We start from the raw sequence: 57,671 nt of genomic DNA, 5'->3' as shown, positions 1-57,671 counted from the left end.
GGACGAAATCGCAATTCGCGAACTGGTTAGCGAGATTCTCGGCGACGCTGGGTACCGCGTCCTCACCGCCAGCAACGGTCCGATGGGCGTCAGCATTCTTCGATCGAACGAGCGCATCGACTTGCTCGTCACCGATGTTGGTCTGCCCGGTGGACTGAATGGCCGTCAGGTTGCCGATGCTGGTCGTGCCGCCCGGCCTGAACTGAAAATACTGTTCGTCACCGGCTATGCCGCAAACGCAGCGGTAGGGGCGGGCCATCTTGACGAGGGAATGGAAATTCTGACCAAACCGTTCAACATGATCGAACTGGAGCGGCGGGTCGGGGAACTGATTTCCCGCTGAATGGGGATAAAGATCGTGAGGCGGGATCCGTGGCAGACATTACTGAGGCAGGGTTCGGGCTTCGTGGGTAGGTCGGCGCTGATACATGGCGGTTTCCGGAATCGACCCGGCGCTGCAGCCGCAGCCACGACCATCGCGGCGATCACGCCTTTGGCCGACACGTTCGCAGCGGCGACCCGACTTCGCTGACCGGTCAGTGTCGGTACCGAATCGAGCATCGTCGAGCGGTGAGCAGAAGTTCGGTGCGATTTCCCAAGATGTAAGGATAACCACTGCGGCGGCTAGCCCGCGATAGCCAGTCCTTCCACCATAAGGAAACAGATATCCATGCGCTACATCGGTTGACGAGCGCTCGGTCTGTATCACGCCTATACGGGCATAGCGCCAGCGCATCGTTTCGCGGTTGAGCGAACCGATGCGCTTAAGGCCCGCCCGTCATCAACGCCCAGCTTGGCGGGGCCCTTTGAAAGACCTGCTTCAAGCCGCGCCAAGCTCGTGATTCGGCCACTAGAGGTCTCTCACCCTCGGCTTCCACACAGAGCCTGGATCAGATCGCGCCGACCGAGCGATGGGCCTTGATCCTAATCATTGTGAACTGACAGGCTTTGAAGCTGGCGAGCCGTCACTCTCACAGTCGGCTTGAAGTCCAAACCTGCCATATATCGGTGAAGACTGGCGACCAATTGGCGGGTGACAGGATTCTGAGCCGGCGGCCCGTCGATTGCAAAACCGCATACGATTGCCCGGCCCCGGCCAACTGCCACTTCAACGATTAACCCGAGCGATCGCGCGGTGAACCAGTCGTCGATCACACGGACGATCGGTTCGATGTTCGGCGGCAGCAGATCAAGGCGAAGCGCGCCTGCACCGTGCAACGGATACCACCATTGCCAATTGCTATGTGCGTCGGTGGGGAAATCGGCGAGCGCGGCATGATGGGGGTCGCAAAGGATGCCCAACGTCGTTGGCGCCTGTCGCTGAGTCCACAACGTATTCCAGAAAATGCTGGAAAAGCCTAGTTGCACCGGCCGTTCGGGGTAATTGGCAACCGCTACTCCATCAAGGCCGATCAATGCATCGCCGCCACTAGCCAGGTGATCGAGCAGCGCCGCGTCTATTCGATCAGCGCGGCGAATCCGCGTAGACGTGGGGAAATTCGACACCGGAACCGGATAAATCCATAGATCCCAGTTATTCTTCGCGATCAATTGACCCGCCTGCCGGATCGTCACCGTAAGGCTGGCCGCACTTGCAACAGACACCTTTAGTACCGGCGCCGTCGACAGATCGAGCGGTGCGTTGCCCAGCGGCACGGTGCGCGCGGGGAAGGTTCCTTTCGCCAGTTCACCATCGTCAGCGGTGGCAATGCGCCAGTCGATCTGAGCCATCTCGATCGGGCCCGGCCCGAAATGCGCCACATCGATCGAGAACGCGAACGGTTCGCCCGATTGCAGTACACGAGTCGGCATCCGCGCCAGGACAACGGTCGGCGCGCAGAACCGGCTGTATTCAGCCGCCGTCGTATAGCCCTTGTCGTCCCAAAACGTATCCAGCACGCCCACGGTCGCGGTACCCTGGCCGGGAAAATCTTGAAGCCCCAGCAACTGGAAACCGCCGAAGCCGGGGGTTCGCAGTGCGCTTTCGATCTCTTCCTTGTAACAAAGGAGTTGCAGGCGACCGGATGCATATAGGAATTCGGGTGCAAAGGCCTGAAGGCCATTCTCGTAAAGCCGGTCGGCGAAGATATCGAAGTTCTTGGCCTTCAGATGACCGGTGTATTTTCGGCGCTCGTTAAGGTTGGGATAGGCGCACCATTGCCCGATCTCGTGGCCGACGACCGGCACCGGGTATCGGTTGACCGCTTGGCGATAGTCCGTCTGCGTTTCAGGCGGCTTGCTGTTGATCCGCGAGGCAAGCCCCTCGCCCCACGCTTGGACGCGGGGTGACGGAGTGACGTGATACTGGTTGTCCGAAATTTCCGGCCATCCTGCCCCGGACGTCCACAACCGCCGCGTATCGAGCGCCCGGTAATGACGGACATAGCCACCCAGAAAGGCGTCGCGCCGTGCATCGCCATCCGGTGACTTCGGGCTCCCCGGCTCGTTGCCGTGGGTCATCATGACGAACGACGGGTGATTTCCGTAGGCGGCAAGGATACGGTCGGTTTCGGCGTAGATCCAGCGATCGACCGGCAGGCCGCCACCGACGTGGACGGACTCGTTCGCCCAGACCGTTTCCACCTGCACATAAAGCCCTAGCTCGTCGGCAGCATCAAATGCGGCTTCCGGCGGACAATAGCTGTGGAAACGCAAGTGATTAAAACCGTGGTCCTTAACTCGGTGCATAATCCGCCGCCAGCTTTCCACGTCGGTCGGCGGGTGGCCGGTAAGCGGAAAGATACTACAATCCAATGTCCCCCTAAGCATCGCCGGCCGGCCGTTCATGGTAAAACCCATCGGCGTGGGAACGAGATCGCGCCAGCCGAACCTCCCCAGCCATTCCTCACCGTTAACGAGCAGAACGGTGACGTCGTGCAGCACCGGATCGAACTCGTCCCAACTGCGCAGCGTGACCGCATCCGCCGCGTTGGGTCGGATGATCGCCTGGAAACTGCCAACAAGCCCGTTCCACGTCACCGGCACACGGGTCGTGCGCTTGGCCAGAACGATGTCCGCCGCGGCCATAGGCGTTGCATCAGCTAGCCGCCGAAGCGTGCCGTGCACCGTCAGTACGTGGTCGCGGAGTGCGGGGTGCAAATCCACCCGTTCGATCCAGACCGGTTCACTCGCGCGCAGTTCGATGCGACCCGCGATGCCGTTCCAATTACCCTGAGTATGGTCCGTCACACCGTGGCTATTGTGGCCGATCTCGACAATCATCCGGTTGTCGACGCGGATCGTCAGGCGGTGCCTCCCTGGCTGCAGCGTGCCTAGGTCATGGATGTGCGGCACATGCAGGGCGTCGCTGCGGCCAATTGGGTGATCACCGATCCATACCGACGTTTCCCAATGCGGCCGCTCAAGGAACAGCGAGATGCGCTTGCCGCGCCAAGCGTTCGGCACCTCAATTTCACGCTGGTACCAAGCCGCACCGCGATACCAGCTGTCGGGCTGGAGAAAGAATGGTACCTTGATCTCTCCGGGGCTGCGGTAGCGTGCATAATCGGCCTCGCTAAAGAAGCCACGATCGACCAGACCTCCGGTCCACGGTGTCTCGGTCGTAACGGCATGCCCTATGCCGTTCTGCTCGAGGCTTCCGGGAAACGGAAGGGTGTCCCGTAGCGGTTTCTGATGCCAGCCCCTCTCCAACCCCTGATCGTCAGGGTCAAGTTCACGCCGCCAGATCCCGGCCAGACTGCCGGTTGATGCTGTTTCGTCGGTTGCGCCGGATGCGACGCCCGTCATTCCCAAAAAGGGACCCACTGCAAGCGATTGGACGAGACGGCGGCGACTGATCGCTCGACGTCCATCTGTAGCGTGTTCCATCGTCCAGTCTTCCATTCACAGTCGGGCCGTTGGCCGATGCACATCATTATTCGATAATTGAAACTAAATTGGTTCTTACTAAACTTGGACAATCATATGCACTGTTACACCTAGTTTTGACAGAAGCCCCAGTCTCCGAAAAGGGATTGAGATGTTACCAGTCTCATGAAGAACAATTCGGGATTGAAGATTAGGCAGCAGTGACGATTTTACATTTGAGCCAAATCGTAATGCTAGCGCCATTTATGAAGCCGACTAAATTAGGGGCGAAATTGTCTTGTTAATTCCCCGTCAAGAACGGCGAAGTTCTATCAGGAATAATAAAATTGCGTCATTATCGCACATGACTGCCATTCAACCCAAAGATCAGGTCAAATGTTTGTTACGAGCCGTCACCAATCCTGTTCGATCTGCTCCAGCGTCTTGCCCTTCGTCTCCGGCAGCATCCGATGGACGAATACGAACCCTCCCGCACATATGGCCCCGTAAATCCAAAAGGTAACGCCCGTTCCCGCACGAGCGTTGAGAAGTGGGAAGGTATATGTCAGTAAGAAGCACGCCGCCCATAACGCGGTTGTCGCGATCGCCATGCTCGCGCCTCGCGCCTCACTCGGAAAAATCTCTGACAGGGCGACCCAGGTCACCGGCGCCAGCGTCATGGCATAGGTGGCGATCGCCGCCACTACCAACAGCAGCATAGGCCAGCCCTGCACGCCCATGACATACCCCGCGCCAACGGCAGCATATATAGCCGAAAGGCCGGTGCATCCAACCAACAACAGGCGACGCCGCCCCCAGCGCTCAACTGTTCTCAACGCGACCAGCGTGAACACGCAGTTCACGACGCCGGTGATGACGATGTTGAACAGCGTGTCGGAGACCGCGTATCCTGCACCGGCGAATATCTCTTGCGCGTAATTGAAAATGACGTTGATGCCGCACCATTGCTGAAGCACGGCCAGTCCCACGCCGATCAATAGGACGCGGCGGAAACGGGGTTCCTGCAGCACCGAGCGCAGGCTGCGTCTCGGTGCTGCCCCCAGCGCGCTGCGAATGTCGTCGAGTGCCAACTGAGCATGCTCCTCGCCCCCCAGCCGGGCTAGAACGGCGCGCGCATGGTCCCATCGGCCGCGCAGTGCCAGCCAGCGTGGGCTTTCGGGGATCAGGATACAGCCGAGCACGAACACGATCGCTGGCACCGCCGCCGCAGCGAACATCCATCGCCAACCCACCGTGCCGTTCCAAGACGTGGCGATGTCGGCCGAATTGGCACCGGGGGCTACCGGGTCCGCAATCAGCCAGTTCACGATCTGCGCTGCCAGCAGCCCGACGACGATGGCGATCTGGTTCAGGACGACCAGCTGGCCCCGGCTACCCGATGGCGCAATCTCGGCGATGTAGAGCGGCGTTAGGCCGGACGCCATGCCAATCGCGACACCGCCCGCGATACGCCATGCGACGAACGTGGCGAAGCCACTCGCCAGCGCTGTACCGATTGACGACACCGCAAAGATCACCGCCGCGATCAACAACGCGGGTCGGCGACCATGACGATCGGCGATGACGCCCGAAACCATCGCTCCCGCTAGGCAACCGATCAGCGCGCTACTAACCGCCCATGCCTGGGACCATGGCGTATCCAGGGCGAAGGCTACTTCGTAAAAGGGTTTCGCGCCGCCGATCACGACCCAATCGTACCCGAACAGCAATCCGCCCAATGCTGAGATCGCCGCCGCCAGCCAGACCGCGCCCGTCGCGATGGGTGCGTCGACCTTTTTCTCCGGTCCTCCGAGATCGACGACGTGCATGTTACAGCCTCCCCATGCGGCCGCCATCGGCGACGATGTCCTCACCGGTGATGAATCGCGCCGCGTCCGAGGCGAGGAAGGCCGTCAGCGCGGCGACGTCCTCTGGCTGGCCGAGATCGGTTGGATCAACCACTTCCGCACCCGATTGGATGTTCGGGCTTGCGCGCAGCAGTGATCCCTCGATCGCCCCGGGCAGGATCGCGTTGACCCGTATCCCCAATGGCTTGCCCTCGATCGCGGCCGAGCGCGTCAGGCTGACGAGCGCCGCCTTTGCGGCCGCATAGGGGGCAACAAGGGCGGCAGTGCGCCGGGCGTGGACCGAGGCGATATTGACGATGCAGCCTCCCGGCGGCATCCGGCGAAACGCTTCGCCGATGAACATTGCCGCGCCGACCAGATTCACGTCAAGTAGCCGGCGCCAGTCCGTTGCCTCTAGTTCCGTCAGCGGCTTGTAGATCATGATGCCTGCGACGTTAACGACAACGTCGAGCGATCCGAATTCATCCTGCGCAGCGGCCGCCGCCGCGGCAACCGCATTCGCGTCGGCGATGTCGGCGGTGCGGATCAGCACTTGCGTCGCGCCTTCGGCCAGCAATGCCTTTGCCGCACCGCCCCCATCCTCTCGCGCGTCTATGAGCAGGAGCGACGCGCCTTGCCGCGCAAAGGCACGGGCAACCGCCATACCGATATCGCCTAGCCCGCCGGTCACGACGACGCTGCGGTCCGTCACCATTCGCGAAGCTCCCCATCTCGTCCCCGCCAAACGGGATTACGCCAACGGTGGGGATCGACCGCCATAGCCCGCACCGCCTCCTCGTCGATATCGACGCCCAAGCCGATCCCTTCGGGCACAGCGATGCTGCCACCGTCGATACGGAAGAGGTCTGCATTGCGCATCAATGTTGCCAGTTCCTGCGCTGCACCGTTATAATGGATGCCCAGCGAGATTTCCTGGATGACGAAGTTCGGCGTAGCGGCGGCGAGGTGCAGGCACGCGGCCAGCGCTATAGGCCCGATCGGACAGTGCGGAGCGAACGCCACGTCATAGGTTTCGGCCATTGCGGCAATGCGGCGGCATTCGGAAATACCGCCGGCATGGGCGAGATCGGGCTGAGCAATGTCCAGCGCCCCGCTCTCGAAGAAGGGCCGGAAATCCCAGCGGCTGTACAACCGCTCTCCCATCGCCAACGGCACGCTGGAAAAGCCGGCCAGAGCGGCGAAGATCTCGGGATTGTCGCTCAGCACAATCTCTTCGGCAAAAAGCGGACGCAGCGGCTCGATCGCGCGCAGCACGGTGCGCGCCATTGGCTTATGAACACGGCCGTGAAAATCGACACCGACGTCGATACCCGTGGCCCGTACCTCGGACAGCCTCGCAGCTACGGCGTCGACCTTGGCCGGACTGTCGAGCCAACCAAAATCCTCGGTGCCGTTCATTTTCACCGCGGTGAAGCCCTGATCGATGCGTGCGCGGGCCGCAGCCGCGACGTCAGCGGGGCAATCGCCACCAATCCAGGCATAGACCGGGATACGATCACGCACCCGTCCGCCCAGCAGCTGATAGACCGGCACGCCAAGCTTGCGCGCCTTTATATCCCACAGCGCTTGATCGATCCCGGCTATGGCTGACAACAGGACCGGTCCGCCACGATAGAAGCCCAGACGGTGCATCATCTGCCACGCATCCTCGATACGGTCAGGGTCATGCCCGATCAGGCGGTCGCGCACCGCCTCGAGTGCCCCGACCACGGCCTCGGCGTGCCCCTCCAGCGTCGCCTCACCCCAGCCGATTGCCCCCTCTTCCGTCTCGATCCGGACGAACAGCCAGCGGGGTCGGACCAGAAAGGCTTCGATCTGGCCTATCCGGTCCATTCCGTGCGCGGTCACAGATGCACGACCAGACAAGCAGCGGCTGGGACGAAAACTGCATGACGACAAACGATCAGAGCCACAGCTCACCTTCCCAAGCAGCGCGAACAGCCTTCAGGGCTGCCTATTCGACGGAACTCTACCAATCAGGCTCGACAAACGTCAACAAAATATCATACTTTTTCTTGGGGCGATTATGAAGTGCGTCGTAATTCAGCGTGAACCGAGAGACGCTCTTTAAAGGCCCAGTGGGAGACAGGGTCCCCGTTGAACTGCTGCGGGTCGGCATCGTTCAACAACGGCCGCGCCGACTTGGCATCATGGCTGGCGCGATCGCGTCGAGCAAATGGCGCGGCCGATCGGCTGGGCGCTACCCCGTTCTAAAGCCCGCTCGTTCGCGGCGGACTCCGAGAGCGGCCCTCACGTCCTCTATCTCGGCATAGTAGATCGGATTTATCGGTAATCCAGACACCGACCGGCCGAGCAATCGCATAACGATGTCAAGCTCGACTACCGCGGATGAAACCGGGCCGGATCGAATGACAAGCTGGATGAAGGGACGACCCGGGCGATCTATCGCCCAGTCCTGACGATTACGTGGCGGCGGTGCGCCCGTAATTATAGTGTCGCCAAGGTCCCGCATTCTCGTTGAACTGACGGACGATATACCACACCGACAGCACCGGCTGCGCCTTTGCCAGCAGACGGCTCGATTGGCGGCTCGCCACCTCCTCCACGCTGAGTTGCGTGGACGAATCATGCGCAGGCGCACTGTTCGAGATGGACGCCGGATGGCCAGGCTTCCTGCCCGCCGCTTCGCCGACTGACCTTTCGTACCCTTACCCAGTGACGTCTTGAGTGCGATCCGGTATGCGGCCGGGATGGACATTAGCAGCAAACCATCGGCGGCGCGGGAGGACGGTAGTGGAAACATCACGCGACGTATTGCCAACGATCTGGGACGGGCGATCGTTACGGAGCAATTCACCGCAGTGACCGGATTTCCCTTCGAAGCGCAGCTTTGCGAGCAATATGGCGCCAGCCGACCGGTTGTGCGGGAGGCGGTAAAGATGCTGACCGCTAAGGGCCTGCTGCGCGCCCGGCAGCGTGCCGGCACCGTGGTTCAGCCCGAAGACAACTGGAATCTGCTTGATCCAGATGTGCTCAAGTGGCTGCTCGAGCGGGAGTTCTCGATCGATTTGCTCACCGCGTTTACCGAGATGCGAATGGCCATCGAGCCTCGCGCGGCCGGGCTCGCAGCCGATGGCGCGACCGGAGCGCAGCGATCCGCGATCGGTCATGCGACCGACCGAATGTTCAGCGCCGAACAGGGCGACGACGATCCGCTCGAGGCGGATATCGCCTTTCACCGCGCTGTGATCGAGGCAAGCAATAACCGCTTCATGCGACAGTTCACCGAGCTATCGGAAGCGACGCTACGGTTTAGCATACGACGGACGAACGAATATGCCGGCGTGAGCCGCGCAAGCGCGACCGATCACAAGCGGGTGGCTAGCGCCATTATGAAGGGTGATGCGCTCGCTGCGTCAGCATTAATGAGCAAACTCATTGAGGGCGCGCTCAACCTGCTGCTTCAGGCGGGCAAGCACCCCGCGAAGCCGAGCTTCTAACACGACATACCCCACCTCATTGGCTAAGTGTGATGTATGATAAGAATGCCCGCCACACTCGCTGGGAGGTGATGCTGGGGCAGTGAGATGGTGAGCAAATTTTCGCTGGCTACGTCACCGGGTCAATGAGCTGCTCGCCGTTGGCTCTTAGATGGCGATGCACGCCGATGCATTGTTAGTATCGGCTGGGCCTATTCCTATGCCGAACGCCAAGGAAATTTAGCATTCAGCTTCGGTACGGGCAAGGTGGGCGACCTAGCCGGCTTCGCATTCGCGATGTTGCTGGGGCTGATCGCGCTCGCCATAAACGTAGAGTCAGTGCTGCGGCTCGTCCAGCCGATCAACAGGGCGTTTGGAGCAGCCACCATCATCGCAGCTGTCGGCTTTGCGGTGAACATCGCCCGAGCCGTCGGTCTGGCCACCACCCCGGCATGGCCACGATCATCGCCTTGAAGATGAACATGGTGCCCACCGGGGTGACAACAACCTGCGCTCTGCCTACGTCCAGTTGTGGACGCCCCCTGTGGCGCAAGAGCTTTTGTGCAACGGTGAGCACCGGTCGGGTGCATTCACGTGTTCGGCCTGTTCGCGTAGCACCGCATGGGTGCTGGCCTTGATGAAGTCCGCTGGCCCCCCCCATAATTACTTCATCGCGCTCGAAGCGCCGTGCCCCCTGGAGTTTGCCGCCCCCCCCCGGTCTGACCGGTTCGTCATTACTACTCATTTACTCCTACGCCTTCCTGCCCCAGGCGTTGCTTACCGGCACAGACAGCGGTCACGCGGCGGTCGCCGCGTAGACTTCGTCGCGCGACATCACCGCTCGAGTGATGCGCACTGTCTTGTTGGCGAGCGCGACCGTCGCGATCTTCGCCGCTTCGCGATCGGGAAGCTGGGCCAACCAAGATTGGCGATCGGTATCTTTGCACGCCATGCGCATGACCGCCGTCGCGTTGACCACGAGCAGGCGTCGCAGATAGCCGTTACCCTGTTTTGTGATCCCGCCGAGCCTCTCCTTGCCGCTCGTGCTGTTCGCTTGCGGGGCAAGTCCGAGTCATTCTGCGAACTGAAGTCCGAGTCGGAACAGCGACGCATCCGGCATTGCCGCTGATATTGCGGACGCGGTGATCGGACCGCTGCCCGGTATTGTGGCGAGCCGTCGGCTCGTCTCGTCGGCTCGGTGCAACGTGAGCATCTTCGCTTCGAGGCGGTCGACCTCGCTGGAGAGCCTCCGCACCAGGGCGGCAAAGGCGTGCAGGGCCGAGCGGACGTGAACGGGCAGATTGTCCTGTTGCTCGTGAAGCGCTTTCAGCAGCGCGGTCACGCGCCCCGTGGCGAGCCTGTCGTGACACCGTACTCAGCCAGGTGGGCTCAAAGCGCGTTGATGAGCATCGTCCGCTGGCGCACGATCAGGCCGCGGCTATCGTGTAGCAACACCATCGCCTGCTGCTCGACGGCCTTCGCCGCAACGAACCGCATCGTCGGACGCGTCATCGCCTCGCAAATTGCCTCGGCGTCGGTCGCATGTGGGCGAGCGGCGGTCATGAGCGCGCGGGCGACGCCTTGCTTGGTTATCAGCGACAGTCCTGGCCTGCGCGGAGCCGAAGAGGACACTAAGTTGACCAGTTACACCGTCCTTGCCCGGTGCCAGGACGCCGGGGGCGAGTGGCATTAAATCGTACCAACTAAGCCGCAGCAGAACGGCTTTGTCGAAAGGTTAAACGGTAGTTTGCGCGACTGGTGCCTGAACGAGCAACTGCTTCCAACGCCGTCTGCTGACAGACGGGTCATTGAGGCATGGCGTATGGACGACAATACCGTTGGTCTGCAAAGCAGTCTTGGCGGGTTGGAACCAGCCAAGTTTATAAACGGCCCCGGCTCAGGGGCAGATTGACACTGAAGTGCAAGGATCAGGGTCCCGAAAACGGGAAGCAGGCCACTTCCAGTCGACCGGGTCGTCGAAACCTCGTTTTTCCCCACACGTAGATGGCAGCGGGCGAGATAAGCGTCGGTCAAATGTGGCTGGTATATATTGGTATTGACATCGTCATAAAGTAATACATAACCAACTAATCGGATAACGGGTTGTGATAAAAAAGTTGATCCTGTCGCCCGGTGGCGAAGAGAATCTCGCAAGTCGTGCCCCGAGGAAATATAATACAATTTCGATGGGATTGGGGCTGTCACTATGCGAAATGGTTTGTGCAACTCGGGCAATTTGCGTCTCTGGCTCGCAACGAGCGTCGCTTTGCCGGTTTTAGTAATGATGCCGCTTTCGGCGTATGGGCAGGCTACTGGCTCCGCACCGACTGCGCTAACCGTTGATAGCGACGAGATCGTCGTGACAGGTATTCGTGGTAGCTTGATATCGTCGGCCAAAATTAAGCGCGAATCTATTGCGGTGGTTGACGCAATCACTGCGCAAGATTTGGGAAAGTTTCCCGATTCTAATGTTGCCGAATCTTTGCAGCGTATTCCGGGCGTTTCTATTGACAGAAGTAATGGTGAGGGTCGTTTTGTAACAGTACGCGGCCTAGGTCCGCAGTTCAATACGGTGCTATTCAACGGAAGAAGTTTTGCATCTGATAGTTATTCAAGAGCGTTTTCATTTGATCTTTTAGCGGCAGAACTCATCGATGGCGCTGAGGTTTATAAGTCTTCACTCGCAAGACTTCAGGATGGTGGCATTGGCGCGACCATCAACCTAAAAACTCCTCGTCCGTTGGACACTTCTGGACTTAGAGGTGTCGCATCCACCAAGGCGAACTACGAAGGCACATCCAAGAAAGTCACTCCTTATCTGTTCGCGCTCGTTAGCGATACTTTTGCAGACGACAGGATCGGGATCCTCGCATCGTTGTCGTACCAGCGTCGGTTGGCGACCATAGATAGTGTGACTGTCGACGGTTATCTGTCCGGCATAAATGTAGGGCCGGATAGCACCAATCCGATAAAAGCCAATGTTTCAACGCCCCAGAACTGGAATATAAACAATTCTGATCTGGATCAGAAAAGGTTTGGTGCGACTGCGGTTGTGCAATTTAAACCCGCCGAAACGCTGTCGATCACGCTTGATGGCCTGTACAACCGCTATACGTCGAAAGCCGAGATTTACTCTCTTGGCTTCTGGTTCGACCCCGGAGCGGTCACTGCCTCCGTCGCGGATTCTAGCGGCGTGGTAACATCGACGACTGCAAACGGGCGCGCGGACATGATCCACGGCCCTGGCAATCGTAAAGCTACGACGAAGGAGGGTGGTCTAAATGTCGATTGGCAGGCGACAGACCGTTTACATTTCGTAGTCGATGCCACCCGCTCCCGCGCGGTAAACGACACACTCGGACAAAACTTTAACATGGTGATCGGAAGCGGGCCAACCTCCTACACCTACAATATGGCGGACGGGGACAAATTCCCTACCGTCTTCGGTTTCGCTCCGGGTGCGCTTACGAACGTAAATGACATGTTTGCCCATGTCGCGCAGCGAAGTGGCGCCCTTACCCAAGAGACCGTGACAGAGGCCAAGTTCGATACGGTGTGGAAGTCGGGCGGAGGCTTTCTCTCAACGATCCGGGCCGGCGGATCATATACCAATCGACAAAGAAAGAACGTTAACGCTCAGTCTGCTGGCGGTAACATTAGTGGATTGTACGGCGGGTACACCGTCAAGATTCCATCTTCTATTTTAAGTCCGATCACAGCGTCGGAAATTGCTGGAAATATTCCGACCACGTACCTTAAATTCGACCCTGAAGGCCTCCTCAATTATCTTGCCTCTAATCAAGCGTTGTCGGCATTGGATGTCGTACGTGGCGCTGCGCCGGGAACATCGGCTGCCCGATTGCAAGCCGCTGGCGGTGGTAAGGGATACGCCGTAACAAACGATGCCGCTTCCACGGTACATGAGAAGGTCTACGCAGCGTATGCAGAAGCTGACTTCGAGGGAAGCGTGGAAAATATTCCCTGGTTCTTGAATATTGGCGGTCGGTTTGTGCGGACTCAAACAAGCATCAGCGGAAATTCGCTCGTACTGACAGATATTATTCCGGTTCCGGCCGAGCCAGCCCTATACACCAAAGTATATGCTGGACCAGGTGGTCTTGTAAATAAAGCAAATGCTTACAATACCTTTCTTCCAGACTTTAATTTGCGCTTAAATGTAACGCCAGAGGTAATAATTAGGTTTGCTGGCTCGCAGACCTTAACTCGTCCGAACCTAACGGATCTGAGTCCTGTCGTGTCTTATGGCGATTCAAGGCCGAGCGGGCTTTTCCTCTCCGGTGGAAACCCCTACCTCAGGCCGTATAAATCGACGAATTTCGACGCGTCGATCGAATGGTATCCGCAGCGATCAACCATGCTATCCGCCGCCGCCTACTTCAAAAAAGTAAATGACTATATTGTTACCAGCGTAACAAAAGAGGATATTGCTATTATTAATAGCGGGAAAATATCCCTAAATAATGTTATCACCGGAGCTAACCAGGCTACCTTTACGGCGACAAGGCCGCAGAATGTTGGGTCAGCCAATATTAAGGGTATCGAGCTCAATATAGTTCATACTCTTGATTGGCTACCAAGTGTCATCAATGGATTTGGCGTTCAGCTTAATGCCACGTTCGTCGGGACAAATCGGGCGTATGATAAGGTATCGGAGTCTGTGCCATTTGCAATTGTGGGCTTGAGTAATTCCCAGAACGCGACGCTATTTTACGAGAAGTACGGCGTCTCGGCGCGCATAGCCTACAATCACCGCGGCCGATTTCTTGCAACACTCCAGGATGGCTACGGCAGCCAACCACTGTTTGTCAAAGCGTATGGGCAATATGACGCCAGCATGTCGTACAATATCAGCAAAATCTATCAGATATATGTCGAGGGTACGAACCTGTTTAACGATAAATACTCAACCACCACTCAATACGATAATCAAGTCCGCTCCTATGTGAACAACGGCGCCAGATTCACGACGGGCGTCAGGGTGAAATTCTAGTCTACTAAGTGGCGTTCTCGTCAGAATATGCGGCGGCGCGATGCTGTCGTTCTTGCGAGAACGCCTGCGCCATGTTGTTCCTGACACCCTCTGTAAGGGGCTCAGATGAGGGGCCCCCGGTTTTCATCCAACCTGAAGGTGAGTTTCCGACGTCTATGAGGGTCCCCCGGTTTCTCATCCAATCTGAAGGTGAGTTTCCGGCGTTCATTTGGCCGCTCTGATGGCCGCGGCAGCAGCATATTCGACCGGCGTCATCCAGCCAAGCGATGTGTGAGGGCGGCTCTCGTTATAGTCCCGTCGCCAGGCCTCGATCTTGGCTCGAGCGTCCGCGATGGATAGGAACCAATGTGCGTTCAGGCACTCGTCACGAAGGCGACCGTTGAACGACTCTACGAACGCATTGTCGGTTGGTTTGCCCGGTCGGCTGAAGTCCAACGTGACGCCGTTCTCGTATGCCCAGCGGTCGAGAGCCTTCGATATGGATGCCCCGATTATCAGCGTGCTGCCGCCTGAACAGGGAGGTGAACGACTACGTCTTCCGTCTCAGCATTGAAATCAGGCATCTTATCTAAGCACCATAGTCACTTCGGACTGAACCGCCCCGGGTCTGCCGGAGGGGCGTCGCCGACACTGCCGACCGAAGGCTCGATGCCGGCCTCGGCGAGGCGCTCGGTGTACTTGATCGCCGGGTATTGCGATCCGCGGTCGCCGTGGTGGATCAGGCCGCCCCGATGGGTCGGACGGCGATCGTGGAGCGCCTGTTCGAGCGCATCCAGGACGAAGCTTGCGTGCGCCGTCTTGCTGGCGCGCCAGCCTACGATCCGTCTGGCGTAGGTATCGATGACGAAGGCGACTTAGACGAACCCTGCCCAGGTCGCGACATAGGTGAAGTCCGACACCCAAAGCCTGTTCGGCGCTGGCGCAAAGAACTGGCGGTTGACGTGATCGCGCGGGCACGGTGCCGCCTTGTCGCTGATGGTCGTACGCACCGGCTTGCCCCGGATCAAACCTGCCAAGCCCATCTCATGTATCAGCCGTTCGACGGTGAAATGGGCGATCACGAAGCCCTCCCGCATCATCTGCCGCCATACCTTCCGCACGCCGTAAACTGCAAAGTTCTCCGCAAACACGCGAGCGATCTCGGGCTTGAGATCAGATCCTCACGCGCCCGTGCCGACAGACGCGATGGATCCTGTCGCTGCGCGAGGTGCTCGTAGTAAGTGGATTGGGCGATCGGCAGGACACGGCAGATCGGCTCGACCCAACAGGCATCGCGGTGATCGTCAATGAAAGATCAGCTCCGGAACGGGCGGCCGAGCTCCGCTGTGCGAAATATGCTGATGCCTTGCGCAGGATCTCGTTGGCTTGCCGCAGTTCGCGGACCTCGCGCTCCAGTGCCTTTACCTTGTCGACCACCTCGGTCGTGACACCGCCGCGCTTGCCGCTGTCGACCTAGGCCTTCTTCACCCACTCATGCAACGTCTGCGGAACGCAGCCGATCTTCTCGGCAATCGGTACCACGGTCGCCCACCTGGATGGGTGGTCTTGCTTGTGATCAAAAAACCATCCGCACCGCTTGCTCGCGGACCTCGGGCGCAAACTTGTTAGTCGTCTTGCCCGTCATGACTCCCCCTTCTCAGGAGTTAGAGCCTCCGACAAACCCGCGGCGGTTCAGGCGTCAAAAATGACCCATTCCGGATGTGCAGGCGCAACGTCAGATCCTCTTGCCGCAGTCGTGCCGCCGGTTCTCTAAGGGTTAGGCCCAGCGTTGACGACACCCCAAGCCGGATGATCCCGACGAGCGCCACGGATCCGGTATGGGTCGTCTTCAGGTCCGACACCTCGATCAGAATGCGTCTACTTGCTCCGATGCCTCGCGACCGGTCGAGGTGAGGAGTGTTGGATCTCCCGTTCGACAACCGCGCCTGCTATAAGCTCGACACCTCGGACCTGCGTGATGGCGACGGCTCCGATATTCTCAGGCGTCTGGCGAGTGGGCGAAGCTGCCGGTATCAGCAAGCGCTGCGAAGTAGGCAAGCCGGCCGGTCGTCGTACGCGGCCTATGCATCTCGGGAGCTATCGCGCCACCGCCAACGAAGGCTATTCTGCTTTAACGTAGGACGGCAATCGGCGCGGTCCGTTATTTGATCTTTCCGCGATAAATGTCGGTAGTAACGCGATCACGAGGGGGAGATTCTCGCTCCCGCTCGCCGTTAAGATCAAAAGGGTTGCCTTCGAAAGGCCAACCTCGTCGTTTTGCTCGAGTGGCTCACTTAAAGCCAGCGCACCGAGCCGGTCGCCAGACTGTAGACCGCTCCGACGACCTTCAGCTTACCCTGACGCTGAGGTTCGAGCAGCATTGGCTCTGAATAGTTCTGCAGTCGATCAACCATACGGCGGACATTCTCGTCGATCGTACGGTTCAGCAAAGTCTCGTTCGTCGCCCCGGCCCGTCGTGCGACGAGAACAGAGGGAATGATCGGCTCGATCATGCGCCCGATGCTCCCTGGTAGCCGAACATCCTTGTTCACGACGTCAACGGCGGCCGCGACGGCACCGCACTTCTCGTGCCCCAGCACCACCACCAATGGCACGCCGAGTGCCGTGACCGAATATTCGATCGAGCCCATGCCCGCGGTATCGACATTGTTGCCGGCGGTGCGGACGATGAACAATTCGCCGAGGCCCGCCCCGAACAGCTGTTCGGGGCCGACGCGCGAGTCCGAGCAGCCGACCAGCGTCGCGAACGGCTGCTGGCCCTCGGCGAGTGCGAGACGCCGGGCGCGCGACAGGTCGGACTTGACCGGCCGGTCGGCGACGAACCCTGCATTGCCATCCTTCAGCCGTCGCAACGCCGCGTCGGGCGTAAGCTGGGGAGTGGCCGATACGATTGGATCAGCCGCGCCGGCAGAGGTCGCCGTCGTTGCGGCGGCAATTGATGCGAGCGTGCCGGTCGTCAGAATATCACGTCGGGAAATGGTCATGGATCGTCCTTTCAGGTGAGGGAAGTTTAGAATCGGGCAACGAGGGTGATCTGCGCGATATGGTTGGGTCCGGGCCGGTCGCGCCCGATCAGCGTCTGGTTGAGATAGCCGATCTCGGTCGACAGTCCGGGCTTCAGGGGGATGCCGACACCGGCGAAGGTGCGGACCTGATCAAGCCCGGAGCGGACACCCCAGCGTGTGTCGGCAAGTTCGAAGAAGACCTCGCTCGTCACGATGGCGGACGGCGCGCCCGGCTTGCCCAGCGGCATCACACCGCGCAGCATCTGTCGTGCCCGCCACGACGTTCCGCTCGCATTCTCGCGCCACCGCTGTTCGGTCCGCGTCCGCCCGATGAGCCGCAGCTTAGGGGACGAATGCAGTGTGACGAGAAGCTGCTGCCAGGTGCGATGCTCGGTCGATGACGCACGATCGTCGACCGGCGTATTGCGAAAGACCGCATAGCCTCCGTAGATCGAGAGGTCGGGCGATGGCTCCCAGCCAAGCCCGAGTCGCAGGTTGCGTTGACCGAGATGCCCGATGTCGTTGGTGACCCGGATCTGCCCTTCGGCCCACACCCCGAGCTCCCCCCGGACGGTTCCGCTTGCGAGGAAGCCGCCCCATGCCTGGACATCGCTTTGCGCCAGTGCGGGGGTCGCACCCAGGACGATGACGCACGTCGCGGCAAACCCGATCGGTATCAGATTCCAAAGAGGCGGCCCTCGCTGATCGTTCGACCGCTCATGTACTTTACTCATCGCTTTTCTCCTTCCGACTACAGAGCTTGTCGCGTGATCGGCGTTGCTCTTGAGAATGAATGAAGGGTTCAGCGCGAGAGTACCAATCGATAGTTAAGTGGCTTTCTGATAGTCTCAGGCTATCGAGGTTCACTCATTATTCTCGCGGCGCTCTCGGACACGCGGCGCGCGATCATCGCGTAAAGATTGCCGTTCGGAGCGTTTTCGCGCCAGCATGCCGCGATCGTCCGGTGACCGTTCCAGCCATCTGGCCGCAGGATTCTGACCCCGGCGTCGCCACCGACTTCCGAGCACAGGTAAAGGCGCGGCAGGATCGCCAACCCAAGTCCAGTGGCCGCCATTTGCCGCAAGCTGTCGAGACTGGTTCCCTCATAGTCGCGCAACAGGACCATGCCATAACGCTCGCACAGGATAACCCCTTGCCGGTGGAGGTGATGCCGTGGATCTAGGCTTAGCACCTCGGCGCCACGCAAGTCGTCTGCGCTTACGAATGCGCGATTTGCCAGCGGATGAAGCGGCGACGAGACGAGCACCAGATCTTCGCGGAAAAGTGGTTCGATCGAAAGCGCATCACCGTGTATCGGCAGGGGCCCCACGATCATGTCGAGCTTGCCGCGTGCAAGTTCGAGTGCCTGCTCGTCGGGAATACCTTCGCGAATGTAGAGCCGAAGACCGGCATGATCGCGGGCAAGCTCGGAGATGACCCCTGGTAGAAGATAAGGTCCAAGCGTTGGCGTAACCCCGAACCTTATTGTTCCTATGGCGCGGTCGCGGGCAGTGGAGGCGAGATCGCAGATATCCTGCCTTTCTACCAACAGCTTGCGAGCACGATCTGCGATATCCCTGCCGATCGGAGTCAAGTGCGCCCCCGCCAGTTGACGCTCGACTAACACGATGCCGAGTTCCGCCTCGAGCACGCGAAGCTGCTGGCTTAGCGTCGGCTGAGAAACATGCACGGCTGCTGCTGCGCGACGAAAGTTTTGGGCGTCGGCGATCGCCACGAGATATTCAAGCTGACGAAAAGTGGGCATTCTCCTTATCTAGGCGCCTAGGTTATTTTTTGACATGGCCAGCCTTACCTGACGACTTACGAGACCTCCGTTTCCCTTCAGGTTGCAGCTGGAGTCTGGCCCCGGATGGACAGTCAGCGGAAGCAGCTTGCGGGAAGCGCATCATCGGCATCCTGAAAGAGGCCGATACGTGCGCGGTAGTGACGGATCTATGAGGACGGCACGGCAGATTGGGCGCGACCTATTAGGTCTGAAAGGCCAAATTTTGGTAGGCCTGAAGTCTCCGATGTGAATAGGCTGCAAGCGCTCGAGGAAGTGAGCACGCGGTTTAACGGATGTCGGCGGACACGACGTCCGACAACACGTTTATTAAGATCTGCCGTTGAACCAAATGGTGACGCCCGACGCGAAGCGGGAAGCGTTCGCGCACCTTCGAACGGCACTGGGAGTGATCGAACGGCGGGCACGTGTGGTTGTCGGGGCGGATAGCAAGAGCACATGGTACCGTCCGCGCCAGTGAGGTGATGGGAGCTTGTCGCGTCTGCGCGAACTGGCGCTGCGGCGCCGGCGGTTCGGCTATCAAGGCCTGCACATCCCACGTACTCAGCGGCTTTGTCGTGAGGAAGGCTTGACGGTGAACGGCCGGCAACGCCCATGCAATGCGGGTAAGAGTGACGTACGCGACGTCGCCCTTACCCAATCTAAGCGTCGCACCAGGTTCGCAATTAGGGTTTGCGCACGTTTGCCGTGGCATCCGGAAAGTGGCGACGAACATGGCCGCCATAAGTCGCCAGGCTCCGCTTGGCGCCGCGCCGCTGGGTGGCCGGGTCAACCGCAATCAGACCAAAGTGCTTCTTGAAGCCGTCGGCCCATTCCCAATTGTCCGTCGCTGACCAGTAGAACAGACCGCGCAAATCAACTCCCTTCGCCTTCGCCGCCGCAGCAGCCGCGAGATACTGATCGAGGTACTCTTGCCGCCGGGCGTCATTGATCCTCCCAGCCCATTTCGGGCCGTCGTCCAGCGCGAAGCCCGTCTCGGTGATATATAGAGGAGTATCACCATAGCGGTCTCGTGTGGCAACCAGGACCTCGGTCAACCCATCGGGTTCGACCGCGAACGAAGCCGTCTTCTCGAGGTTGGCGGGCGAATCTGCCAGCGCGAGACCGGCCGGACCCGCATCGGCCTTGATGTAGATGCGCTGATAATAATTGACGCCGAGGAAATCCGGCTTGACCGCGATGGTCGTGAGGTCGCCCGGCTTTACTAGCGGATTCATGAGCGGCGCCAGCAGGGCCGGATAGCCACGCGCGAATAAAGGATCGAGGAACGCGCCATTCCACAAAGCGTCAAACATCGACGCCGCCTTTTTGTCGGCATCGCTTTGAGTATGTGGACGTACCGGCGCGATATTGTGTGTCGTGCCGACCAGTGATCCCGCCGATGCGCGCGCGCGTATCGCCTGCGTTACAAGGCCGATCGAAAGGTTCTGATGGTGGATCGCGGCAAGCCCGGCTGGCAACTCCGCAATGCCTGGGGCATGAAGACCGACGATGTATCCGGCTAGGGCGACGGAATTCGGCTCGTTGAGAGCGATCCAATGCTTAACTCGATCGCCCAGCTTCGCGACGACATGGCCGGCGTAGTCAGCCATCCTCGCTGCGATGTCGCGATCGCGGAAATCGCCCGCCCACACCGGAACATCCCAATGAAACAGCGTCACCCAAGGATCGATCCCGCGAGCCAGCATCGCATCCACCATCTTCGAATACAGATCGAGACCCGCCGCAGAGGGTTTGCCAGGGCCGTCGGGCTGAATGCGTGGCCAAGCAGTAGAGATTCGGAAGGCCTTGACGCCAGCCGCTTTGAGGAGGTCCAGATCCTGTTCGTAGCGAAGATCGAATTCCGTGCAGCGGGCGTTGGTGGAACCGTCGCTGATCTTGCCGGGCGTATCGGCGAACACGTCCCAATTGCTTCGTCCGCGCCCTTGGCGGCTTTCAGTCTGCGCCGCCGACGCCGCGACGCCCCAGACGAATGGAGGTCTCGCGGCGGGCTGCGCCAGCGTTCCCGACGCGGTCGCGATCATGGCGGTTGCCGCACCGCCGGCTAAGATCGTCCGGCGGCTCAATTCATTGTGCTGGTCGTCCATCATTCTCTCCTTGGGGAATCTGTAGGCTGAGGCTTGCTGGGTTGCCGAGATGTCAGTTGGCGAATGCGTTCCGCAGCGCGGTGATCTTGGCGTCGTTGAACTGCTTCACGACGGGGATAGACAGGCCGAGTATCTCGGGAAGCGAGTCGAAACCGTGGAAGGCCCCCGGCACCACGACGAGCTCCGTGGGAATGTTCGCGTCGATCAGGCGCCCGGCATATTCGATGTCCTCGTGCACGAAGAGGTCGATCGATCCGACGCCGATCCAAGCGGGCGGCAGCCCAACCACGCTTTTGATACGGGCTGGAACCGCAGGCGGCGCGCGCGTTTCGCCGGGAGCCTGACCGAGGAACGACTGCCAACCATACCGGTTCGCTGCCGGCCCCCAAACCAATGAGCCGATCGGCGGATCGATGCGTCGCGTGATGCCGGTGCGATCGTCCAGCATCGGATAGACGAGGCATTGAAAGGCGATGGGTACCTCGCCGCGATCACGCGCGACGATCGCCAGCAGTGCGGCATGGCCGCCCCCCGCGCTCTCGCCCATCACTGCGATCCTGCGAACGTCGACCCCGAGCTGACCGGAGTTGGCGTGAAGCCATTTCAGTCCTGCATAATTGTCCTCGACCGACCCCGACCAGCGCGTCTCTGGCGCCAGGCGATATTCAACTGCCACGATTGCGCAATCGAGCGTCTTGGCCATGCCCTGAAGGCTGAAGAGGTAGTCCTTGGTGCGTCCGGAGACGAAGCCCCCGCCGTGTGTATACAGGATTGCAGGCCGCGACTGACCTGGCTTGGCGTTTATGACGAAGACGGTGACTGCGGGTTGGCCAGTGGAACCAGGTATGCGCGTTTCAGACCAGGGAACATCGGCTAGAGGCGGCTTGACGAGTGCAGGAAAGCCCGCACGGGTCTGTGCGAGGGTGACGTCCGATAGGGGCGGGGCCTTGCCCAGAACCGCCTGCACTTGCGCTGCGAGCGCCCGGAGCTGTGGATGAACGTGGCCAAGAACCTCCGCATCGCTGAGACCGGCCGGTGCGCTGGCGGATGCGGCGGATTGTGCCGTAATCGGAGCGGCAAAAGCCGCCGCGATTCCCGCCTGAACGACGGTGCGGCGATTGAGCTCAGCCATGTTGTTTCTCCTTGTTTATGAGGTGACGGTCTAATTCGTGCCAACGAAAACGATTGTCCAAACCGGCAGTACGGAGGTGCGAGTGGCAATTTCGGCATGCACCGGAAGCGGAATCACAGCAGCTTGTAGGGGAACGTGAACGGTGCAAGGGCCGTCCGGATGCCAGCTGCCAAGCTCGGAGCCGCCCATATTTGAACGCATGCTCCGGTGCGATCGTCGGCAACCGCCTCGATCGCCGAATAGCGGATCTGGGCGTCGTCGAGCGCGCTTCGGGTGACGGCGGCAAGCTCAAGCAGACGAAGGCTCGGCTTGTGAATCTTGCCGACAGCCGTCACCGGCATTGCTGCAAGAATCACAATCGCTTTCGGGATGGCAGCCCGTTCGCCGATGCGATCGGCGATGTGATCTGCCAACGATGCCTCGTCGGCCGTGGCTCCCGGACGTAGCTGGACATAGGCTACGGGAATTTCACCGGCGTAGGCGTCGGGACGTCCGATCGCGGAAGCAAGCGCGACGTCCGGATGGCTATAGAGGGCTTCTTCGATCGCCGACGGATCGATATTGTGCCCGCCGCGGATGATGAGGTCCTTTGTTCGACCAGTGAGCCATAGATATCCGTCGACGTCGATCCGTCCAAGATCTCCGGTGTTAAGCCAACGTTGACCGGATAGATCATCTATCCACACACCGCGGTTATGATGGGCATCGAGATAGCCGGAGAACACGTGCGGTCCCGCGATCGCAATAATGCCCACTTCGTCTACATCTGCGAAACGCAAAAAGGTCCCGTCATTGTCTATCATAACCGCGCAGAGGTTTTCGAGTGGAAGCGGCAGGCCAACCGACCCGGCTTTGTGAACGCCGTCGATCGGAGTGACGGAAGCGACGCAGGCCACCTCCGTGAGTCCATACCCTTCCGAAATGGCGACTTTGCAGGACCGCTCGAATCGGTGGAGCAGTTCGGCAGATAGAGGGGCCGCTCCACAAATCGCAAACCTTAGCGACGATATATCATGCTCATCACTGGAGTGCTCGAGTAGCGCAGCGAGAAGAGTTGGTACCGCGCTGAAACACGTGATCCGGTGATATGCGACGATCTCCCAGAAGTTCGAGACCAGCCCCGGTGCGCGAAAGCCCAGCGGAGTGGCGATCAGGACCGACGCGCCGATTAGGAAGGGAACGAGCCCGGTCACCATGACTGCGTTAACGTGGAACAGTGGCAAGCCGCCCAGAATCACCGAATGCGCATCGAAGGCGGGGGTGAGCATCCGCGCCGACATCCAGGCATTCGCTATCACCTGGCCGTGGGTCCGGACCGCGATCTTTGGGACACCGGTCGTCCCACCGGTGCAAAACAGCGAGGCGACATCGTCGCAATCGAACACTCGTCCGCTGTCGAGCGCCTCGCTTAACATCGCTCCGCGCGCCTCGACGAAGTCGTGCACTTCGACATCGGAACGCCAAGGTGGCGTCGTTCCGTCCGGTGCCACGAGCGCGACGTGAGCGATGGACGCTGCCCCGGCAACGACAGTCTGAGCCTTCGCGATCAACTCTCGGTCGCCGCCGAAGGTCACGAGTACCGTCGCGCCACATGCGTCAAGCAGGCCAATGAGAGTACGTACTTCCAATAAGGGATTAAGCGGGAGTACGATACCTGCTGCTTCCGCACCCCATATCGCCACATGAGTTTCGAGCAGATTGGGCAGGAGAACGGCAACGACGGATTTGGTACTCACGTTTAGGCGATGGAACAGATTGGCCGCTTTCGTCACTTCCGCGAACAGGCCGCGATATGATAAGTCGACGGTTTGCTTATGGAATTCGACTGTCGCAAACGACCCGATGGCGCGGCGGTCTTCGAACGTCTCCGCCGAGCGTCTCAGCAGCTCGTAACTACTGTTCGGTAAGTCTTGGGGAAGTCCTGCGAACGCTGCTGCCGTGACGTCTGCTAAATTTGAAACGTTACATCCGCGTGATTTGCAATCGATCACCGACGATGCCTCGACAGTCACTTCATTACTCGTTGCATAACAGACCAGTAAGACACGGGCATGATTCGCTCGACGATCGAGATCAGTTTGGCATCCGTACCGACCAGTATTCGGGATCGTCGCTTTTCGATTCCCTCAACGATGATTTCTCCGGCGCGTTGAGGCGTCATTCGCAAGAGGTTCGATTGACGCTGGCGCTCGTCATTTACGTCTTCAATAGACACGCTGGCGCTGGAACGTGCGTTGTCAACGATCGCGGTTCGCACGCCTCCGGGGTGGACCACGGAAACGCCTACACTCGATCCTTCCGCTGCGAGCTCGTGGCGCAGAACTTCCGAAAAACCGCGAACACCGAATTTCGATGTGCAATAGGCTGCAGACTTTGGCGTCGCGACAATCCCGAGAATGCTCGAGACGTTGATCAACCGTGCCTCTGGACGCTTCCTTAGTTCAGGAAGGAAGGCGCGGGTCATCCGGATGACGCCGAACAGATTAATGCTCAACAGCCATTCGAAGTCTTCTTCCGGCACCTGCTCGAATGTGCCACCCACCGCGACACCGGCATTGTTGACTAGAATGTCGACGCTGCCTTGTGCCGATACGACTTCGACAGGGAGTGCGGCTATCGCTTCAGCGTTGGATACATCGAGATTATGCATTGTGACCCGGCTTAGACTGCCGATCATCCTGCTTGTCTCCGCCATCCCCGCGGCATCGATGTCGGCAAGCGCCACGTTGCAGCCGCGCGCAGCCAGAGACTGAGCAACCGCGCGGCCGATGCCGCTTCCTGCGCCGGTTATAAGCGCGACTCTGCCAGACACGTCAAAAGGTTTCTTCATGCTACCTCTCGCCCCGACTTCGAGGAGCCGATCTGACATGACTGTGAGCTTTTCATGAACTCCAGGGTTCCGTCATCCAGTTTTCCGAAGCGAAAATTGATGAAATCCAGCATGTAGTTCTGGTACAATTTCCATGGATGCTTCGAGCCCTGCTTAGGCATCGCATCCTTAGCGCGAAGGAAGAAACCGGATTGCAGGTCAATGAATGGTTCCTCGCTCAGTGTAGGATCTCGACGGGGAACCACGATCGGTGTCTGTTCATCCTCCATTTTCTTCAGAATTCGACAGATGTAGGCGCTCGCGAGGTCGGATTTGAGCGTCCAAGAAGCGTTCGTGTACCCAAACATCGATGCGAGATTGGGTGTGTCCGAGAACATCGAGCCACGATAGTTCATCGTTTCGGACATATCCTTTGGTGTGCCGTCGATGACGAACTTCACCTCTCCAAGCAGATTGAGCTTGAGACCCGTGGCCGTGATGATGATGTCGGCGGGCAGGGTCTTGCCCGTCGTCAAGCTGATGCCAGTCGAAGTGAAACGGCTGATGGTTTCGGTGACGACCGATGCCCGCCCGCGGCGGATCGTAGCGAACAGGTCGCCATCCGGGACGGCACATAGACGTTGGTCCCATGGATTGTACGGCGGCGTAAAATGCTTGCCGACGTCGTAAGTTGGACCGAGATTGCTTTGAGCCTGCTTGAGCAAAAGTTTCTTTACGAACGTCGGATGCTTGCGTGACAGCGAGTACACGAACTGGTTTACCAGCACGCTCTTTACCCTGGTAAGGCGATAAGCGAGCTTTGGTGAAAGTATCCGACGCAGGCGATGCGCGAACCTGTCCACGGCCGGACGTGACGCCACGTATGTCGGCGTCCGCTGTAGCATCGTAACATGGGCGGCCGTCTCGGCCATGCTCGGTATCAACGTGACGGCCGTCGCGCCGCTACCGATCACTACTACCCGTTTACCGCGCCAATCGAGATCGCCCGGCCAGAATTGAGGATGCACTATGCGTCCGGCGAAATCCTCCTCCCCCTCGAAATGCGGTCGATGGGGATCGGTGTAGGAATAGTAACCGCTACACATCAGGAGAAAATTGCATTCGATCTGTGACGTCGAGCCGTCGCGGTGTGACGATGTGACTGTCCACGTCGCATTTCCGGAACGCCACTCCGCCATCGTGACCCGGTTATCGTACCGGATATGGCGGTCCACCCCGTTCTCGACGGCTGCTTCCGTGATGTAGTCCCTTATCGACGAGCCATCGACGATCGACTTCTCGCCGGTCCACGGCTTGAAGGCGTATCCCAAGGTGTACATGTCACTGTCCGAGCGGATGCCTGGATATCGGAACAAGTCCCACGTTCCGCCCAACGCATCCCGCGCTTCGACGATGGCGTACGATTTGGTCGGCATGTTCCGTTGCAGATGGACGGCGGCCCCTACGCCGGAAAGTCCAGCGCCGACGATCAGAACATCGACTCGCTGAATCTGTGGGTGCTGAGCCTCTACCAGCTGCGAGGTCCGATCGGGTCCGTTCGTCACGCCGCTGCCTCCGGAACTGGATCCACGAGAGGCGGCATTGAGCGGAAGGTGGGCGTTATAGACATTGACGCGACCATGATCTCTCCTGACCGGATGAAAGCATCTTTTGAATCCAAGATGCAATATACAAACCGGCTTGACGGTCCGTAACCGAAAACGCAGAGCGGTGGAAGGGCGAACATGACCGAATGGAGATTCCGTCAGTTCGGCCCCGACGTTCCATCGGGAAAGGATTGAAGATGATGAGATTTTTGGGGGTAGGGTCCGCAGCAGTGCTATTCACCGCACTGGCGCCTGCGCAGGCGCAGACCACACAAACTGTGTCGGCATCGCCGGTGTCCACCGGCTGGAGCGCAGACACGCCCGTCGAAACGCTTGCAGCCGATCCTGCAGCGAGGGCCGTCCTGGAGAAGGATGTGCCGATGCTGCTGAAGCATCCTAGCTACCAAACGATCAAGTCGCTCAGTCTGCGGCAGATCCAACCCTATTCCGCTGGCGCTTTGACCGACGCCATGATCGCTGCGGCTGACAGGGACCTGAAGGCGCTCAAGGTTCGGTAGGCGACAAGGTGGCTCGCCGTAATTCGCGCGGGCCACCATCGCAGACCGATGAACGTTTTAACGTCGTGCCCGGCCTGACTTCGAGACCTGCGATGAACGTCCTTCGTATGTTGAAGCGAATGAGAACCATCCGTCTCCGAAGCCGCGACGCTACCAATTATTACGTTCCAACATCTTCGCCCGACAACGCAATAAGTTGGCAAGATGCTCTCCGTAAGAAACTCAAGTTTCCCCTGGCACGTCCAAAATGGCCTGCGTCCGACGGCAGTAGATTGCGAAAGTCAGTACGTATGCATAACAGGCTAGTGGCAGGCAAAATGCGAGGCGCAAGCCATACGCGTCCGCTGCCAAGCCTTGGAGAACCGGAACGAGCGCCCCGCCGACGATCGCCATTATCAGCAGCGCCGATCCTTGAGCCGTGAGCTTTTCCAGTCCTTGGATTGCCAACGTGAAGATCGTCGGAAACATGATTGCATTCATCAGCCCCACGGAAACGATGGCCCAAAGGGCGATCTCACCGGTCGTGCTCATTGTTAGAGCTAACAACGCAATTGCACCAACCGATACGGCCGCGAGTACGGACGCCGCCGGAACGCGACGCATGACCGCCGCGCCGGCAAAGCGGCCCAACATGGCCCCGCCCCAGAATAACGTGACGTAGAAGGATGCCGCCGCGTGGCTCATCGCGCCGACGGACGGCGACGATATGTAATTGATAAGAAAACTACCGACAGCGATCTCAGCGCCCACGTAGAAGAAGATTGCGCCTAGCCCGTATACTAACCGTGAATGTGTCCAGATACTGGGATGTCCGGTTTCGCGTGGCTCTGGGCGGGTCTTCAGCTTGGGTAGGTGCCAGGTCAAGATCACCCCCGCAAGAACGAACAGCGTGACGGCGATGCCGACATATGGTGTTCGTACCGCAAGCGCGTCCGCCAGGCGCTGCCCCGCAGTGAGCCTGCCCAAACCGTCTGCGGTCATGCCGGAGGTGCTGTTCGCCAGGATAAGCATCCCGCCGAATGCCGGCGCCATGGTGGTGCCAAGCGAGTTGAACGCTTGAACAAGGTTCAGTCGCGAGGATGCCGTTGCGGACGGCCCAAGCAGAGCGACGTAGGGATTGGCGGCCACCTGAAGCGTCGTGATGCCGGCAGCGAGCACGAAGAGCCCGATCAGGAAGAGCCGGTAGGACGCGGTCGTTGCCGCCGGAACGAAGATCAGCGCGCCGACGCCGGATGTCAGTAGGCCGATCGCGATCGCGTGTTTGTAGCCGGTACGTTCGAGCATTTTTGCGGCGGGAAGGGCCATTAGGAAGTAGGTACCGAAGAAGACGAACTGGATCATCATCGACTGCGTGAAGCTGAGTTCGAAGACCGCTTTGAGATGTGGCACCAGAATGTCGTTCAGGACGGTGATGAACCCCCACATGAAGAACACCGACGCGAGTATTGCCAGCGCTCCGCCGTGTTCTCCGACCGACGCCCCGGATGGATCGGACGGTCTATTCGACACGCTGAATTGCACCATTTCGATCTTCTCCTTCGCAGCGGAATTTACCGATTGGCTCCGGCGTTACGACGCGGCTGCCCGCAACGAAGTCACGTCGCGACGCTCAGGAACTGAACCGCATTTCGAACGGTCGAACGTCGGAGGGGCAGGGCGTCTCGACACTATTTCTCAGGAAAAACGTCGGTTGATCCCGGCTCTCTCCAGTGTTTTGCCCTACTGGTTTGGCCTATCCCCGGGTTCATGCGGTTCCGCGGATCGAGATGCCGGTAGTGCTCGGCGAGCGCTTTTTTCGCCGTGTAGAGATGACCGACATTGTGCTCGGCGGGATACTCAGCGCCCCGTGCGTCGAGCAGTTCGAGCAACCGGTGCTCGAAAGCAACGGGATCAACCCCTTTTCGAATGAGGTAGTCCTGATGGAAGACGTGGCAGAAGAAGTGCCCGTAGTAGAGCTTGCTCACGATCTGAGCCTCTATCGCCGCAGGTAGGCGTTCAAACCACATGTCGTCGTTTCGACGAAGTGCGACGTCGATCGCAACTACGTCCTCGACCTCGGCCTCGTGAACCGCGCGATAGCGTACGGCGGCGCCGGCGACGGCGAACCGATGAAGCATGGCGCATTCTGCTTCCTCGCCGGTGCATTCGAATGTGTCCCCGCCGTCGCTGGGGAACATGCCGGCCAGAACCGATCGGGTGGGCTCGATGGCCTCGTCTGCAACTTTCACGATCAGATGGTGCTCATAGCGATCGCGGTAGTCCCGCATCCGCTGAGGGAGGTGTTCCGGTAGAGTTCCCGACACGTATTGGAGCAGTTGGTCCGACAGGTTTCTTCCTAAGAAGGGAAGTTTCCGACCTAACCTGTCCACCCAGTCCTTGCATCGGAACAGCATTGGAAGCCGTTCCGTTCCAAGCTTCCGAATCGCAAGAACGGTGTCCTTTCCGTAGCGCGCCGCTATGTCGAACGCCTCGCGGTGGATGTACTCACCCGACACCGGAAGAGCTCGGCCTTTCGCCAGCAGCCGTCGACGGATCTGGGTCAATTCGCGGGTGTCATTCGTGCCAACGTAGAACACGACGCTGCGTGTTGCCCTTGGGAAGGTATCCAGTCGGACGGCGAGCACCATCACCTTTCCCGCGCTGCCCGATGCTTCGAACAAACGGTTTGGATCGGCGTTGAACCGCGCGGGACTGGCTTCGTCTAGCGACCGAACTACATCGCCGTAATGTGCAGCCGAAGACGCGGCGCGATCGTCCTGCTCTATGTCGGATGGCCCGAAACGGTTTCGTTCCAGATCGGGTAGCCCCTTTTCGGGATCGTCTTCCAGCCGTATTCCGAGGTGGTTGCAGAGGCGGGCAACTCCGTTCCGGTCCACGTGGGCGTAGAGCGCGTACTCGGTATAGGCCGGGCCTCGCTGGACCAGAGCCCCACCGGAATTGTTGCACACGCCCCCGACGACCGAGGCGCCAATGCACGAAGACCCGATCACGGAATGCGGCTCGCGGCCCTCAGGTGCAAGCACTCGTTCCAGTTCGTGCAGCGTTGAGCCCGACAGGCAGACGACCTGACGTCCGTCCAGGATCGGGATCACGCCGCGGATCCGGAGAGTGCTTATGATGACGACCGGCCTGTCGTAAGTGCCCGCGGGCGTGGAGCCACCCGTCAGTCCGGTGTTTGCCGCTTGGACGATTACGATATGGTCAGCGGCAACGCAGGCCTTGAAGACCTTCCATTGCTCCAACAGCGTACCCGGGCGAACGACTGCGGCAACCTCGCCCGCGCCCGTACGATAGCCCGTCGAGAACCTGGCCGTACGTGCGCGACCGGTCAGAACGTGTCGATTGCCCACGATCGTGCGTAGGCTGTCGACCAGATCGACGGATGGGGACGAGGACCGCACGGTGCCGTCAGCTGTTCCAGGCCAGCACACGGTGCCGCTGGCGTCCTAGTTTCTCGATTCCCAGTTCGATCACGTCGCCCGTATCCAGAAACTTAGGTGGTTTCATGCCCATGCCTACACCGGGCGGCGTGCCGGTCGTAATTATGTCACCGGGCAGGAGGACCATGAACTGGCTGACGTAGCTGACCAGAGTTGCACAGTCGAAGATCATCGTGGCGGTCGACCCGGTCTGCATGCGCTCGCCGTTCACGTCCAGCCACATGGCCAGGTTCTGGACATCGCCGACCTCGTCCTTGGTGACCAGCCAAGGGCCTACCGGACCGAATGTGTCGCACCCCTTGCCCTTGTCCCAGGAGCCCCCGCGGTCGAGTTGGAAGGCGCGTTCGGAAAGATCGTCACAGACGACGAACCCCGCTACGTGGTCAAGCGCCTGTTCCTTCGTCGCGTAGCTCGTGCGTTGCCCGATCACGATGCCGAGTTCGACCTCCCAATCCATCTTGGTCGCGTCTTTGGGTTTGCGGACGTCGTCGTCGGGACCTTGGATGCATGAGGCCGCCTTGGTGAAGAGGATCGGTTCCGATGGGACGGGCATGCTCGATTCGGCGGCATGATCCGAATAGTTCAACCCGACCGCAACGAATTGCCGCGTGCCGCCGACGGGAGTGCCGTAGCGATCGACCTCTGCCACACGCGGTAGCGTCGTGACATCGAGCGCAGCCAGCTGGGCCAGTCCATCGGGAGACAGGGTGCTTCCGGATATGTCGGTCACCACGCCGCTGAGATCCCGGACGACACCGTCGGAGTCCACCAGCCCGGGCTTTTCCTCACCGAGAGGGCCAAAACGTACAAGCTTCATGTCGTTCTCCGTTTAGTAAGTGGATCGTCCGCCGGACAGATCGAAGGTCGCCGCCGTCGAAAAGCTGCATTCGTCACTGAGCAGCCAGCACACGAGCGCGGCAACCTCATCGACTTCGCCGACCCGCCCCATCGGGATCTTGGCGACCATATAGTCGACTTGGCTCTGCGGCATCTGTTCGAGTAGCGCCGTGCGAAAGACGGCGGGCGTGACGGCGTTCACGAGCACGCCGCTGGTCGCCAATTCCTTGCCGAGCGCCTTGGTGAAGCCCAGCACGCCGGCCTTCGAAGCAGCGTAGGCGGCGGCGTTCGGATTGCCCTCCTTGCCGCCTACCGAGGACATGTTGACGATCCGGCCATAGCCCTTCTCTACCATGTACGGAACCACGGCTCTGCAGCTGTGGAACACGCCGTCGAGGTTGATCGCCAATACCCGCCGCCAGCTGTCGACGGGGTACTCGGCGACCGGCATCGTCGGCCCGGTGATGCCCGCCGAACACATAAGAAGATCGATACGACCAAATACATCGTAGGTTTTAGCCGCCGCTTCAGCGACTGCGCTGGCATCGGTTACGTCGACCCTGAGTGGTAAAGCGCCGGGCATGTCCTCGCCTGCGGCGGCAAGAGCCTCGTCGTTCATGTCCCATACGGCGACCCTACCGCCTTCGGCGGCAATGCGGGAAGCGACCGCTTTGCCGCTGCCTGCCGCGCCGCCGGTCACGACCGCCACTTTTCCAGCAAATCTTCCTGGGATCACCGTTCGTCTCCAATTCTATCGGTTATGAGGGTCACCCGCCGATGATGAGCGCGGCCCCGTCACAGCTTCAAACCGTGCGGATTTCGTCAAACTACTGCGAAGCATGTGGTCCACGTTGAAAGGCGTTGATCCACACCGTGCACTGCGCCCATGTTCACCGGTTGGTGTCCCGCAGGACGAGGTCGGCCGCTCGTTCCCCGATCATCGCGGTCGGTGCCTGAGTGTTGCCGCTTATGAGAGTCGGCATGATCGAGGCGTCGGCGACGCGCAGGTTGGAGACGCCGCGGACGCGCAACTCCGGATCCACGACCGCTTCCTCGTCGCTGCCCATGCGGCATGTGCCGACCGGGTGGTAGATCGTGTCCGCCTTTGCACGAATGTTCGCGGCTATCGCCACGTCGTCGTCAGCGAGGGGTGTTCGGAGTTTTGCCCCCAAACGAGAGAAGGCGGGCTGCGATAGGATGTGTTCGGCGATCCGCACCCCTCGCACCAACGTCGCTAGGTCGTCCGAGTCCGCAAGGTAGTTTGGATCGATCAGCGGTACGCTTCCAGCATCTCCATCAGCAAGGCGCACCGTGCCACGGCTCCGTGGGCGTAACTGGCAGACGTGCAGCGACACTCCGCTTCTATAGATGTTCTTGCGGGCATGATCCTCCGCGAGCCCAATCGTGAAATGGAGCTGGATGTCAGGGCGATCGACGTCGTTTGACGAACGCAGAAATGCACCACCCTCCGAGAAATTGCTGGACAGCGTACCGCGCTTGCCGCGGAGAAACGGCAGAACTCCCTTTGCTATGTTGAATGCGCCTCCGATGGACATGCCGACTACGCCCGATCCGGACAGCCATCGTGTCGCGACGTAATCGAGATGGTCCTGAAGGTTCTCGCCGACGTTTTTTCGATCGGCCACGACCGGCACGCCGAGGGATAGGAGATGCTCGGCAGGGCCGATGCCGGACAGCATCAGCAGCTGCGGTGTCCCGAATGCCCCGCCCGCCAAGACAACTTCGCTCTCCGCGGTTATGTCGTAATCGCCTGCCGGACCCCGTACCCGAACGCCTCGCACCCTCCGATCAACGAGGTTCAACTTCAGCGCCTGTGTATCGGCCAAAATGGCGAGGTTCGTTCGCTTCCGCCCATGGATATACGCAGTGCCGACATCGTGTCGGCGTCCGTTCTTTTGAAAGACCTGATACCGCCCAACGCCTTCCTGGGTTGATCCGTTGAAGTCGGCGTTGGGCACGTGGCCGGCTTCGAGCGCGGCTTCGATAAACGCCTGTGTCACGGGGGTGTCGCTCCACAAGTCGTCGATGTGCAACGGGCCATCCGCGCCATGAAGCGCGTCCTCCCCTCGTATATTCGCTTCAGATCGGCGGAAGAAAGGGAGCACATCGCTCCACCCCCATCCCCGGCAGCCCCTCGCCGCCCAGCCGTCGTAGTCCTCAGGCTGACCTCGGATGTAGACCATCGCATTGATGAGGCTGCTGCCACCAATGCCGCGGCCACGGGGTTGGTAGGCGCGGCGACCATTCAGGCCGGCCTGAGGTACCGAGTCATATGCGTAGTTATGCGGTCCCGCGCGACCGAGAAGGCCGATGATGCCAGCCGGAATGCCGACCAAAGCGTTCCCCCGGGCCGGACCCGTTTCTACCAACGCGATACGCCAGTCAGGCCGTGCGTCGGCAAGGCGGGACGCGACGGCGCAACCACCGGGACCTGCTCCGACGACCACGACGTCAAAGGTCAGATTATCGGCCATGTCGGCACCTCAGCGAAAGCGGGTTCTGATCGGCAGGCGAAGTCCCAATGCCCTGGTCCGATGCGGGATTGGCGGTGTCAGCTGGGGCATGACGCGTTCGTGACGACTGCGGGCGAACGAATAATCGGGGTTGAGCCATTGCCCCGATCCGCAGCCGACTTGCCGTTGCCATCACGAAGCTAAGCCTGTCGCCAGCTTGGAGGCTTGCCTGCTGATCCAGTCGGCCACGGCGTCGGGTCGGGTGACCAATATCATATGACCACCGTCGATGAGTTCGAGAGTTGCCGAGGGGACCGTTCCAATAAAGCGATCGCCGTGGACGGCAGGGTCCAGGATCGCATCGTCACGACCGAACAGAACGGCGGTGGGCGTTTTGAGCTCCGAGTAGCGCATCTCAAGACGGCCGATGGAGCTGGGAATCATGGCGTAGTCGGCGGACGCCGCAGCGAAGGCTCTTGGTCGGGAGATCAGATTGCCACCGCCTCGAACTCCGAAGTCATCTGGCACCGGATCGGGTGAGAAAATCAATTCTGCCTGTCGAGCCCGTCCCAAGAGCGAAGCTGGTGTGGCTACGGTCTGCGCGACGAGGGACCGTATCAGTGGCGAACTGATCTCGAGCGCTCGGAACGCCGATGGACGATCGGATTGTGAAAGCGTTAGCGGGCAGATCAGCGCCAATCGCCCAACGTGATCAGGGTGGGCGAGGGCGAGCGCTAGAGCGACCGCACCGCCCAGCGAGTGTCCGACGACAAGTGGGCGATGAAGACCCAGTTTTGCTATTACACCAGCTATGACCCGTGCCTGTGTCTCGATATCGCTGGTCCCTGCGGACTGAGAGTAGCCGGATCCGGGTCGATCGATTAGGATGAGACGATGCTTGCCGATTAGGCGATCGAGCAACCCGTAATCGAAGTTTCGCATTTGGCCGCCAAGGCCGTGGATCATGACGATTGGACGCCCGCAACCGGCGTCCCGATAATGAATACGAACGCCTTCGACGGTGATGAACTGTCCATCGGCTGGTATGCCGCGCTCGATCCATCGCGCATGCAACGACGAGCCGACGGCAAGCATGGTCGCCATGCCAGCGACTAGAACCGAGGACCGTTTCAGCGACCGCGACGAATTCCCGGTCATCAGAAACGCCAGTCCAGGGAAGCCCCGATGCGCCGCACTGCTTGATCAGGAATGATCTGCGAGGTGCCACCCAAATCGAAAAGTGTCCGATAGATGAGCGAAGAGAAGCGCTTGTTCAGCGCGTTGCGCGCGAAGACGCTGATCCTGACCTTGTCATCCAAGTCGCCAATCCCGGCGCTGACGTTCAGTACGCCGTAGCCGCTCTGGAACGTCGCAGGATCGCCGACCCCGAAAAGTATCGAGCTTCGATGGGACCAGTTAGCCGTCCCATACATCTTGAAGCTGTCAGCTACCTCGGTATCGTAGGTACCGGTAATCTGATACGTCCAACGGGGGGCATTCTGCAGACGCAGGCCTTCCGCGTCGAAAGTAGGACCGGGCAGATTGCATCCCTGAGCAACGGTTTGTCCGGCGTAGCAGGGCGGTTGATAGTCTGTGAACTTGGCATCGTTGTAGGTCAGTCCGCCGGAAAGACTGAATCCCCGGAGTGGCCGGGCCGTCAGTTCGGCTTCGACACCCTGAGCGCGCAATCCACCAGCGTTCCCGGTGCGGAAGGCGCCAAGTCCCACCGACGGATCAAACACTTCGGTCTGGAAATCGGTGAACTTGCTTCGGAATACCGCTATGTTCGCCGTCAGCCGTCGATCAAACAGCTCGGCTTTCACGCCTGCCTCCAGTGCGAAGACGGTTTCTTTGTTCACGTTGAATACGATTCCGGACACGACCGTCACCGCTGGTGCCTTGTAGCCCCGTGATGCCGTACCGTAGACCATAACATCGCGTGTGACGTCGAACTGCAATCCGGCACGACCGCTCCAGTTGCCTTGCTTGAGCCGATCGCCGCGGACGGGAGATGGCAACGGTAGCGGCGTACATGGTCCTCCAACGAGGATCGTTAGGGAGCACGTATTAGCGATTGGGAGTACGTTGCTGTACGCGTCGAGGCTGTCGCGCGTGTACCGACCGCCCACGATCAGTCGCAAGCCGGCCACCGGCTTGACCGTCGCGTCGCCAAAAGCTGCGTAGCTCTTCGTTCGATTGGCGATGTTGGAAAGCCCGCCGAACACCGAAAGCTGGAATGGGGTACCCTGCGGGATGTAACCGAGCGTTCCGCGCTGGTCTTGGGTCGATTTCAGTTTCTGATCATAGTAGAAAAGCCCTGCCACATAATCGACTAGGCCAGCGGTTGAATTTGAGAAGCGCAATTCCTGTGTAATCTGACGTGCCGAAATCGTTCCGACGTTGGTGTCGAAAAGGACCTGGGGTGACTGATCGACATCGCCATCGTTTACGTAATCAAGCTTCCGGTAAGCAGATACGGAGGTGAGTTGTACTGGTCCCAGATCATATGCGATCGTCAGCTGCCCACCTTTGGTCTCGCTGTGCTGATAAACATCACCGCTGAAGTTCACCAATCGGCCGTTCGCGCCAGGCACGATGCCCGCGGCGGCTTGCCCTGCAGCAAGGAACGTATTTCCCGCCGCCGGTGCGACTGTGCCCACGCCTAGTGAACGGATCGAAGCCACCCCGCCGCCATCTCCGCGGCTATTTTGATAATCGCCGATTGCGTACAGCGACAATCGGTCCGTCGGTTCCCAATACAGCTTGCCGTTCAGCGTGACGTCGCGCGTATTTTCGATCGTGCCTGAACCTCTGTTGCTGACCACCGGGTCTCGCATCTGGTAGCCAGCGCGCAGGCGTATCGCCAACGTGTCCGTCACGGGTAGATTGACGATCTGGTATGTCTGCAGCTCGTTGCGGCTGCCGTACTGAACATGTCCTTCGTAGGCACGCAGGCCGAGTTGAGGCTTCTTGGTCGTAATGGAAACAAGGCCGGCAGACGTGTTCTTACCGAATAAAGTCCCTTGCGGTCCGCGAAGGATCTCGATGCGATCGACATCGGCCAACGTGTTGAGTACCGGGGCACGGGGCAGGGTTTGGACAACGTCGTCCAGAACTACGCCGACGGAAGGCTCGACGCCGTAATCGAAGTTCTGCGACCCCACGCCGCGTACCTTGAAGCTGCTCAGTCCCGCGCCCGTGCTGATGGAGAGGCTGGGCGTGAAGTTCTGAATGTCGTTGACGCTGTTGGCAGCGGTCGTTTGAAGCGAGCTTCCCGTAACGACAGTGATTGCGATCGGTACGTCTTGAAGGCTCTGCGCACGCCGTTGGGCGGTCACGATGATGTCATCGGATGCGACTGCATCCGCGTTTTGCGGGTTGGGGACGTTCGGCTCGACCTGAGCTGGAAGCGCCGGCGCATTCTGGATGAGGGAATTTGGGACGGCCGAGGCTTCTGAAGCGTGTGCGGAGCCGCTCCACGCTAAGACACTCGAGCCGGCTAAAAGCACTAAAAGTCGCATTACTTTCCTCTCCGATTGGGGACGGTCTGCGCCGCCTCATCCATGTGCACGTGGCGATCATGCGACAGAATATACAAACCGTCAACACGGTTCGTTAATGTGAGGATCGATTGTCATCGTCCGGTTTCATGGGTAGTCCGCGTGCCGAAAGGGTTTGAGATGACCACATTAGCTTTCGATAAGCCTGCTCGACGTAGTCAGAATGAACGTAGTGCTGAAACTCGTCGTAAAGTGGTCGACGCTGCGGTGCGCTCCCTTGCTGAGCGAGGCTACTCGGCGACCACTACTACGACCGTAGCGGCGGAAGCGGGCGTGACGCGTGGAGCGATGTTTCATCAATACCCCACCAAAGTCGACCTCATGATCGACATCGTCACCTTGAACTACGAAGAGGAAAGGAAGCTCTACCATGAGCGACTTGACCATATTCAAGATATAAAAGAGCGATTTTTCACCCTGGCAACCGTTATGTGGGAGCTCGGCAAGCGCCCAGCTGGCATTGCTGTTTTGGAGATCATGAACGGATCGCGCAGCGATCCGGAACTTGCACGCCGCCTCGGTCCGACTGTTAACTCGGCAGACCTCGACGCACTCCGAAATCTAGAGACCGTGCTCATGGAAGCGGGGCATCCCGAGATGACTCCAGACCTGGCGCTTTCGCGACTGGTAATGGCAAGTATCAGAGGCCTAGTTATTGAGCGCGTTTTCAGTGCCCACCCAGAAGAGCTGGATGAGTGCGTGGTTCGATTGAGGACTATAATCGAGATATATTACGAGCAGAAGTTGCTTGGGTCATCCGCAAGCCCACTACGGAAGAGCAAACCGTCCACGGCGTGAAAGCTATGGTGCAGAACGGTCATGTCCCGCATTGTCGAGGACGTTGCGAGGAAAGATTCCACGACCTTCTATCGCTACGAATATCATTGCGGTCCAAAATCTGTGAAATGAATTTCCGTTCGCATGATCGAGCTCACTCGTATCCAAGAAGTGGTTCGGACGGCCTACGAGCGCGGGACCGAACGACACGACAGCATGTAAAATCTGAGGGCGCGTGTCCGCAACCGTACTTCGCGCCCCAAGATCCGGCCGGCCTGTTATTCCGCCGGGGCGTCTTTGGTTTTGCGTTTACTTGGCGCGGAAGCCGGCTTGGCGTCAGCCTCCGCGGCGTTGGTTTGACGGGGCTTGCGGCCTAATCCGATCTTCTTGGCCATTGCACGACGGCTCTCCGAGTAGGTCGCCGCGACGATCGGGTAATCGGCTTTGAGGCCGCAACGTACACGAGATTCTGCGGGCGTCATGCCATTGGTCGAGAGATGACGCCGCAACGTCTTGTAGAGCTTGCCGTCGATCATGCCGACTATGACGTCAGAGCTCGAAAGTGACTTACGGGCAGTGACGGGGGGCGTGTATTCCTTGACCTCCGCCTCGGAAGCAGCTGCTTCCTGGGTACCACCGATAAGTGGTGAAACAGTTTCGTACATTTTGCCAAGGAAGGCGGACACGTCGTTGGGCGACGTGCAGGTGTTGGAATTTCCCAGCCAAGCAATCGTAAGCTAGGTTGCCAGTTCGACTGGATTTGCCCTCGGTATAGCCAAATCATTGAACTCGCTGCGCGAGTATCCGGACCAAGACATAAATGCCGTTGTCATTCGTTGCGCCATCTGTTCCTCATCGACAACTGTCAAAGCTTTATCGACACCGGCTAGAAGACCGCTCGCCGGTCATTGCGACCAAATTGGGGATGGTGTGTGCACGGGTCATATCGAAGGGTTGTATAACGTGGGGAAATATGTAAACCATCAGGATGGTTTATATGGGCGTATAGATGCTTTTCCGCAAGGTTGTTCCCTTCGCCGTGGTGGCGGCACTCGTCTCAGGATGCGTCGATCCAAGCCTCAGTCCGATGCAGAATGCGCGCAACGCCACCGTAGCGGTCGATAAGGCGGAGCGAGACTATGAGGCTGCCAGGCCCTACGCGATCCAACTATTACCTTATCTATCGCCGAGGGATGCGGAAGCGGTGCGTCGGGCGATGGCTTCGATCGAACATTTCCTGGCGATAGCGCGCGCCGCAACCGATTTCGGGGAACAGATAGCCGCGATCGAGGAGGCGCGCCGGTCGCTGACCTATGTCGAAGACAGTAATGCGCGCAACCGGGGTGCCCTACCTGACCGTTGAGCGATGAATCTGGGCGGCGTCAGTGACGCTGGCTCGGTGCAACGAAGAGCGGGGCGACGCCTTGGGCAAAACCTTCGCGTTGACGCGAACGGGTGCCACGCTGACGCGAATGATGATGTTCGCCAATTCGATTTAAGATAAGCTTTGGACGGGGGCGCTTAAGGCTGCTTGGGGCGCGGATCGGCGCGTCCACGTCCAGAACGGCTCGGCGACCCTTGCTCGATCGCAGCGCTGACGGTCCAGGCGCATACGATCGATCTTGCGAGCCAAGCGGCGGATGCCGTGCAGGGTCGAGAGACGAACAGGGGGAGCGGTGCGATTGCCTTGGCCATTCTTTGCACGGCTAGGATCCCCATGCATGCGTCGGCTGTGCCACCCCGAAAAGGCTGGACTGCCGCGAACGACCGCGACCTGCCGGCCCGGAAGCCAGCGTCATGGTGCCGGTCGTAGCAGGTTCGCCGTCTGGGCATTGATGAACGCAACCGCCTCTCGTAACGCCGCTGTGCCTTCGGGGATCGGTGTGGCCATCCAGACATGGAACATCCCGGAATATTCGCGTAACTCTGCGCGTCCCCCCGCTGCCGCCAAGCGCCGGGCATCGGATACGAGTAGGTCGTGCGTGCCGCAGAATACCATCGTCGGTGGCAGGTGTGACTGATCACCGAACAACGGACTGACGGCAGGATTTTCGATCGACGTGCCGCCGGCCCACATCCGGCCCGCAACGCGCAGCTCTTCGATATCCAGCATCGGATCAAGTTCGGCAAGCGCCGGCTGATCCGTGCCGCAGACCGAAACGTCGAGCCAAGGTGAGAATAGCACGAGCGCGGCAGGCGCAGCGCCGCCCCGATCCCGGATCCGTTGCGTCAGCGCGAGCGCAAGACCACCGCCAGCTGAATCGCCTGCGATCACGACATTCTGCGCGCCGACTTCCTCGACGAGCCGGTCATGGCACCGTTCCGCGCAGGCCATCCCGGCTTCCCATGTGAACTCGGGCGCAAGCGGATAGATTGGCACGACGACGCGGCTGCCCGTCCCGGACACGAACATTGATATGGGCTTCCAGTGCAGCACGTCGAGATCGAAGACGTAGGCACCACCGTGCAGGTAGAGGATACGGATCGCGGTCGTCGGGCCGCCGCGGGGGGCGAGGGTGAGTATGCGATCCTCTCCACTCTCGTCGTGAAACTCGTACTGCGCCCGCAGACGGCGTGACGGCATGCCGGGGCCGCGGGCACGATCAGCTGCTATTCGCTCCCGTCGGTTCGCAGCCGTCGGGTTTGATCGCCATGCCAGGAGCGGCAGCGCGATGTCGCGGATGAGCCATCCGCGTCGGCTGATACCCGCGCGACTTGCCGAAACGCACGCCACGCCGAACGCCGTGATGGCTACTGCCGCTGCGAGGCTAGACGCTGGTCGCCAAGATGGACGGGACCGGGGAACAGGGATCGGCATGAACTGGTTTCCTAGGTTGCAAGATGGGTGCACCGGGCGGGCGAAGTCCACGAAAGCGATGCGCCTCGCGGGCAGGATCGATCCATGAAAGAGCGTCCATCAACCCATCTGACGGAAAAGGGTTCGTGAAACCGTTTGTCATAGGCTCGTTCCGAACATTGCGGCGGGAGATGACGAATTTTGCGGTCTGCTTATCTTCGAAAGCCCGGCGTGCCGTCATCTAGCAGTGCCGACGTCATCGTCACTGAGGCCCGGCGGAGCGAACGAACGCGACCGGAATGATGGGGTGGTATCGGTTGCTCGTTCGGTGTGGTAGGCTTACCGTATCCGCAGCCGTTACGGTATGATCCGTCACGAAGTGTCCATCGAGCTTCTCCGAGACTCTTCCGAACGGGTTAGTTCTGTCGACTTTCATATTTTCCGGAAGATCCGGACTTCGAATGCAGTGTCGATGGCGTTGCCAATGCCGGCTGTTTGATGAAGTAGGCCAACGCCTTGGCAGATTGTTCGAATGCCTGTCTCGCATGATCGTAGGCGACGTAGGAACCTTTAATGTTCCAAGGCTGACCATTTCGATATGTCGCCATCTGCAAGACCGAATTCCTCGAAGCGGCGTCGTCCACGACAATTTCGACACTGGCCCCGCCGCTCAGGGGCGCAAGGATGCCGAGTCCACCGGCGGCGAACGTGGCAACCTGGAGAGGCGCGTTAAGGAACCAGCGGGTGCGCCGGATGCCGGTGATCGCACTGCGAACGCGCAGGGTTCCGGCCGGCGCAGTTGCAACGTCGGGAATGACGCGATGGCTGATCGACAGGGTAGCGATCAAGCTCTCGCGAAGCGCTTCGCGCATCGCCGCTTCAACCTTGGGGTCGCGGTGCGGGGCAAGCCATTTGGGCTCGTCGATGATCACCTGATGGTAGACTTCGGACTGGTAGCCCGACGAGACCCAGATCGCGACATTCTTCCTCTTCGGTTTTTGGAGCTTCCCGTAATCTGGAAGAAAGCCAGACTTGGTCAGCATCTGACCGCCGGTCGAGCAGGACGCCAGAAGAAGCGGCGCGGCGCACAAGGAAGTGAATGCTGTCAGCGGAGCCTGCGGCCGTTTCATGGTTATTCCATTCAGGACATATTTTTGCGGGATCTGTCGACGCTTCGCGATGGTCGATCTGCGAGGCTCGTGGCCGTTAGCCGATCCAGAGTTGCTGCCCGGACGCCTTTGCTTCCGACCAGGCATTACGACCTCCGATACCCTTCGAGGCTGGGACCGGCACTAATTCCCGTGGCGCGACACCCGCTCCAACGGATCGTCTTGGGCCGTGACCTTTGATGATGGACTGCAACGTTCTTCGACCGCGCGAGACGCGGCTTCTGAAGCTTCCCAGAGGTATGGCGAGCCGGCGCGCCGCCTCCTCATAGGAGAGACCCTCTACCGATACGAGCTGAATGGCGTCGCGCTGATCGGCGCTCAGTGCTTCCATCGCCCGTCGAACATCTCCCAGCTCGACAACCGCGCTCTGAGACTCTGGGCGGGCAAGACGTATCTCTGCAACCTGTTCGTCGTATTCGCCATGGAAACGAGCGCGACGTCGCTGACTCAGAAACACGTTCCGCAGGATCGTGCAGGTCCACGCGCGCATGTTCGTTCCTGTCACGAACTGATCATGCGCTTTCCAAGCTTTGAGCAAAGTGTCCTGAACGAGGTCGTCCGCCGCGTCCCGGTCATGCGCGAGCGATCGCGCGTAAGTCCGAAGCTTGGGTATCACTGCCGTCAGGTCATGAGCGAATGTCTGCAGCGACAACTGCTGCCCAATATCATCAAGGAGATCATCGAGTTCGGCGCGTTGCGGGTTTATTGCGGCCGCCGCGGTCATTGCGTCCAGCGGCTTGCCCTTCCACGCAGAGGAGAGGTGCTTCGCCATCAGCGCCGGGCTCGAGAATGCCGCACGATCGCGGACTGTCGACGGTTGAGAACGGCTTGTTTCAACGGTTGCGCGTCGTCTCCGGGGACGGAGCAGGCCGACAGGTCGCTCCGTTCGATCGGTCGAAGATTGTGCTGAATGCGACGCGAAGCGTACGCGCGCCGACGCGGTGTTCGCCCGCGACGTAGACCCGTGGGGGAGGAGCAAGCGCCCTTGTCAAACCCGTGCGGGCAATTCTGAATCATAAATATGAACAAGCGAAACTGGCTCATGTTGCCTTTGTCCGAGGTTGCCAATGAGGAAACATGCCGTTCGATCGAGCCAGCACTTCAACGGCTCGGACTGGATCGACCTTCCGGCGCAGCTTCATGGAGTTCGGGACCAGCTTCGAACGGATCACCGCCCTCAACGCGAATGGCGTCGGCGGAAGTGTTGGGGCGACCCGCATTTCGTCGTTGGGGCCTGCTGAAGCACGGCCGACGATAATGGCCAGTCCTCGACGACACGGAAGATGAGACACGTGGTTCTCCAGGACGGCTCGTGCCGACCGGACGCGAGTACCCTCCAATGACGTTCAACGCAACTCGATAGTTGCGTTGAACGTCTTCTGCCCGGATGGACCCGACCGACCTGCTTTTGATAACACCGACCAAACGCGTTGCGAGATAACCGACACTAGCGTTTAGTGACCCGAAGCCGGCAGGCAGCTGGTGATCCAAAGCCGGAGGGCAGCCTCGCGGTCGCGACACAACGAGTACGCAGGCTTATTTTGGGTGCCATTCGGACATGAACGCTGACGAAACGGGGAAAGCTATCCGCTCCCAAGGGGGGCATCCAACCGCCGAGCGAGCGGCGGAAATCGGGGCCGCGGTCATCGGCGCTACGATGCAGGCCTTCGCCCAGGACGGCACCGACTTCAGCATGGACCAAGTCGCCGTGCTTGCAGGTGTCAGCAAGCAGGCGATATACAGGCGATGGAAAAGCAAGACCGCGTTGTTGATCGACTCGATCGATGGTGCGCAAGTCGTAGGCCTCGTCGAGCCGGGTATCGATGACGACGATCCAGTATCTGCTCTTCGCTCTGTGGCATGGCACCTGATGGATACCGATGTCATCACATCCCATCGGGTTAACATATTTCTTCAAGCCGAAGGCCTGCGTCACGAGCCCATCCAGCAGCGCCTGATGAGTTGGCGTAATCGTTTCTTGGAATTGTACGTGCGTCATCTGAATGGCATCGAACGGGCCAACCAGCGCATCGACGGCGATATGGCGGTCCAAGCCGAGATATTGATGGAGCTGATGCTCGGCGGCTTGAGCATGTTGGCTGTAACCGGCGCCGTGTCTTCCGAGGAAAAGCTGAAAGCGTTTGAAGACCGATGGCGGTTGTTCAGCCTGATGGCCCTGAAACCACGCTAAAGCCGTAACAGGCCGTTGCCGCCGCAGGTAATGGATGTCGCGTCGCAGCGCGCGAAAACGGAACGAAGATCACTGGTGCGGCTTGGAACATTAACGGTACTGGTGAGTATTGTTGAGAGATCATGCCTTTGGCGTGGGCGTGCGGGTCTACCTACCCCGGCTCGGAACCGACACGTGCAAGGGTGTCGCAGTTGCGATCTCGGCCATTGAGCATCGGTTCGTCCCGTCTGAACGCGTGTCGAAGCTTCTCGCAAAATTTGGAATGTTAAAATTATGAAGACATTCGTATCCGTTCTGTTCGCATCCATTCCGTTGGCCGTGGTAGCTTATGCGGTTATGGTGTGTTCATAGATCTTACCGCTGTAAAACACGATCTATGTCGGGGCACTGTGCGATGAGAGAGGGTGAAACCCCATTCCAAAGTTCACCGGCAGGTGTGCACGTGTAAGATTCCGCCGACGCAGTTAATCAAGGAAAGCGTGCAAAGGGACTTGAGGTGCCGTTGATGCCCCATGACAGCGTCTGAGTTGGTGGTAAAACCTATTGTTGCAAATCCAAATTTAGGCCTAATGATAGGCGATCTTGAGAATATTTCTTGTTACAATTTCGCCATTTCGACGATCTACTAAAATTACGCTTCTGCAGAGCGCCTACGCTTCTTCTCGCCCATCTGATCACCGTGCCGAATGGCGCATGCCGAGTTAGGCGGGTCGGTTGAAGCTACGATTCAATATTCGTGTGTTCATATCCTCCTTGGCATCGAATGAGGGTCGAGAAAGGTTCCATCGTTCATTCCATGGCATATTGATATGTCGGCGCCGATAGTCGGCAGTTCCAGCCGCGTCTCTTCGCGCGGGGTATTTCCGGTGGCTGCGTCCGGCTATTCGGGTAGGAAGGGTAATGAGTTTCGCCCGCGACAAAGCCGCTGAAGACCGAGTGCCGCAAACCCGCGTTGGCCTCCCCGACGGGGAACTGACCTCGCCGTCTCGGCGATTGGCATCCGGCGGGAACATGGGCGAGTCAGATTTCCAGTCTCTCACCGGCAATGTGAGGCTTGAACGCCTCGCGAAAGATTTGCTCTGGCAAAGGGCGATTATGGCGGAGAATCTCGACGCCGTTTCGTGTGTCGACCCAGCGACGAACCTGCTGCTGTTCCTTTATTCCGTCGGGGACCCGGGGTCGGCATCGTCCGGGGCCTGTTGCGAGGCTGCGCGCGTGCCTCGGACAACGGCTCTCCGATGGATTGGTATCCTTGAGCGCAAAGGTTTGATTGTGTCTTTGATTGATGCGAGTGACCGACGAAAGACGTCAGTCACTCTTTCCGTGGCGGGTCGCATTCGGGTTCAAAGATGTCTGGAACTGATTGAGACCAGGCCGTTTGGCGGCGTCCTCTTATAAACACCTTAAGCGCATTCCCTAGCTACTGCGCTTAATAACTTTTGAGGAATGTGGCGCTCCCGGATACTAATTAATATCATTCCAGATAGTTGCAATGGGATGTCATAGTACAAGTCGTCATATTCGTTTTTAATATTAACAAAACTATTTGTCGGACATTTTGCCTGGGCTTCTGGCGCTGGTCTCAGGTAATGAGTCTATGGCATGGCAGATGAATACTGCTGTCACATCCAGTCGTAGGGCGTCGCATGTCACAACGGCTTGTTCGAGCGTCCGTCTCAATGCGGTTGGCGACATTTGGGTTTGGATGGTGTGGTCGCTTACGTCAGAGCTTGAGCTCTTATCCGCAATCAGTCGTTTCGACATATTCATGCCCGAGGATGAAGGCCTCTGCAGGGAGGCGAGGGGACGAGGAGATCGTTCGAACAGAAACGAGCAGCACGGTGATAACCTGCCAATAACAACCCGACAAGACGGTTTGTAAATTGGGCCCGTTTTCGCTACCACCATGTTGGACGTGCATCAAGTGAACCGGGTTTGACCATCCGTCAGCGATGACCGCGTTCAATATCTGAGCTCCTAGAAAGGCACCGGGCCTTAAAAACTGCCACCGCCGGATCGGTTCGTCCGGTGGCGTTGCATCGCGAGCCGGCCGCGACCGCGCCGATCACAAATACAAGGGCGCCGTCGGAGCGAGCCTCGCCATGGCTGCGCCTCAGCGGCGGACCATTGTGCTTCGGGTGATCTTGGCGACGAGTCCGGGCAATCCTGGGTAGCTCGCCTGGTGATAGGGCGACAGCGCGTCGAGCTCGGCGGAGATCCTGCGGTGCGCCTCGCCCAGCGCATGATAGGGCAGCCCTGGCAGGAGATGGTGCAATGCATGGTAGCGCAGCCCGACTGGCGCCCAGAGTGCCGGCAGCAAAGCCGGCGGCGGCACGTTGACCGTATCGAGATACTGCGCGGTCACGGTCATCTGTTCGCCATCATTCTCCCAGAGATGCGCAACTAGTGTTCGGACCTGATTTATCACCGCGGAGACAGACACCACGCCAAGGAAAGTGAGGACCGAACGCATCGATAGAATGCCTGCCGCGGTCATGGCGATCAAGGCGATCGCCCAAATGCTGGCGGCAGTCTCGACGCGGTTCCAGTACAGTTTTGCCGCACCGTCAGGCATTCGACGACGAAATTGCGGGTTGATGGCCAACGCCGAATAGCGCTCGACGGCGATCGCGCGAAGCTTTGGAGAAAGCCGGGACAGGGGGGATAGGATGGAGAACCGTACCAGCAGGGCGACCGGCAAGAGAGCTGCCACGACAATGAAGAGCGGCAGAGTCCAAGGCTTCATCAGCGCGAGCGGCAGATACTCTGGATCGTCACTCGTTCCGTAGCGCGTTTTGGCGTGATGTAGGTTGTGCACACCTTCGTACATGAAGGACGGCATCAGCATTGGTACGCCCATCAAGACGTTCCAGCCGAGCCTAAAGTTCGGCACCGCGGCATGCTTCATGTGGCTCACTTCGTGGATGAAGCTGAGTCCGCGGTACAGGGCAAACACGGAAACGATTGCCATGCCGACGGCGATCGAGACCGATCCGACGGTCGCCGATACCCCCAGCGCGCCGTAACCCACCACGGCCGAGCCGATCAGGTCGGCCCAATAGATAACCGGACGGGGCTTCACTAGATCACGCGTCAGTTCGGCGGCGGCCCGTAGCATCGCCTTGTCGTCGGCAATGCGGATGACCCCGTCCGTCGCTTCCGGTGCCGGGGCAGGAGCGGCCTTGCCGCGTGTCAGGCTGAGAGTATCCATAGGCGGCTCTAATTCCTGAAAATAATGGCGGTAGCGTGGCGTTTGTCGGCGTCGAAAACGTGCCGCGTGCCCGGTGTACTGCGCATCGGCCGTTACGAACGGCGTACTGGTCAATCGCCCGGGCGACCGTGAGTCGGCCATACTGCCTGAACTGCGTAGCTCGGCGCGTTGCACTTTGAACGTCAAGGCGTCGGGGCGGCGAGAGGCGAGCGCATGCATGCTCTCGCCACCGACGATTTCGATCAACCTTTAACCGGCGAATGGCGCTGCGGCTGCGGCTGCGTGTACTTGGGTCGTTTCCCACCTGCTGGTTCCTCCGGTTTGCAGCCGGTCGGCTGGGGCAGGCAGCCAACTGCCATAAGCGGCAGTAAAATCGGCCATACGTACTTGGACATTTCTAACCTTCCTTTTTTCCCATGATCAAAGCGATCGCCAGCCGGCCTCCATGGACTGGTCGACGGTGCTTCCCAGGCCGAAGGGCGAATTCCCGGACTGACCAGCGCAGGTCGTCTGCGACTTGAGGGATCGCCAGTCTGTGCGGCAGCCCACTGATTTGCCTCCAAAGTTCAGTCGGCCCCCAAGTGGGTCGCGGTAGGGACCGCTCGAACGATCGTCGTTCGCGCAAAGAGAACATTCACAAAAATAGTTCTTTACATGAGAACGCCAAGGATATATTGTTCTCATATGAAGAGCGAAGAGCAGGTGAAACGGTGGCCAACCACCGCGCGTCCCCGGATGGTCCGGTTGGCGCGCGGGCCACCACGTCAACTCGGAGGAAACTGCGTGATCTACGAATGCGATGCCGCGGGAGCGGAGCTTAAAGCTGTGCAGGCGGCGTGGAGGAGCCTGGCGATCCGCTGGGAGCTGACTTGGTCTGAGAAGACTGATTTACTTCCCCAGGGCTTGGAGGATACGTCCTCCCCGCCCGCGGACACGGAGCACCGGATGCGGATCCTCGTTGAGATCGGCTACCGCCTCGACTTCGCCGACGACGCTGAGCTGTGCGACTGGCTCCGCTGTCCGTCCGCTCTGTCCAATTTCTACACTCCCCTCGAACTGATGACGGGCGGCATCGCCGATCTTCGTCGGTTCCGGTTGCTCGTCGAACAGGGGGGGGCGGCGTGAACGCCGATTTCAACAATTCGCCGCCCCCTTTGAGCGATGTGCTTCGTCGTTGGGCTGAGATCGCGGAAGCCTGGGACGTTCGACCCGAGGAGCGCTCGGCCCTCGTCGGAGGAAGTTGCGATCAGGTCGAAGGCGAGATCGCGACTTACGCCCTCCTTTGCGGGGAGCAGCGCATCCGGCTGTTGGTCGACGTGGCGCCCGTCTTTCGTCGAATCGTGGGCGACGACGACCTGATCAGTAACTGGCTGCGGCTTCCCAACCCCAACTTGGCGGGACGCAAGCCCATCGACGTCATGATCGGATCCCCCGAGTGGATGGGCTGGCTGGTCGCGAACCTGGGGGATGCAGCGTGATGCGCGAACCCGATCCGAACGCGCTGGTCGCAGTGGCTGCCGCGCGCAAAAGGCTTGTCGAGGCCCGCGATCTAGAGGCCCTCGCGGTTTACCGTCTCAATCTGCAGGCTTCGATCATGGCGATCTCGCCGCTTACGCGCGACGTGGCGAACTCGCTCGGCGTCAGTCTCGATGAGGTGGCCGCGATGCTCAGGCCCTTCGATGCTCCGGCGAGCGCACGGCGCCTGATCGACAGACCTCGTCTACATTCGGCAAGGAAGGGCAATCCCAGCGTGAGCCCTCTAGGATTGATGCGGGCGTCGGACCTCCAGATCTCTCGGCGCATCGCGCGTGAAGGCGTGGTTCTGGATATCGACGGGAGGTATGGCCGCTTCGGGGTGGTGCCTGACCAGGGAAGTCTCGCTGCCGCCGGGTGGCTGGGGAACTCGTGGTTCTGCACGGCGGGTGGAACCGCTCACCTTCTTTTGGGAGGCGAGATGCCGGAGACGATGATCGCTGCGGTACCCGGTCGCATGATCGGAGAAATCATCGATCATCCCGTCCTCAGGGGGCTCGACTATCCGGTCAAACGCGTCGTTCGTCTGCCGGATGATGCAGGCGTGGTGATATCGTTCGAAACGGGGCTGATCCCCTACGAGATGCCGTGGGCTATCCTGCTCGAGCGGGAAATCGAGCGGTCATCGTGAGTATGGCGGTACACGACGAGCGTCAGAATGCGGCGGCGTCGTTCCAAGGCACAGGCCGGCTTTTCGTTCGTAACGGTTTCGGCCTCCCGGCGATCCCCGGTCCGTCACCGTGGCCGAGAGCGCACTTTCATGCGCGTGGACCACCATGTTGCGGCGCCAGGCTGGTTCGCCGACCAAATTACCGGCATCGTCGAATAGGGAGATGAAGATGAAGAAGGTCGACGGACAACTCGCTTTCAGCTCACGCGATCTGACAGGGCATTTGAGCTGCGCTCATCTCACCACCCTCGAGCTGCGTGTCACTGACGGGACACTGAAACGCCCGAAGCCCTGGGATCCGTCGCTGGAAGCCCTCTGGGAGCGGGGTTTCCGACACGAGCGCGGCTACCTGGACCATCTTGCTTCCTCTGGTCTGGACGCGGTTGTCGTGCCGGGAGTCGATGTGGACGACGCAGCGGTTGCAGCCACTCTGAACGCGATGGCTGACGGTGTTCCGATCATCGTACAGGCGGCGCTCCGCTCCGGCCGATGGATCGGCCGGGCAGACGTACTTCATCGCGTAGAGGTGCCGAGCGCACTCGGGCCTTGGTCGTACGAAGTGCATGATACCAAGCTGTCCCGCACGACGAAGGCAGATACGATCCTTCAGCTCTGCCTCTACTCTGACCTTCTGGCGGATATGCAGGGCAGGGGGCCCGAACTCGTGCACGTCGTTCCGCCCTGGACGGACTACACCCCTGAAGTTTACCGCGTGAGCGACTATTCCGCGTACTATCGTCGCGTCCGCGACTCGATGATCGAGTCCGTCGCCAGAACCCAGGCCGATGCCACGTATCCGGAGCCTAACGCGCATTGCGACATCTGCGCGTGGCGCATCGGGTGCGCCGAGCGCCGCCGCGCCGACGATCACCTCTCGCTGGTCGCCGGCATGACATCCCTTCAGGCGGCGGAACTGCGTGCCAACGGCATCGATCGGTTGTCGGACCTCGCCGCGATGCCGTTGCCGATGTCGTGGCGACCCGCGCGCGGGGCGGTTCGCGGACTGGAGCGGCTTCGCGAGCAGGCTAGGCTTCAGGTCGCCGCGAGGATCGAGGGGCTATCCGTGTTCGAGACGCAGGCGCTCGAAACCGGCTTTGGATTGGCCGCTCTGCCCGAGCCGTCGGCGGGCGACATCTACCTTGATTTCGAGGGGGACGCGTTCGTAGGCGAGAACGGGCAGGAATACCTGCTCGGCTACTCGTGCGTGGAGGAAGACGGCGCGCTTCGGTACGTCGCACTCTGGGGGCTGACGCGCGCGGACGAGCGACGCGCCTTCGAGACGTTCATGGACTTCGTCCTTCAACGTCTCGACGTTCATCCCGATCTCCACGTGTACCATTACGGCGGCTACGAGACCGGCGCGCTGAAGCGTCTGATGGGACGGTACGCGACGAGGGAGGACGATCTGGATCGGCTGCTCCGGGGCAGGGTGTTCGTGGATCTGCTCGGGGTGGTTCGGCACGCGATCGTCGCCGGGGTCGAGAATTATTCCATCAAACGTCTCGAGCCGCTCTATGGCTTCGTTCGCGATACGGCGCTGCCCGATGCCAACATTGCACTCAACCGCTTCCAGAACGCGCTCGAACTGGGAGATGTCGACGACATCACGGAGGCGGACCGCATCGTCGTGCAGAGCTACAACGAGGACGATTGTGCCTCGACCCGAGCTTTGCACCTCTGGCTCGAGTTCCTTCGCGGCCAGCTGATCGCCGAGGGCGCGGTGATCGAGAGGCCGGAATTGCCCGATGGCGCGGCACCCGAAACCGTTTCGGCGTGGCGTGAACGCATCCTGCCGTTGATGGCCTCGCTCACGGGCGGCGTGCCGGACGACGAGTCCGATCGCACCCCTGAGCAGCACGGACGCTGGCTTCTGGCGAACCTCCTCGATTTCCATCGGCGGGAGGAGAAGGCCGGATGGTGGGAGTTCTTCCGCCTCGCCGATCTCGACGCGGACGAACTCGTCGAAGAGAGAGCCGCAATCGGCGGAGGTCTGGAGCTTCGAGGAACCGTGGGCGGAACGGCGAAGTGTCCGGTCCATCGTTATGCTTTCGGCCCGCAGGAGACCGACGTTCGTCCTGGGAAGAAGCTGCGTGCCGTCGGTGGAGATCCGCTTGGCGCCGTCGAGAGTTTCGATCCGGAAGCCTGCACGATCGATATACGGAAGTCGGGAAAGAGCGCCGACCTGCATCCCACGGGGGTCTTCGTTCACGAGCATGTCGGTTCCGAGCCTATGATGGAGTCGCTCGTGAGGCTGGCCGAGTACGTGGTGGAGCGGGGTCTCGTTGGTGTAGGCGCCCACCAGGCCGCACGCGATCTCCTCCTCCGCCTCAAGCCCTCGTCCGGTGAGGGCGGCGCGCTGGTTCGGGAGGGCGAGACGACACTGGATGCCGCGCTGCGTATCGCCGGGGGATTCGTCTCCGGAGTTCTTCCGGTGCAGGGCCCGCCGGGTGCGGGCAAGACCTATACCGGTTCCCGCATGATCCTCGAGATGGTCGCGCAGGGACGGCGTGTGGGCATTGTAGCGAATAGCCACGCAGTCGTGCGCAACCTTATCGATGCGGTGATACAAAGGGCGGACGAGCAGCAGGTCGAGCTGACGTGCGTCCAGAAGCCCGGCGAGCGCGAGCCCGACGGACACCGGCTTCGGATGGTCACCAAGAATGGCGACCTCGCGGCGGCGTTGCGTAACGACTGCGCAGTCGGCGGCGGGACGGCGTGGTTCTGGTCGTCCCCGGACGCCTTCGAACTCGTCGACGTGCTGTTCGTGGACGAGGCTGCGCAGATGTCGCTGGCGAACGTCCTCGCGATTTCCCAGGCCGCGCCCGCCGTCGTGATGCTTGGCGACCCCATGCAGCTCGATCAGCCTATGCAGGGCAGTCATCCCGAGGGAACCGATACGTCGGCGCTGGACCACATCCTCGGCGACGCCCAGACCATAGGTGAGGACGCCGGACTCTTCCTCGGAGAGACCTGGAGGCTGCATCCTGCGATCTGCACCTTCACCTCCGACATGTTCTACGAGGGAAAGCTCCGATCACGCGCCGGCCTCGAACGGCAGTGCGTCTCAACCAGAGGTGATCGAATGAGCGGTCTTCGCTACGTGGCGGTCGAACATGCGGGTAACAGCAACTGTTCGCCGGAGGAGGCTGACGTGGTAGTTGAGCTCGTCCGCGGCCTGATCGAAAGCGACGCGACGTGGACCGATGCGGTTGGCCTCGAAAAGCCCTTGGGGATCGACGACGTCGTGGTGATCACGCCCTACAACGCTCAGGTCTTCGAGATCCGGCAGCGTCTGCCCGGAGCACGTGTAGGAACCGTCGACAAATTTCAGGGGCAGGAGGCTGCGGTGGCGATCTACTCGCTGGCGACCTCGAGCCCTGCGGACGCGCCTCGAGGAATGGATTTTCTCTACAGCCTCAACCGGCTGAACGTTGCCACGTCCCGGGCACGGTGCCTGTCATACCTGATCTGCAATCCGGCCATCTTCGGCGCGGAATGCCGTGGTCCGAAGCAGATTCGGTTGGCCAACTCGTTCTGCCGTTTTCTTGAACTATCCGAATAGGCTAATTCACCTTTCCGTGCTGAAGCTGCCCGAGAGGCCTGTGAAGTTAACGCGCCAAGTTTGCGCTATCGATCGGCCCGCGAATTTGTAGCCCAAACCCGGGGGGGGCCGGTCAGGACCGTAGGGGGCAACAACAGTTTCGTCAGCTTTCAGCTTTGTAAGCCACCTCGGAAGGTCGGCGGCAATCATATGTTGCTGGTGTGGCTGCGCCTTTTCCCAGCTCCGGCACCCGGGCTTTTTTTCCCGCAGGCCCGGCACCTTGCTATTCGTCCATCGAAGGAACACCGTTCGATACATGGCGATTTCAGCGGATTTCGACCGTCAGATGGGCGAGTTCGTGAACGGGACGTAAGCGCTGACGAATCATCTGCTGGTCGATCCCCGGACCTGAAGCCACACTCACGATGCAGGCATGGGCTTCAGGTCCAACGCGCCAGACGTGAAGATCGGTAATCTGTGGGCCGTCCGAACCAGCTAGCAGATCTTGCACCTCATCGGCGACATGTTCGTCGGTCACGTCCAAGAGTACGGCTGCGGTGTCACGCATCAGCGTCCATGACCACCGCGCTATAACGATGGCTCCGACAAGGCCCATTACCGGATCAAGCCAAATCCAGCCGAGGTAGCGGCCCGCTAGCAGCGCACAGATAGCCAGCACGGAGGTAAGGGCATCAGCCAATACGTGGATATAGGCCGAGCGGAGATTGTTGTCCTGGCTCTTCACGCTAGGTCCGTGGTCGTGCCCATGGTGGTCGTGATACCCATGGCCGTGGGAATGCCCTTGGCCGTGCGTGTGGCTGCCGGAGAGCAGAAAAGCGCTGACGATGTTCACTCCAAGCCCGACGAATGCGATCCAGGTCGCTTCGACGAAGGCAACGCGAATTGGCTGATACAGTCGCAGGACGGACTCAATGCCGATGCCAAGAGCGACGAGGCCAAGCACTAGCGCGGAGGCGAAGCCGGCGAGATCTCCGACCTTGCCGGTGCCGAAGCTGAAACGACGGTCGGCCGCGTGGCGCTTTGCGTAAGAGTAGGCGGCCGCCGCAACGCTGAGCGCGCCCGCATGGGTGGCCATATGGAACCCGTCGGCGAGCAGCGCCATCGAACCGGTCACATAGCCTGCGATTATTTCGCCGAGCATCATCACGGCAGTCAGGGCTACGACCCACAGCGTTCGCCGGGCGTTTTCGTCATGCGCAGCACCAAGGAAGACGTGGTCGTGCGGCAAGGCATCGAATTCGAGATTGGTAGCCATGGTGATCCTACTTCACGTACCGACGGATAACCGTCATCAGCTCTTCGGCGCCGGTTGATCGCTCCGCATCCGACAGGCCGGGCTTTGCGACATGCTCGTGGAGATGATCGACTACGATCTCGTCGAGGAGGCCGTTTACCGCCCCGCGCACTGCCGCCACGAGGTGGAGAATGTCCGCACACCCAGCATCTCGTTCGAGCCCGCGTTCGACGGCTGCGACCTGCCCGGCAATGCGTTTTACACGGGCGAGGAGGTCGCTCTTCTTTTCAATCATATGCACCATAGGGTAGGCCCCTATCCTATCGTGCATAGGAATTCCAGTCAGCGCTACGGACCGTTAGCTTCAACCGAAGTCGGCTGAGAAATGTCGTCCCCCCAAGCATGCCCAGCATTCCTATTTTCTCGGATCTTTTGTGGGGCGGTGCCTCGTAACGCTGCCCAACTGAAGAGTGAGGAAGCGCACTCCTGAGCGAACAGATGGTATTCGCTAGCCACGTCGGGCGAAGCCATTCCAGTAGGCGACGAGCAGGCACCGTACCTTGTCGAAGAAGCATCTACCTGAAACGCTGTCGTCCGCAGATTGCCTCTGAACCAACCATGCTGGCCCCTCGAGACGCGAAGGTGTCCACGAGGAGCTACGGCAAAATATGTCGCCATGCACCTTTGCCGGATTGCGGAACCCGATCTTCCGGGGGTAGACCGTTGGCGTTCGTCAGCAGGCGAACCGAGGCGTGGAAACCTCGCTATTAGTAGCCGTACGCCCGGCCCGAACCAGTTTCGGCCGGGAGGCGGACGCGTATGTCCAGGGCCTTCGTGCCTAAAGGCGTCCGCGCTCGTCTAATAGCGAGTTTCCAACTTCCGGCTCACGGGCCGGCACCGCCTCGTCACAACGGGCGGTGCCGCCGGCTGGATATGCCGAACGGTGCTCCCTTTAACGGGAAGCGCACATGGGGTTGCTTGAAGATCGCGACGGCGAACAGTCTGCCGTCCTCATTGACGGCAGGTTCGGATTTCGCGGCCTTGTCCGAAAGGCTCGCGACACCCCGCAATATGGCGTTCGCTTGAACGCCTATGTCGTCGACAAGCGATGACCCGCGACATGGAAATCGTAGATAGAGGTGGGACCTCCCACCTAGTTCCTGCGCTACGCAACTGGCTCGTTCCTGCCCGTCGTATCGGTAGCGCGACTTATCAAGGCGAGTGCGTGATCGCGTGCGCGAGGCATGTCTCCTACCAGCAGCAATCGACCACCTTCGGCTCGTCCTCCGGAGTCTTCGGTCTGACCGGGAACGGAAATGGCTTCGTCACCGGCGGCGGTGGTTTCGTCGATACCGTGCACCGCGGCGTGGTCAGCGTCGTCCTGGAAGATGACGGCGGTCGCCACGTCACGGAAGAGTTGCCTTCGGCGGTCGCGATCATGAACGGTGGCGTCATTCGCCTCGATCGCATCAACGGACGCTTGATCGCGGTTACGAACATGACAGGCCGTCAGGATGCGCACGTACTTCTGGGACCGTCGGCCTTCATCGGCAGCCTGACCCTGACCAAGCGCCATGGCGTCTTGATGCTCGCGGCATTGATGATGGCAGGTCAGGCTTTCTCGCCACACCCCTTCGCGGGAATCGCGATGACTGGGGCCTTGGCGGCGCTTCCCATACTTCGTCTGCGGAAGATGCACGCGTTGAACCGTGATCGGCGGAAATTCAAAAACTACATGTTGGAGGTGATGTCGTGATGTTTCTCGCGCTGATGCTGCAGGCAGCCCCCCCGATAATCGATTGGCAGCCCTTCCATATGCAGCGCACTCCCGACGGTGGTCTCTTCGACCGAACGTCGGCGAAGCGGAATGGTGATGTCGTCAATGCCTGGGTGCGTTTGGTCAACATGGAGATGAAGGGGGTAAATGAGCGGCGGCAGCAGGCTGATGCCCATATGGAAGTCGATTGCCGCAGGTCGATGATGAGGGCGATAGCGTTCAGGGTCGTAGGGCCGGATGGGACGGTCCTGAAGGCGGTTCCCGCAACGCGGACGCAGGGACGATGGCAGCCCGCCCGGGTCGGAATGCGCGGTTACGACATACGTGTGGGTCTTTGCGAGCGCGTCCGTTGACCGTCGAGTATCGCCCATTCGGTTTTCGCGTCCGCGAGGTGGCAGTATGTTTCGGTTGAACGCGGCACGCCATCATTCGCGCGTGATCTCGGCCCGGAGGACGACGGCGGTTTCGGGAGACATGCAGTCGCAATCGGGAACGTTCCCATGACGTGGTTGATCTTGTTTGCAACGGTTCAGGCGACGGTTTCGCCTACACCCGCTTCCCAGACGCTCGATCACGGCCAAGCTCACTACGACGAGTCAGCCGCGCGTCTGGCCGCGGGGATGCGCGGCAAGTTTCGTGAACGGCAAGGCGGACCTTTGCCATCGCGCCGGTTTGACAGCGATCGCGATCGCCGATCGTGGCGAGAGGTCACGGATGCCGATCTTCGCGAGAGATCGAGTTATCCGGCACCGCTCGACTATCGCCATCACAGGTCCGTTCGCGTCGATCTCGATCACGACGGCAGGCCTGACGTCGTCGAGATGGTCGAACGCGCTCGGCAGTTTGCTCTCCGCATTTCCTACGGCGACGGGCGGTCACGCTTGACGGCCCGTCATGACGGTCGATGGACGGATCAGGGCGTCTTCGCCGCCGGTCTAGATGCCGTCTTGGTCAACTTCCCGGAAAGCGCGGCGTACTTCCTGTTTCAGCGGGGAAGCGCGCTGCGCGTGGAATATTTGGGCGACTGAGAGAAGCGGCGTGTCGGTCCGAGGAGGGCAGGGTCGATCCGGCGAGGCCGCCGGGCAGCTGTTCGAGTGTCCGAGCGGGCTTAATATGGCGGACACATGCCCCGTACGCGAGCGCGCCGATCCCAAACACGAAGTATGCTGATTTTCCAGCCGCGTGCCCCGAACAATCTCTTTTTTCTATGCCTGTGTCGCGGATATAGTCGAGGTGGCCAGCCACTGAATGGAGGTCTGATTGAGCGACCTTTCGGAACGTCGTGACGCGCTTTGGCGTATGTACGCCGAGCACTGCACCCATGCGAGGCATCACGAGGCGCAGAGATCGG

The 57,671-nt window shown here is 60.0% G+C and carries 43 protein-coding genes, 4 pseudogenes and 1 other annotated feature (2 of these 48 cut by a window edge); of the genes and pseudogenes, 16 read left to right on the top strand and 31 right to left on the bottom strand.

The annotated features are described in order from the left end of the window. A protein-coding gene (locus tag C8J46_RS18440) for a PAS domain S-box protein (RefSeq protein WP_165886649.1) crosses the window boundary here: on the top strand, positions 1–343 show its 3' portion. Its footprint begins 2,459 nt before the window's first position; the window shows 343 of its 2,802 coding nt (coding positions 2,460–2,802); the start codon falls outside the window, past its left edge; it ends in the stop codon at positions 341–343. A 581-nt stretch (positions 344–924) separates the two neighbouring features. Here C8J46_RS18440 and C8J46_RS18435 read toward each other — a convergent pair. The 5 genes from C8J46_RS18435 to C8J46_RS21440 all read right to left on the bottom strand — a co-directional run bounded on the left by C8J46_RS18435 (position 925) and on the right by C8J46_RS21440 (position 8,233). Continuing rightward, positions 925–3,747, bottom strand: a complete 2,823-nt coding sequence (locus tag C8J46_RS18435; protein ID WP_132742161.1) for a sugar-binding domain-containing protein — start codon at positions 3,745–3,747, stop codon at positions 925–927. 473 nt (positions 3,748–4,220) lie between these two features. Continuing rightward, positions 4,221–5,636, bottom strand: coding sequence for a sugar porter family MFS transporter (locus tag C8J46_RS18430; protein WP_132742160.1), 1,416 nt, complete (start codon positions 5,634–5,636; stop codon positions 4,221–4,223). A 1-nt stretch (position 5,637) separates the two neighbouring features. Next, on the bottom strand, positions 5,638–6,369 hold the full coding sequence (locus C8J46_RS18425; protein WP_132742159.1) for an SDR family oxidoreductase: 732 nt from the start codon (positions 6,367–6,369) through the stop codon (positions 5,638–5,640). Beyond that, positions 6,363–7,508 carry a galactonate dehydratase gene (gene dgoD / locus C8J46_RS18420; RefSeq protein ID WP_132742199.1) on the bottom strand — a complete coding sequence of 382 codons (1,146 nt, stop codon included), beginning with the start codon at positions 7,506–7,508 and terminating at the stop codon, positions 6,363–6,365. The genes C8J46_RS18425 and dgoD overlap by 7 nt, the downstream gene beginning before the upstream one ends. Before the next feature lie 590 nt (positions 7,509–8,098). Further along, positions 8,099–8,233: a hypothetical protein gene (locus tag C8J46_RS21440; RefSeq protein ID WP_279388912.1), complete on the bottom strand. Its 135-nt coding sequence runs from the start codon at positions 8,231–8,233 to the stop codon at positions 8,099–8,101. Between the two features lie 153 nt (positions 8,234–8,386). On the opposite strand from C8J46_RS21440, the gene C8J46_RS18415 reads away from it, so the two are divergent. Both C8J46_RS18415 and C8J46_RS18410 read left to right on the top strand, forming a co-directional pair. After that, positions 8,387–9,136, top strand: coding sequence for a FadR/GntR family transcriptional regulator (locus C8J46_RS18415; protein ID WP_132742158.1), 750 nt, complete (start codon positions 8,387–8,389; stop codon positions 9,134–9,136). Between the two features lie 246 nt (positions 9,137–9,382). After that, positions 9,383–9,589 carry a hypothetical protein gene (locus tag C8J46_RS18410; protein WP_132742157.1) on the top strand — a complete coding sequence of 69 codons (207 nt, stop codon included), beginning with the start codon at positions 9,383–9,385 and terminating at the stop codon, positions 9,587–9,589. A 322-nt stretch (positions 9,590–9,911) separates the two neighbouring features. On the opposite strand, the pseudogene C8J46_RS18405 reads toward C8J46_RS18410, so the two are convergent. Next, positions 9,912–10,657, bottom strand: a pseudogene (locus C8J46_RS18405) (IS110 family transposase); the annotation flags it as partial. A 742-nt stretch (positions 10,658–11,399) separates the two neighbouring features. Between C8J46_RS18405 and C8J46_RS18395 the strand changes: the two are divergent. Further along, on the top strand, positions 11,400–14,126 hold the full coding sequence (locus C8J46_RS18395) for a TonB-dependent receptor (protein ID WP_165886647.1): 2,727 nt from the start codon (positions 11,400–11,402) through the stop codon (positions 14,124–14,126). A gap of 204 nt (positions 14,127–14,330) precedes the next feature. Here C8J46_RS18395 and C8J46_RS18390 read toward each other — a convergent pair. From C8J46_RS18390 to C8J46_RS18370, 5 genes and pseudogenes are all read right to left on the bottom strand, one after another. Further along, positions 14,331–14,606 (bottom strand): annotated as a pseudogene (locus tag C8J46_RS18390) (transposase); the annotation flags it as partial. 137 nt (positions 14,607–14,743) lie between these two features. Next, positions 14,744–15,750: pseudogene (locus tag C8J46_RS18385) on the bottom strand (IS3 family transposase); the annotation flags it as partial. Continuing rightward, positions 15,352–15,465 (bottom strand) — a sequence feature (AL1L pseudoknot). (Overlaps the previous pseudogene by 114 nt.) 649 nt (positions 15,751–16,399) lie before the next feature. Further along, complete coding sequence (locus C8J46_RS18380) at positions 16,400–17,110, bottom strand: carbonic anhydrase (protein WP_132742155.1); 711 nt, start codon at positions 17,108–17,110, stop codon at positions 16,400–16,402. Positions 17,111–17,136: 26 nt separating this feature from the next. Beyond that, positions 17,137–17,865, bottom strand: coding sequence for a DUF2490 domain-containing protein (locus C8J46_RS18375; RefSeq protein ID WP_132742154.1), 729 nt, complete (start codon positions 17,863–17,865; stop codon positions 17,137–17,139). Between the two features lie 119 nt (positions 17,866–17,984). Continuing rightward, positions 17,985–18,896: a hydrogen peroxide-inducible genes activator gene (locus C8J46_RS18370; protein WP_132742153.1), complete on the bottom strand. Its 912-nt coding sequence runs from the start codon at positions 18,894–18,896 to the stop codon at positions 17,985–17,987. Positions 18,897–19,407: 511 nt separating this feature from the next. On the opposite strand from C8J46_RS18370, the pseudogene C8J46_RS21320 reads away from it, so the two are divergent. Next, a pseudogene (locus tag C8J46_RS21320) lies at positions 19,408–19,527 on the top strand (IS3 family transposase); the annotation flags it as partial. A gap of 73 nt (positions 19,528–19,600) precedes the next feature. Here the strand turns inward: C8J46_RS21320 and C8J46_RS18365 are convergent. From C8J46_RS18365 to C8J46_RS18345, 5 genes are all read right to left on the bottom strand, one after another. After that, positions 19,601–21,022, bottom strand: coding sequence for a family 1 glycosylhydrolase (locus C8J46_RS18365; RefSeq protein WP_207894225.1), 1,422 nt, complete (start codon positions 21,020–21,022; stop codon positions 19,601–19,603). A 52-nt stretch (positions 21,023–21,074) separates the two neighbouring features. Next, positions 21,075–22,154, bottom strand: coding sequence for an alpha/beta hydrolase (locus C8J46_RS18360; RefSeq protein WP_132742151.1), 1,080 nt, complete (start codon positions 22,152–22,154; stop codon positions 21,075–21,077). A 113-nt stretch (positions 22,155–22,267) separates the two neighbouring features. Continuing rightward, positions 22,268–24,166 (bottom strand): acyl-CoA synthetase, encoded by a 1,899-nt coding sequence (locus C8J46_RS18355; protein WP_165886646.1) that lies wholly within the window; start codon positions 24,164–24,166, stop codon positions 22,268–22,270. Continuing rightward, entirely contained in the window at positions 24,163–24,984 is an 822-nt protein-coding gene (locus C8J46_RS18350) for an SDR family NAD(P)-dependent oxidoreductase (RefSeq protein WP_132742149.1), read from the bottom strand. Before C8J46_RS18350 ends, C8J46_RS18355 begins: the two co-directional genes overlap by 4 nt. After that, positions 24,981–26,528: an NAD(P)/FAD-dependent oxidoreductase gene (locus tag C8J46_RS18345; RefSeq protein WP_279388911.1), complete on the bottom strand. Its 1,548-nt coding sequence runs from the start codon at positions 26,526–26,528 to the stop codon at positions 24,981–24,983. Before C8J46_RS18345 ends, C8J46_RS18350 begins: the two co-directional genes overlap by 4 nt. A gap of 272 nt (positions 26,529–26,800) precedes the next feature. Here C8J46_RS18345 and C8J46_RS18340 point away from each other — a divergent pair, with 272 nt between their 5' ends. Further along, positions 26,801–27,088, top strand: a complete 288-nt coding sequence (locus tag C8J46_RS18340) for a hypothetical protein (protein WP_132742148.1) — start codon at positions 26,801–26,803, stop codon at positions 27,086–27,088. Positions 27,089–27,310: 222 nt separating this feature from the next. Here the strand turns inward: C8J46_RS18340 and C8J46_RS18335 are convergent, their stop codons facing one another. The 7 genes from C8J46_RS18335 to C8J46_RS18305 all read right to left on the bottom strand — a co-directional run bounded on the left by C8J46_RS18335 (position 27,311) and on the right by C8J46_RS18305 (position 37,177). After that, positions 27,311–28,612: a sugar MFS transporter gene (locus tag C8J46_RS18335; RefSeq protein ID WP_132742147.1), complete on the bottom strand. Its 1,302-nt coding sequence runs from the start codon at positions 28,610–28,612 to the stop codon at positions 27,311–27,313. A gap of 143 nt (positions 28,613–28,755) precedes the next feature. Further along, positions 28,756–30,489, bottom strand: a complete 1,734-nt coding sequence (gene dld, locus C8J46_RS18330; protein ID WP_132742146.1) for a D-lactate dehydrogenase — start codon at positions 30,487–30,489, stop codon at positions 28,756–28,758. Positions 30,490–30,496: 7 nt separating this feature from the next. Then, positions 30,497–31,345: a fumarylacetoacetate hydrolase family protein gene (locus C8J46_RS18325; RefSeq protein ID WP_132742145.1), complete on the bottom strand. Its 849-nt coding sequence runs from the start codon at positions 31,343–31,345 to the stop codon at positions 30,497–30,499. A 12-nt stretch (positions 31,346–31,357) separates the two neighbouring features. Next, entirely contained in the window at positions 31,358–32,074 is a 717-nt protein-coding gene (locus tag C8J46_RS18320) for an SDR family NAD(P)-dependent oxidoreductase (protein ID WP_243643500.1), read from the bottom strand. A gap of 181 nt (positions 32,075–32,255) precedes the next feature. Continuing rightward, entirely contained in the window at positions 32,256–33,860 is a 1,605-nt protein-coding gene (locus C8J46_RS18315) for a GMC family oxidoreductase N-terminal domain-containing protein (protein WP_132742143.1), read from the bottom strand. A 171-nt stretch (positions 33,861–34,031) separates the two neighbouring features. Next, positions 34,032–34,943 carry an alpha/beta hydrolase gene (locus tag C8J46_RS18310; protein ID WP_165886645.1) on the bottom strand — a complete coding sequence of 304 codons (912 nt, stop codon included), beginning with the start codon at positions 34,941–34,943 and terminating at the stop codon, positions 34,032–34,034. Positions 34,944–34,996: 53 nt separating this feature from the next. Beyond that, a complete protein-coding gene (locus C8J46_RS18305) occupies positions 34,997–37,177 on the bottom strand; it encodes a TonB-dependent receptor (protein WP_165886644.1) in 2,181 nt (726 codons plus the stop codon). A 342-nt stretch (positions 37,178–37,519) separates the two neighbouring features. Here C8J46_RS18305 and C8J46_RS18300 point away from each other — a divergent pair, with 342 nt between their 5' ends. Then, positions 37,520–38,197, top strand: coding sequence for a TetR/AcrR family transcriptional regulator (locus tag C8J46_RS18300; RefSeq protein WP_165886643.1), 678 nt, complete (start codon positions 37,520–37,522; stop codon positions 38,195–38,197). A gap of 257 nt (positions 38,198–38,454) precedes the next feature. Here the strand turns inward: C8J46_RS18300 and C8J46_RS18295 are convergent, their stop codons facing one another. Continuing rightward, positions 38,455–38,898, bottom strand: a complete 444-nt coding sequence (locus tag C8J46_RS18295) for a MucR family transcriptional regulator (protein ID WP_347812387.1) — start codon at positions 38,896–38,898, stop codon at positions 38,455–38,457. 287 nt (positions 38,899–39,185) lie between these two features. Between C8J46_RS18295 and C8J46_RS18290 the strand changes: the two genes are divergently transcribed. Beyond that, positions 39,186–39,539, top strand: a complete 354-nt coding sequence (locus C8J46_RS18290) for a hypothetical protein (RefSeq protein ID WP_132742137.1) — start codon at positions 39,186–39,188, stop codon at positions 39,537–39,539. Positions 39,540–39,971: 432 nt separating this feature from the next. Here C8J46_RS18290 and C8J46_RS18285 read toward each other — a convergent pair whose 3' ends face one another. From C8J46_RS18285 to C8J46_RS18275, 3 genes are all read right to left on the bottom strand, one after another. After that, positions 39,972–40,760 (bottom strand): alpha/beta hydrolase, encoded by a 789-nt coding sequence (locus C8J46_RS18285; protein WP_165886642.1) that lies wholly within the window; start codon positions 40,758–40,760, stop codon positions 39,972–39,974. A 629-nt stretch (positions 40,761–41,389) separates the two neighbouring features. Further along, a complete protein-coding gene (locus tag C8J46_RS18280; RefSeq protein ID WP_165886641.1) occupies positions 41,390–42,103 on the bottom strand; it encodes a DUF3313 family protein in 714 nt (237 codons plus the stop codon). A 76-nt stretch (positions 42,104–42,179) separates the two neighbouring features. Next, positions 42,180–42,914, bottom strand: a complete 735-nt coding sequence (locus tag C8J46_RS18275) for a sigma-70 family RNA polymerase sigma factor (RefSeq protein WP_132742131.1) — start codon at positions 42,912–42,914, stop codon at positions 42,180–42,182. 786 nt (positions 42,915–43,700) lie between these two features. On the opposite strand from C8J46_RS18275, the gene C8J46_RS18270 reads away from it, so the two are divergent. Then, entirely contained in the window at positions 43,701–44,333 is a 633-nt protein-coding gene (locus tag C8J46_RS18270; RefSeq protein ID WP_132742129.1) for a TetR/AcrR family transcriptional regulator, read from the top strand. A 2,113-nt stretch (positions 44,334–46,446) separates the two neighbouring features. Here C8J46_RS18270 and C8J46_RS18265 read toward each other — a convergent pair. Further along, the gene (locus C8J46_RS18265; RefSeq protein WP_132742196.1) at positions 46,447–47,544 is read right to left on the bottom strand and encodes a fatty acid desaturase; all 1,098 of its coding nucleotides are present in this window, start codon (positions 47,542–47,544) and stop codon (positions 46,447–46,449) included. 945 nt (positions 47,545–48,489) lie between these two features. Here C8J46_RS18265 and C8J46_RS20990 point away from each other — a divergent pair. The 4 genes from C8J46_RS20990 (at position 48,490) to C8J46_RS18250 (ending at position 53,309) form a co-directional block, all read left to right on the top strand. Further along, entirely contained in the window at positions 48,490–48,669 is a 180-nt protein-coding gene (locus C8J46_RS20990; protein WP_165886640.1) for a hypothetical protein, read from the top strand. Next, a complete protein-coding gene (locus C8J46_RS18260) occupies positions 48,666–49,022 on the top strand; it encodes an MbcA/ParS/Xre antitoxin family protein (protein WP_165886639.1) in 357 nt (118 codons plus the stop codon). The genes C8J46_RS20990 and C8J46_RS18260 overlap by 4 nt, the downstream gene beginning before the upstream one ends. Then, positions 49,022–49,708, top strand: coding sequence for a hypothetical protein (locus C8J46_RS18255; protein WP_132742125.1), 687 nt, complete (start codon positions 49,022–49,024; stop codon positions 49,706–49,708). Before C8J46_RS18260 ends, C8J46_RS18255 begins: the two co-directional genes overlap by 1 nt. Positions 49,709–49,916: 208 nt before the next feature. Then, the gene (locus C8J46_RS18250) at positions 49,917–53,309 is read left to right on the top strand and encodes a TM0106 family RecB-like putative nuclease (RefSeq protein ID WP_132742123.1); all 3,393 of its coding nucleotides are present in this window, start codon (positions 49,917–49,919) and stop codon (positions 53,307–53,309) included. Positions 53,310–53,613: 304 nt separating this feature from the next. Here C8J46_RS18250 and dmeF read toward each other — a convergent pair whose 3' ends face one another. Next, complete coding sequence (gene dmeF / locus C8J46_RS18240; RefSeq protein ID WP_132742121.1) at positions 53,614–54,564, bottom strand: CDF family Co(II)/Ni(II) efflux transporter DmeF; 951 nt, start codon at positions 54,562–54,564, stop codon at positions 53,614–53,616. A gap of 7 nt (positions 54,565–54,571) precedes the next feature. Continuing rightward, positions 54,572–54,847, bottom strand: coding sequence for a metal/formaldehyde-sensitive transcriptional repressor (locus C8J46_RS18235; protein WP_132742119.1), 276 nt, complete (start codon positions 54,845–54,847; stop codon positions 54,572–54,574). Between the two features lie 804 nt (positions 54,848–55,651). Here C8J46_RS18235 and C8J46_RS18230 point away from each other — a divergent pair. After that, positions 55,652–56,299, top strand: coding sequence for a hypothetical protein (locus C8J46_RS18230; RefSeq protein WP_132742117.1), 648 nt, complete (start codon positions 55,652–55,654; stop codon positions 56,297–56,299). Here C8J46_RS18230 and C8J46_RS18225 read toward each other — a convergent pair. Next, positions 56,275–56,496 (bottom strand): hypothetical protein, encoded by a 222-nt coding sequence (locus tag C8J46_RS18225; RefSeq protein WP_132742115.1) that lies wholly within the window; start codon positions 56,494–56,496, stop codon positions 56,275–56,277. The two genes, C8J46_RS18230 and C8J46_RS18225, sit on opposite strands and share 25 nt — an antisense overlap. A gap of 324 nt (positions 56,497–56,820) precedes the next feature. On the opposite strand from C8J46_RS18225, the gene C8J46_RS18220 reads away from it, so the two are divergent. Both C8J46_RS18220 and C8J46_RS18215 read left to right on the top strand, forming a co-directional pair. Then, entirely contained in the window at positions 56,821–57,348 is a 528-nt protein-coding gene (locus C8J46_RS18220; RefSeq protein ID WP_132742113.1) for a hypothetical protein, read from the top strand. Between the two features lie 232 nt (positions 57,349–57,580). Then, positions 57,581–57,671, top strand: partial view of a hypothetical protein gene (locus C8J46_RS18215; protein ID WP_132742111.1) — the 5' end (the start) only. It continues 479 nt past the right edge of the window; only the first 91 of its 570 coding nucleotides appear in the window; its start codon is at positions 57,581–57,583; its stop codon lies beyond the right edge, outside the window.

It is taken from the genome of Sphingomonas sp. PP-F2F-A104-K0414 (genome assembly GCF_004340945.1).
Taxonomy (GTDB): domain Bacteria; phylum Pseudomonadota; class Alphaproteobacteria; order Sphingomonadales; family Sphingomonadaceae; genus Sphingomonas.
Note: the sequence above shows the minus strand (reverse complement) of the source record. Positions and strands in the feature narration are given on the sequence as shown.

Bases quoted from the DNA above. Each gene is read 5' to 3' on its own strand.
- C8J46_RS18435 (WP_132742161.1), bottom strand. From the start codon at position 3,747: ATGACGGGCGTCGCATCCGGCGCAACCGACGAAACAGCATCAACCGGC.
- C8J46_RS18430 (WP_132742160.1), bottom strand. From the start codon at position 5,636: ATGCACGTCGTCGATCTCGGAGGACCGGAGAAAAAGGTCGACGCACCC.
- C8J46_RS18425 (WP_132742159.1), bottom strand. From the start codon at position 6,369: ATGGTGACGGACCGCAGCGTCGTCGTGACCGGCGGGCTAGGCGATATC.
- dgoD (WP_132742199.1), bottom strand. From the start codon at position 7,508: ATGGACCGGATAGGCCAGATCGAAGCCTTTCTGGTCCGACCCCGCTGG.
- C8J46_RS18415 (WP_132742158.1), top strand. From the start codon at position 8,387: ATGGACATTAGCAGCAAACCATCGGCGGCGCGGGAGGACGGTAGTGGA.
- C8J46_RS18395 (WP_165886647.1), top strand. From the start codon at position 11,400: ATGCCGCTTTCGGCGTATGGGCAGGCTACTGGCTCCGCACCGACTGCG.
- C8J46_RS18380 (WP_132742155.1), bottom strand. From the start codon at position 17,110: ATGACCATTTCCCGACGTGATATTCTGACGACCGGCACGCTCGCATCA.
- C8J46_RS18375 (WP_132742154.1), bottom strand. From the start codon at position 17,865: ATGAGTAAAGTACATGAGCGGTCGAACGATCAGCGAGGGCCGCCTCTT.
- C8J46_RS18370 (WP_132742153.1), bottom strand. From the start codon at position 18,896: ATGCCCACTTTTCGTCAGCTTGAATATCTCGTGGCGATCGCCGACGCC.
- C8J46_RS18365 (WP_207894225.1), bottom strand. From the start codon at position 21,022: ATGGACGACCAGCACAATGAATTGAGCCGCCGGACGATCTTAGCCGGC.
- C8J46_RS18360 (WP_132742151.1), bottom strand. From the start codon at position 22,154: ATGGCTGAGCTCAATCGCCGCACCGTCGTTCAGGCGGGAATCGCGGCG.
- C8J46_RS18350 (WP_132742149.1), bottom strand. From the start codon at position 24,984: ATGAAGAAACCTTTTGACGTGTCTGGCAGAGTCGCGCTTATAACCGGC.
- C8J46_RS18335 (WP_132742147.1), bottom strand. From the start codon at position 28,612: ATGGTGCAATTCAGCGTGTCGAATAGACCGTCCGATCCATCCGGGGCG.
- C8J46_RS18325 (WP_132742145.1), bottom strand. From the start codon at position 31,345: ATGAAGCTTGTACGTTTTGGCCCTCTCGGTGAGGAAAAGCCCGGGCTG.
- C8J46_RS18315 (WP_132742143.1), bottom strand. From the start codon at position 33,860: ATGGCCGATAATCTGACCTTTGACGTCGTGGTCGTCGGAGCAGGTCCC.
- C8J46_RS18310 (WP_165886645.1), bottom strand. From the start codon at position 34,943: ATGGCGACCATGCTTGCCGTCGGCTCGTCGTTGCATGCGCGATGGATC.
- C8J46_RS18300 (WP_165886643.1), top strand. From the start codon at position 37,520: ATGACCACATTAGCTTTCGATAAGCCTGCTCGACGTAGTCAGAATGAA.
- C8J46_RS18290 (WP_132742137.1), top strand. From the start codon at position 39,186: ATGCTTTTCCGCAAGGTTGTTCCCTTCGCCGTGGTGGCGGCACTCGTC.
- C8J46_RS18285 (WP_165886642.1), bottom strand. From the start codon at position 40,760: ATGCCGTCACGCCGTCTGCGGGCGCAGTACGAGTTTCACGACGAGAGT.
- C8J46_RS18280 (WP_165886641.1), bottom strand. From the start codon at position 42,103: ATGAAACGGCCGCAGGCTCCGCTGACAGCATTCACTTCCTTGTGCGCC.
- C8J46_RS18275 (WP_132742131.1), bottom strand. From the start codon at position 42,914: ATGGCGAAGCACCTCTCCTCTGCGTGGAAGGGCAAGCCGCTGGACGCA.
- C8J46_RS18270 (WP_132742129.1), top strand. From the start codon at position 43,701: ATGAACGCTGACGAAACGGGGAAAGCTATCCGCTCCCAAGGGGGGCAT.
- C8J46_RS18265 (WP_132742196.1), bottom strand. From the start codon at position 47,544: ATGGATACTCTCAGCCTGACACGCGGCAAGGCCGCTCCTGCCCCGGCA.
- C8J46_RS20990 (WP_165886640.1), top strand. From the start codon at position 48,490: ATGCGGATCCTCGTTGAGATCGGCTACCGCCTCGACTTCGCCGACGAC.
- C8J46_RS18255 (WP_132742125.1), top strand. From the start codon at position 49,022: ATGCGCGAACCCGATCCGAACGCGCTGGTCGCAGTGGCTGCCGCGCGC.
- C8J46_RS18250 (WP_132742123.1), top strand. From the start codon at position 49,917: ATGAAGAAGGTCGACGGACAACTCGCTTTCAGCTCACGCGATCTGACA.
- dmeF (WP_132742121.1), bottom strand. From the start codon at position 54,564: ATGGCTACCAATCTCGAATTCGATGCCTTGCCGCACGACCACGTCTTC.
- C8J46_RS18235 (WP_132742119.1), bottom strand. From the start codon at position 54,847: ATGGTGCATATGATTGAAAAGAAGAGCGACCTCCTCGCCCGTGTAAAA.
- C8J46_RS18230 (WP_132742117.1), top strand. From the start codon at position 55,652: ATGACCCGCGACATGGAAATCGTAGATAGAGGTGGGACCTCCCACCTA.
- C8J46_RS18225 (WP_132742115.1), bottom strand. From the start codon at position 56,496: ATGGGCATCAGCCTGCTGCCGCCGCTCATTTACCCCCTTCATCTCCAT.
- C8J46_RS18220 (WP_132742113.1), top strand. From the start codon at position 56,821: ATGACGTGGTTGATCTTGTTTGCAACGGTTCAGGCGACGGTTTCGCCT.